This window comes from Micromonospora sp. NPDC047812 (assembly GCF_040704175.1).
Taxonomy (GTDB): domain Bacteria; phylum Actinomycetota; class Actinomycetes; order Mycobacteriales; family Micromonosporaceae; genus Micromonospora.
In genome coordinates, this window is record NZ_JBEYRY010000006.1 from 55,622 (window position 1) to 113,292 (window position 57,671).

The window sequence follows — 57,671 nt, forward strand, 5'->3', positions numbered from 1 at the left end:
CCAGCTCGGCCGCTTCGCCGACGCCCACCGGGTGCTGGAACGGACGGTGGTGCGTTACCAGCGCACCCTCGGCGGCGACCACGCCGACACCCTCTCCTGCGAGATGGCGCTGGCCACCACCTGGTCGGCGGTCGGCGACAACCCCACCGCGCTGCGGATGGCGCGGCGGCTGCGCGACGGCTACACCGAGGTGCTCGGCGCCGACCACGCGATCACCCTGGCCTGCCTCAACAACCTCGGCGTGTTCCTGCGCAAGGCCGGTGAACACCCGCAGTCCCGCGACCTCGCCCAGCGGGTGCGCGACCAACTCCTGGCCAGCCTCGGCGAGCGGCACCCGCACACCCTGCTCGCCACGCTCAACCTCGCCAACGACCTGTTCGCCCTCGGCGAGCGGGACGCCGCACTGCTGCTGGACACCACCGCGTACGTCGAGCTGACCCGGGCGTTCGGCGCCGACCACCCGGACACGGTGTCGGCGTCGGTCAACCTGGCCGTCAGCAGGATGGCCACCGAGAGCGAGGCCGACGCCGGCCGCGCCCTCTACGACGACGCTTTCGGCCAGTTGGTGCAGCTGTTCGGCGGCGACAACCCGCGGGTGGTCCAGGCCCGCCAGCGGGACCGGTTCAACGGCTACATCGAGCCCGCCCTGCTCTGACCCGGCCGCCCGGGCGGGCTAGGCGGGGTCGCCGGCCAGCCAGGTGGCCACCGCCACCGGGTCGGCCCCCGGCAGCCGGTGGCACAGCGCCCGGACCAGGTCCGGGCGGGTGGTCAGCACCCGCGCGGCGGCGGTACGCCCCAGCCGCCCGGCGGCCAGCGCGACCCCGACCAGCGCGTCGGTGTCCCCGGGATCCTCGGCGAGCCGGCGACGGTACCCGGTCAGGGCGCCCGGCACGTTCCCCCCGGCGTACGCCCGGTCGGCGTCGTCCGCGCGGCGCGCCGTCTCCCGGGGCTGCCGGGGAACCGGAACGTCGACGCCGGGACGCGGACCGGTCCGGTCCGCCGCCGTCCCCAGCAGCCGGTGCCGCACCGCCGCCTCCGGCCCGGTGTCGCCGATCCGCGCGGGCCCGGCCGGACCGGGTGCGACGCCGGGCGGGGCGAGCGGCGGTGGGCTCCGCCGACCCCGCCGCCACGCGTGCGCCGCCTCGTCCACGTCCCCGTCCGCGGGGACCAGGTTGGCCAGCGCCCAGCGCACCGCCCCACCGTCCGCGACGTCCCGGACCGCCGCCTCGACCCGCCCGTCGCCGTCGGACCCCCAGCCGCGCAGGGTGCCGGCCATGCCCGCCACGAAGGCCCGCCCGTCGTCGGTCAGCTCGGCGCTGCCGGCCAGCTGCGCCACGGCCCGCGCGGTCTGCTCCCGCCAGTACGCGTACTCGAACGCGCCGTGCACGCCCTCGTGCCGCCGGCAGCGCCACACCTCGGCCACCCCGAGGTGGGCGTACGCGCCCTGGAGCAGCGCGCCGACGGGGCGTGGGTCCGACCGCCAGGGGGCCCGGTAGCGGGCCGCTCCGCCCGGGGCGTGCAGCGGCAGCAGGTCCAGCAGCGCGCCCAGCTTGGTGTGCTGCAACTCGTGCACGAGCAGCAGCGCGAGCGTCTCCGGGTCGTCCGGCACGCAGACCGCGATCGCGCCCAGCGCCGTCCGGCTGGTGGCGCTGACCGGGTGCCCGGACGGTGGCGGCGTCAGCGGCACCAGCGAACGCAGCAGCGCGGCCAGCCCCCGGGCGTGCGCCGGCAGCCGGTCGGTCAGCCAGTGCCACGCCTGCCCGGTCAGCCGGTCGAGCCGGTCCACCGCCGCGTCGTCCAGCCGGCCCGTCGGCGGCCGGTGGTACCGGCGCCGGTACGGATCCTGGTCGTCGACGAGCACCTCGGTCGGGGGGGTGGCGCGGATCGGGGTGATCCGGCGGGTCGGCAGCCACTGACCTGCCGGGGCGCGACCGCCGTCCGCCCCGCACGCCGGTGCCGGCACGGCGCCCGCCGGCCCGTGCACCGACAGCCCCGGCGGCGGTCCGCCGTCGCTCGCCGGCCGGCCGTCGTACGGCCCGCCGACGCCGCGGAGCACCGCGACACCGGCGCCGAGCCCGGCCGCGCCGCCGACCGTGGGCAGCAGCAGCGCGCCCCCGGGGCACGGCACGGCGAGCGTGAAGGGCAGGCCCGCCCGGACGGCCGCGGCGGCCGCCAGTCCAGCCAGGTAACCCGTGTCGGGCTGGCCGCGCAGCGCCGTCGTGGCCCAGCCGGTGACCGGCGGGTGGGCCAGGACGTGGGCGACCGCCGTCGGGTCCGCCCGCTCGGCGCGGGTCAGCAGGGCGAGGCACTGCCGTACCGACGGCCCGTCCCCGCCGGCGCGGGCGGCGGCGACGGTGAGCAGCCGCCGCCGCCCGAGCTGACCGGCGCGCAGCACCTCGAGCGTCGCGTCGTCACCGTGCCCGGCGGCGAGCCCGGCCAACTGGGCGGGGGAGAGCACCACGCTTCACCGCCACCGGGGCGCGACCCGCCGGGCCTGCGCCAGCGGCACCGACCCGTCGGCTGGTGAAGCGTGCCCGGCCGGCGCGGACTCGCCCGCGTCGCTCGGCAGGGCGGGCCCGGCCGGTCCGGGCCCGTCCGGGGCGGCGCGGCCGGTCGAGGCGTCGGCCAGGGCACGGCGGCGCAGGGCGTCGACGTCGGCGGCCACCACCCGCTGCACGTGCCGGATCAGCCGGTAGAGGTCGGGGCAGTAGACCGACGGGTGCGCGAATCCCGCGCCGGCGCGGAAGCGGTGCGCGTAGAGGCCGCCGCCGCAGGCGCTGAGCACCGGGCAGGCCCGGCACTCGTCGGCCAGGGCCGCCGCACCGGTGGGCCGGCCGGCCAGCGACGGATGACGCAGCGCCTCGTCGAAGGAGTGCCGGAAGACGTCGAGGCCGGTACGCATCGACGCGTCGTCGGTCGTCTTCAGGGTGTCGGTGCCCTCGATGGTGCCGTCGGTCTCGATCGTCATGATGTCCGGTTCGGCGAAGCCCAGCGCCCGGGTGCCACTGCGACCGCCGAGCACCAGCGCGATCAGCGACTCGAACAACCGGATCCCGGTCCGCCGTGGCGTGCTGGGATACCAGCGGTCGAAGACGGCCACCAGCCAGTCGCCGTACGGGGTCTCGGTGCCGCCCGGCCGGCGCCCGGGCGGGGGAGCGGTCCAGTTGCCGTGCGGCAGCAGCAGGTCCAGCCGGGGTGGGGCGAACGCGAGCAGCGACTCGTAGACGCGCACCGGGTCGTTGGCGAGGTCGACCGTGCAGAGCAGCCCCGCCCAGCGCGACCGGTGCTCGGGGCGGGCGAGCAGCCGCAGCGCGGCGGCCACGTCGGCGAAGCTGCCCCGCCCGTCGGGGTAGCGGCGGTGCCGGTCGTTGGCGGCCATGTCACCGTCGAGGCTCACCCCGACGTCGATGTCGTGCCGGTGGCACAGCGCCAGGAAACCCTCGTCCAGCAGCACGCCGTTGGTCTGTACGCCGACGTCCAGCACCGCGCCCGGGGGCAGCGCCGCGCGCAGGGTGCGTACGGTCCGGTCGAGCACCGCCGTCCCGGCCAGCAGCGGCTCGCCGCCGTGCAGCACGACGCGTACCCGGTCGAGCCGGTGCCGCGCCAGGTGCGCGCCGAGGCGCCGGGCGACCTGGGCCACCGTGCCCGGGGCGATGACCCGGGGCCGCTCCCGCCACCGCTGGTCCGCGTGCCGGTAGACGTAACAGTGGTCGCACGCGAGGTTGCACCGGCTGTGCACCTTGAGCACGAGCTGCCGGACCCGGGGCGGGGGCGTGGCGCCGTTCCCGGCGGCCGGCGACGCATCGGCGCCCGGGGCGCCCCCGCGCCGCCCCGCCGCCGGTTCCGCACGGTCGTGGTAGGTCGGCGGGCGGGCGTGGTCAGGATCGGGCGGGGCGGCCGACGTCGGGGCGCCGGCGGACACGTCAGAAGCTCGACTCGAACGCCGACACGTCGAGCTGCCGGCCCGGCTCGTCGCCGGCCACGAGGGTGCCGAGCACGTGGGCCAGCACACTGTCGCCGGCGCCGGAGAGCAGGTCGGCCAGGGGTACGTCCCCCAACCGCACCAGGGCGGGCCCCGCCTCCACGGCCACTGGCGGCAGCTCGGACTCAGCCACGGTGGACCGTCCGGCGACCGTGGACCCTGCCGCGCGTCATCGCTGCCCTCACCCCGCCTTTTCTACACCATCGGGAGCCGGCCCCGACGGCCCTGTGGCGCAGAGCGGCGCGGGGCGCGGCGGCACCGCGACGGCGCCGGCCGGCCAGCTCGCAGCCCGGATCCCCGGGGGCGGTCACGGCCCGCCCGGCGTGCCGTGGCGGCGGGTGGTCGGCCCGGGCGGGGCCGCCGCCCAGGGTCGCGATGACCGGTGACATCCCGCCTCCCGTCCGCGTCGCTGTCCGAAGCATAGGGGCGGGGCGAGGTCGCGGGCGACCACCGTCCGCAAACCCGACTCAGGGTCGTGTCGTACCCGTGGTCCATGATCCTTGTCGTCACAGCGACGCCGGCGTCCCCTCCGGCGTCCGGATGGTCATGGGCGGCGCCGGGAGCGGCGGACGGGAGGTCGGACAGTGGCTGACGCGGAACGGACCGCGTGGCGACGGCGCAGCACGGTGCGGGTGGTGCCGCCCGCGCGGCCCCGCAAGCTGGCCAAGGTGCCCTTCGTGGAGTTGGCCGACGGGCGGTTGCAGGGCGTGGTCTCCAGCGGGTCGGACGTCGACCGGGTCTACGTCTCGTCGATCGCCTCCGGCACCCACGCCTACCACTGCAGCACCAACAACAACCGTCCCTGCGGCGGGCTGCGCGGCGCGCCGTGCAAGCACCTGCACGCCCTGGCCGACGAGGCACTGCTGCAGTACGGCGCCGACCGGGTCGCCCGCTACCTGCGGGTCGACGTCGGCGCGGGGACGGAAACCGCCCGGGAGCTGCTCGCCGCGCTGGACGGGCGGCACGAGCCGACCCCCGCCGCCGTCGTGTTCAGCCGCTTCCTGCGCCACCTGTCCTACCTGGAACTGCCCGGCAGCACGGTCCCCCTGCCCGAGCTGCACTGGTTCCCGGCCACCGGGGCGGCCCGCTGATGCTCGGCACACAGCTCGCCGTCCTGAGCGACGGCACCCCGACCGGCCTGACCGACGCCCTCGACCTGGTCGTCGGCCTCGACGACGCCCTGCTCCGCGGCCTCGCCCGGGTGGGTGAGGACGACGCCGCCGCGCTGGCCGCCCTGGCCGGCGCGCTGACCACCACCCCGCTCGGCGACCGGCTCGCCGAGGCGGTGGCCAAGGTGACCGCCGGTTCGGTGGCCGAGGAACACCTCCTCGCCCTCGCCGGCGCCCGGTGCGCGCTGCTCGGCGCCGCCCACGACGCGCTGCTCGGCCAGCTCGACACCGCGCTGGGCCGGGCCCGCACCCCCTGGGCGCCCGGCCCGGTCGAGCCCCCGGGCGCCGGGTCCCCGGCCCGCGCCGCCGCCCGCGCCTGGCTGCACGAGGTGGCGGTGACGGGGTGGGGCGGCCTCGACCACGAGCTCGTGGCAGCGGCGGGGGCGCCGGTCGAAGCCGCCCTGGCCGAGCCCGGCCTGCGCCGGCTGGCGGTGCTGCTCGACGGTCTCGCCGCCGAGCTGCGGGCGTGCGTGCCGGTCGCCACGATGGCGCAGCCGCCGCTGCGGCGCTGGGCCGACCTCTGGGCCCGGGGCGCGCTGCTCGCCCAGGACGCGGCGGCCGCCTCCGTCCCCACCGCCGTCGAGGAGGTCTCCGGGCGACTGCTCCTGCTCGGCGTCGACGTGCACGAGCACGACACCGCCGTGCAGGCGCAGCTGCACGCGATCCTCGAACCGGCCGACGGCGGGCCGCCCCGGCTGGTCCGCTGCGCGGTCGGCGCGGTCAAGGTGGAGACGATCGTCGGGCCGGCGCTGTGGCGCCTGCTGGACGCCCACCCCGTGCTGCTGGCCGCGCTGGCCGAACGGCGTGCCGTGACGGTCACGGGTCTGCCGCTGCACGGCGCGGACCTGCGCTGGCAGGACGACCGGGTACGCCCCGGCGAGCCGGCCGACCCGTTCGCCACCGCCCGGGTCCTGCTGCCGACCGCGGTCGCGGCGGCGACGGCGCCGCTGGAGCGGCACCCCGTCGGAATCGCCGAGCCCGTCCTGGTGGAGGGCTACACGGTGCGCGACGACGACGGCACGACGACCTTCGAGCTGGACGGGCGGTCGATCGCCGTCGCGGTCGACCGGCTGCCCTCCTGCGGCCCGCTCACCCCCGAACTGGTGGCCGCCTCCTCCGCGTGCCTCGGCCTGGTGCGGTGGGACGACGGTCGCTGGCTGCTGCAACCCCTGGCGGTGCGGGCCACCGTCAAACGCCGGCCGGTCGAGGCGCACACCGGCGACTGGGCGGGCGGGGTCACCGACCCGAGGATCGCCAAGGCCGAGGCCAAGGCGGGCGACGCCGTGGCGGTGCTGCGCGAGCGCGCGGGACGGTTGCTGCGCCGATGACCGACTCCCCGACCTTCGCGGACCTCGCCGACGCCAACCGGCGCCAGGTGCTCTACTGGCGGCTGCTGGCCCGGCTCTTCGACCCCGAGGAGCAGCCCACCCTGGAGTCGGCCAGCATGGCGGTCGTCGACGACCTCGGCCTGCCGGCCGCACTGCTGGACCCGGCGGTGTCGGTGGACACCGTCGTCCAGCGCTTCCCGGCCGTCGCCGACGAGCTGCGCGGCCTGCTCCGACCGGCGCCCGACGCTCCCGCCGCCGCGGCGTCCGCCGAGCCCGCCGAGCCCGCCGAGCGCGTCGAGCCCGCGGCGTCCGTCGAGCCCGTCGAGCCCGCGGCGTCCGCGGCGTCCGAGCCCGCGGCGTCCGACGCTCCCGCCGAGCCCGCCACCGGGCCCGGTGGCGACGGGACGCCGTCCGCGCCGGGTGCCGCCGAGGTGCGCCGCGCCGCGCTGGTGTCGAAGCTGCTGCTCAACGTGTTCGCCACCGGCCACGGGGCGGTCGACGCCGGCCAGCTGGCCCGGTGGCAGTCCGACGCCGGCTGGTTCGAGCAGGCCCTCGGGATGGAACCCGGCGGGCTGCGCCGGCAGGGCGGCGACGGCCTGGGCAAGGTGCTGGCCGGCATCGAGGGCGACCTGGTCCGCCGGATGCACCTGCGGGAGGTGCTGGCCGACCCGGTGCTGGCCAGCCGGCTGACGCCCAGCATGTCGCTGATCGAGCAGCTGCTGCGCGACAAGTCCAACCTCTCCGGGGTGGCCCTGGCCAACGCCAAGGCGCTCATCCGGCGGTTCGTCGACGAGGTCGCCGAGGTGCTGCGTACCCAGGTCGCGCAGACCAGCGTCGGCGTCGTCGACCGTTCCGTGCCGCCGAAGCGGGTGTACCGCAACCTCGACCTCGACCGCACCATCTGGCAGAACCTGACGAACTGGAGCCCGGAGGACGAGCGCCTCTACGTCGACCGGCTCTACTACCGGCAGACCGCCCGCCGGGTCACACCGGCCCGGCTGATCGTGGTGGTGGACCAGTCGGGCTCGATGGTCGACTCGATGGTCAACTGCACCATCCTCGCGTCGATCTTCGCCGGCCTGCCCAAGGTGGACGTGCACCTGATCGCGTACGACACGCGGGCGCTGGACCTCACGCCGTGGGTGCACGACCCGTTCGAGGTGTTGCTGCGCACCAAGCTGGGCGGCGGCAACGACGGCCCGGTCGCGATGGCGCTGGCCCGTCCCAAGATCGTCGAGCCGAGGAACACGGTCATGGTGTGGATCTCGGACTTCTACGAGTTCGACCGCTCCCAGCCGTTGTTCGACGGCATCGAGGCGGTGCACCGCTCCGGGGTGCGGTTCATCCCGGTCGGCTCGGTCAACAGCTCGGGCCAGCAGAGCGTCAACCCCTGGTTCCGGCAACGCTTCAAGGACCTGGGCACCCCGGTCATCTCCGGCCACATCCGCAAACTCGTCTTCGAGCTCAAGAGCTTCCTCACCTAGGAGAACACCCCTCATGTCCGAGATGCTCCGCGCCCCCGCCGAGGTCAAGTACGCCGAGGAACTCGACTTCCTGGAGTCGGTCGACACCGACCCGAAGCCGTTCTCGTGGCGGCTGAGCCCGCGGATGGTCCGACTGTTCATCCTCGGCTCGGAACGGGCCGACGGGCTCGACCGGGAGATTCCGCAGAAGTGGTTCGGCGACCGTACGTTCGTCGAACGCAGCATCGTGACCCTGGCGTCGGACCGGGGCCTGCTGCTGATCGGCGACCCGGGCACCGGCAAGAGCTGGCTGGCCGAGCTGCTGGCCGCCGCCGTCTGCCGCAACTCGACCCTGGTGGTCCAGGGCACCGCCGGCACCACCGAGGACCACATCAAGTACTCGTGGAACGTCTCCATGGTCATCGCCCGGGGCCAGTCCCGCGAGTCCATGATCCCGTCGCCGATCATGACGGCGATGGAGCAGGGCACCGTCGGCCGGTTCGAGGAGCTGACCCGCTCCACCAGCGACGTGCAGGACGCGCTGATCTCGATCCTGTCGGAGAAGTACGTCTCCATCCCGGAGCTGGACCACGACAACATCGTCTTCGCCAAGCCGGGCTTCTCGATCATCGCCACCGCGAACAGCCGGGACCGGGGCGTGAACGACCTCTCGTCCGCGCTCAAGCGGCGGTTCAACTTCGTCCGGATCCCCGTGGTGACGAACAAGCGCAGCGAGGCCGAGATCGTCCGCTTCCGCACCGAGGAGCTGCTGCGTCGCCACCAGATCACTCTGGACGTGCCGCCCACCCTGCTGGACATCCTGTTGCAGAGCTTCGCCGACCTGCGCGCCGCCGCCACCTCGGCGACCAGCGACGACGAGAAGCTGGAGTCGGCGCTGTCCACCGCCGAGCAGATCGGTGTCCTGGAGGACGCCATCCTGCACAGCCAGTTCTTCGGCGACCGCACCCTGCGCGCCGCGACGCTGGCTGGGTCGCTGGTGGGCTCGCTGGCGCGGCGCAGCCCGGAGGACCTGGCGATCCTCAACAAGTACCTGCACGGGGTGGTCGAGCCACGGGCCAAGCAGGACGGCGGCGGTTGGGAGGGCTTCCTCGACGGTGGCCGCCAGGCGATCGCCGCCCTGTCGTGACCGCCCCCACCACGGCCGGGCCGTTCGGTGCGCTGCGTGAGCAGCTCACGGCCGCCGCCGGCGCCTTCGCCGGCAGCTCGGGCGCCGTCTCCGAGATCCTCGCCGGCATGGTCGACGACGTCGACCGCGCCCTCGGCGAGGAGCTGGAGATCTTCCCGGTCTGCCACCACTCCCCGGCGTCCGCGCTGGCCATGGTCCGCAGGCTGCGCGCGAAGCAGCCGAAGGTGATCTACCTGGAGCTCTGCGAGGACCTCCAGCCGCTGCTGGACGAGCTGCGCAACTGCCGCCTGCCGGTGGCCGTGCAGGCGTTCGCCTCGGAGCTGGACGGCTTCCCGGCCGACTGGGGGCCGCTGAGCGTGGTCGCGCCGATCACCGAGGCCAGCGCCGAATACCAGGCCGTCGCGTACGCGCTGGAGACGCCGGGCGTCGAGCTGGTGCTGGTGGACCGCTCCACCGACCACGTCTTCCAGTGGTCACCGCGCCGTCCCGCCGACGACGCCGACGCGGCCCCGGCCGGCGGGGACGTCGAGGCCGCCGCACCGGCGGGGGAGGAGGCCGCCCTGCACGGCGACGCGGTCGGGGTCGAGATCGGCGACCTGCGGCCCCGCTTCGCGGAGCTGGAGGCGTACCTGCTGCACCACGGCAAGGTCCGGCACTGGTCGGAGTGGTGGGACCAGTACGTCGAGCAGCCCCTCGCCGACGCCGACCACGACACCTACCGGCAGGTGATGGTGCTGATCGGCAGCCTGTTCCGGCGGCTGCGCCCGGCCGGGTCGGACCGGCAGGACCGCGACGAGGACCGGGAGCGCTACATGTGGACCCGGATGCGGCAGCACCTGGCCGCCTCCGGGGCCGATCCCGCCGACTGCCTCTACGTCTGCGGCGCTTTCCACGCCGCCAGCCGGGTGGAGCAGTTCGGGTTGCGGGCCGACGCCCCGTTCGAGATCACCCCACGCACCGGCACCCGGTGGCACTACGGGTTGATCCCGTCCAGCCACTCCGCCATCGAGGCGCAGTTCGGCCTCGCGCCCGGCTCGGTCTCGATCGCCGCCGCCACCTGGACCAAGGCGGTCGCCCGCACCGGGCTGAGCCCGTTCCGGCTGGAGGGGCAGCGCGGCGGCCGGACCCGCACCGGTGGCCGCCGCCGCGCCGCCCCGACCCCCGTGCCGGCCGCCCCGGTCGCCGACCGGCTCTCCGGATACCTGGCGCAGCCGCCGGCGGCGCAGGGCCTGGACGAGGCGGAGCTGCGCGGCTGGTGCGTCGACATCGTCCGGCTGGCCCGGCGCAACGGCTACCTGGCCAGCACCGCCGACGCGATCGCCGTCTTCGAGACCTCGATCCTCCTCGCCGGCCTGCGCAACCGCGCGCGCCCCACGCCGTACGACTTCGCCGACGCGGCGGTCACCTGCATCGAGAAGGACGTCGTCCCCGGTCGACGCGACGTCCGCCGGCTCTGCGAGATCCTGTTCGGCGGCGACCGGGTCGGCCAGGTGGGCTACGAGGCCCTTCCGCCGCTCGCCCGCGACGTCCACGACCGGCTCGCCCCGCTCGGGCTGGACCTGGAGAAACGCACGATCCAGCGGGCCCTCGTGGACCTGCGGGCCAGCCCCGAGCTGGTGCCCTGCTCGGACCTGCTGTGGCGGCTGCGGCACCTGCTGCCCCGCGACGCGGTCCGGCCCATCATGGGCGAGCGCCGGTTGGGGCACCGCTCGATCCAGGAGAGCTGGGACCTGGCCCTCGGCCGCAGCCAGCGGGCGCTGATCGAGCTGGGCTACGAGGGGGTGACCGTCGAGCAGGTGCTGGAGCAGCGCCTGCGCCGCGCCGTGCGGGGCCCGGACGCGACGGCCTCGGTTGCGCTGGAGGCCGTCGAGGACGCCATCCGGCTGCTCGACAGCCCGCGCCTGGTCGACGAACTCGGCGCCCGGGCGGTGGAGCTGCTCGCCGCCGAACGCACCGTCGACGACGCCCCCGAGGTGCTGCGCCGGATCCGGCGGCTGCTGGCCCACCATCGCGCCACCGGGCCGCTGCCGGCCTGGTGCGAGGCGTTCGTGACCACCGGGTACGCGCACTACTGCACCCTGCTGCCCACCGCGTTCCTCGACGAGGAGAGCGGGGTGCGGCAGGTCGGCGCGATGCTGGGCTTCCTGTTCGGCATGGAGAGCCTGGCACTCTCCCTGGGCTGCGACCGGTCCCAGCTCGAACTCGCCGTCGCGCAGTCCCACCCGGAGGCGCCGGCCAAGGTGGCGCTGCTCTGGGCCGCCCGGCACCAGCTGGGCCTGCTGGCCCTGGCCGAGTTGCGCGAGCGGTGTGCCGCGCTGCTCGCCAACCCGCTGGTGGTGCCCGCCTTCCCGCAGTACCTCAGCGGCTTCGTGCAGGCCCTGGAGCCGGTGCCGGGGCTCGCCCCGTTCGTCGTGGAGGTGATGTCGTCCGCGTTCGCCCGGCTGCCGGACCCGGTCCTGCTGCCCTGGCTGCCCACGCTGATCACCACCCTGCGGGAGCACGGTGCGGAGCTGGTGCCGCTGCTGGTGCGGGAGGCGGGGCGTACGTTCCCCGGCTCGCTGCCCGCGCTGGACGCCTGGGTGCCGCCGTGGTCGAGGCCGGCGTCACCGCCGGCGCCGGCGGTCCCCGCGGTCGCGTCCGGGCCGGTGGCCGGCCTGCTGTCCGGCCATCCGGAGGCCGTGGACGCCGTCGCCGCGCTGCTGGGCTGCGACGGCGGGTGGCGCGAGGAGGACGCCACCGCGAGCGCCGCCCCGCCGGAACTGACCGCCCTGCTGTCCGCGCATCCGGAGACCGCCGATGCGGTGGCCGCGTTGCTGGCGGGCCAGCCGAGCTGACGGCGGGCCGGGCGGTACGTCCGGCCCGCCCGGCGGGCGGTGGCTCGTCGGCGCGACGACGCGGACCACCATCGGCGAACTGGTCCGGCGACCCCGATCGCCGCCGGCATCGGGGGCCGACGGACGGGGGATCGGGCGTGGCTACGCGTCGTCTCCGACCGGGGGCTGTCCCGCGACCGGTGGTTCCGGCGACCGTGGCTGGTCGTTCTGCGCGGTGGGGGCGGACCGCGACCGACGAAGCGCGACGAGCTCCGGATCGTCGTGTACGTACACCCAGTAGTCGGAGCCCGTGGAGAGCCCGAGAGCCCGCATCTTCCGGGCGACGGCCCGCTCGTATTCGACGGAGTACGTCGGGTCGGCCGGCCGGTCGTCGGCCGACGCGCTGTCGTCTGTCATGGACCGATTCTCGCCGCACCGGGGAATCACCACGCTGACGGTCGTCAGCACGTCCACGGACGATGATGTGACCCCCCGTCGACGGCCGGGTCGCCGAATCGCCCCCGGGCTGTCGATCCGGGCTCGCCTCGTTCGTATGGAGGATGGGAGGCCGGCGGTGGTGCCGGCCCGTCGACGCGAGGAGAGGTCATGAAGCAGTACCTGCTCAGCATCTACCAGCCCGGCGGCGAGGGGACGCCGGACCCGGAGTTCCTGGCCGGGGTGATGCGCGAGCTGGGCGCGATCCGCGAGGAACTGGAGGCGTCCGGCTGCTGGGTCTTCGGCCAGGGGCTGCACGCGCCGGACACGGCGACCGTGCTGCGGCCGTCCGACGGCGACGTGCTGGTCACCGACGGGCCGTTCGTCGAGGGCAAGGAACACCTCGGCGGCTTCACCATCATCCGCGCGCCCGACCTCGACGCCGCGCTGGCGTGGGGCCGCCGGTACGCGCTGGCCACCACCCTGCCGATCGAGGTGCGCCCCTTCCAGGGCGAGGACTGAGCGTGTCGGACGTCGAGGCGGTGTTCCGCGCGGAGTACGGCCGCGCGGTCGCCGTCCTGGTCCGCCTCCTCGGCGACATCGACCTCGCCGAGGAGGCGGTGCAGGAGGCGTTCACGGTGGCGGTGGCGCGGTGGCCCGAGACCGGGCCGCCGCCCAGCCCGGCCGGCTGGATCATCACCACCGCCCGGAACCGGGCCGTCGACCGGCTACGGCGGGAGGCATCCCGCGCCGACCGGCACGCCCAGGCCGCCCTGCTGCACGTCCGCGGCGTACCGGCCGAGGAGGGACCCGTGCGCGACGACCGGCTGCGCCTGATCTTCACCTGCTGCCATCCGGCGCTCGGCCCCGCCGCCCGGGTCGCGCTGACCCTGCGGCTGCTGGGCGGGCTGGGCACCGCCGAGATCGCCCGGGCGTTCCTCGTGCCGGAGGCGACCATGGCCCAGCGCATCGTCCGGGCCAAGGCCAAGATCCGTGACGCCGGGATCCCGTACCGGGTGCCCGGCGACGCCGACCTGCCGGACCGGCTCCCCGCCGTGCTGGCCGTGCTCTACCTGATCTTCACCGAGGGACACACGGCCAGCTCCGGCGACCGGCTGGCCCGCGACGACCTGTGCGCCGAGGCGATCCGGCTGGGCCGGCTGCTGGTGCGGCTGATGCCGGACGAGCCGGAGGCGCTGGGGCTGCTGGCGCTGATGCTGCTCACCGAGGCGCGCCGCCCCGCCCGCACCACGGCCGACGGCGCGCTGGTGCCCCTGCCCGAGCAGGACCGCCGCCGGTGGGACGCCGGGCTCGTCGGCGAGGGGCAGGCCCTGGTCCGCCGCTGCCTGCGCCGCGACCGGCCGGGGCCGTACCAGATCCAGGCCGCGATCGCCGCCGTGCACAGCGACGCGCCCGACGCCGCCGGCACCGACTGGGCGCAGATCCTCCAGCTGTACGACCAGCTCACCGCGTACGCCCCGGGGCCGGTGGTGGCGCTGAACCGGGCCGTCGCGCTCGCCGAGGTGGCCGGGCCGGCAGCGGGGCTGGCCGCCGTCGAGCGGCTCGACCTGGCCGGGTACCACGTGTTCCACGCCGTCCGGGCGGACCTGCTGCGGCGGCTCGGCCGGGCGGGGGAGGCGGCGCGGGCCTACCGGACGGCTGCCGAGCGGACGGACAACGCGGCCGAACGCGCCTTCCTGGACACCCGGGCGGCCTCGGTGCTGACGGGCGGATGACGCCCTCGTCCTGCGCGTTTGCCCGCGCGGTGGGCCGGGAACCCGGGTCGTCCGGCAGCGCGGCGCCCGGCGCGCCGCCCGACGAACGGACGCGAGCGCCCATGACGTACCGTCCGGCACCTGCCACCGCCTCCGACCAGAGCACGCTGACGCTCGGGGTCGAGGAGGAGTACCTCCTGCTCGACCCGCAGACCGGGGAGAGCCTTCCGGTCGCCGACCGGGTGCTCACGGCCCTCTCCGGCAGCGCGCGGGACCAGAGCCGGCAGGAGTTCCGGCACAGCATGGTGGAGATGGTCACGCCGGTCACCGCCGACCTGGCCGAGCTGCGCGCGCACCTGGTGTCGCTGCGCCGCTCCGCCGGCGACGCGGCCGAGGCCGCCGGGGCCCGGCTCGTCGCGGTCGGCGCCACGCCCGTGCACGAGTCGCACCGGACGGTGCCGGACAAGCCGCGCTACCACGCCATGTCCCGCCGGTTCGGGCCGGTGGCGCACGACCCGGCCGTCTGCGGCTGTCACGTGCACGTCGGGATGCCCGACCGCGAACTGGCCATCCAGGTCTGCAACCACCTGCGCCCGTGGCTGCCGGTGGTGCAGGCGATCACCGCCAACTCGCCGCTGCACGACGGACGCGACACCGGGCACGCCAGCTGGCGCTCCATGCAGCTGGAACGCTGGCCCAGCATCGGGCCGACCCCGCACTTCGAGTCGGTCGCCGACTACGAGGCGACGGTGGCGGAGCTGATCAACGCCGGGATCATGCTCGACGCGGCGATGGTCTACTGGTACGCGCGCCCGTCGGCCGCGTACCCGACGGTGGAGGTGCGGGTGGGCGACGTCTGCCCGGCCGTGGACGACACCGTGCTGGTCGCCGGGCTGGTCCGCGCGCTCGTCGCGACGATGGCCGACGACGTCCGCGCCGGGGTGCCCGCCCGACGGATCCGGGACTGCCTGGTCTCCGCCGCGCACTGGCGGGCCGCCCACGACGGGCTGGAGGGCGACCTCATCGACCTGCGCGCCGGCGTCGCCCGTCCCGCCTGGGAGCTGGTCGGCGAGCTGGTCGACACGGTCGCGCCGGCCCTGGCCCGGCACGGCGACCTGGACTACGTACGCGAGCAGCTGGTCCGGTTGCGCCGCGACGGCAACGGGGCCACCCGGCAGCGTCGCGTCATGGCCCGCACCGGCGACGACGTGCGCGCCGTCCTGGACCACCTGGCCGCCGAGACCCGCGCCGCCTGACCCGCGCCGTCTCTCACTCGCGCCCTGACCCGCGCCAGGCAGGGTGCCCGGCCGCGCCCGGTCAGCGGATGTCGTGGGACTGGAGCCAGAGTTCCAGCAGGCCGAGCTGCCACAGCTTGTTGCTGCCGGCGGCGGCCTGTGCCCGGTCCGGCTCGGCGAGCAGCTCGTCGACGTACTCGCGGCGGAACAGGCCGCGCTCGCGGGCGGCGGGCGCGGCGAGGGCCTCGGTGACGAGCTGCCGTACCGGCCCGTCGACGTTGCGCAGGGCCGGCACCGGGAAGTAGCCCTTCGGCCGGTCGACCACCTCGGCGGGCAGCACCTGGCGGGCCACCTCCTTGAGCACGCCCTTGCCGCCGTCGGCCACCTTGTGCTCGGGCGGGCAGGCCGCCGCCAGGGCGACCAGGTCCTGGTCGAGGAACGGGGTGCGCACCTCCAGCCCCCAGGCCATGCTCATGCTGTCCACCCGCTTGACCGGGTCGTCGGGGAGCATCAGGTGGGTGTCCAGGCGCAGCACCGCGTCCAGCGCGGTCTCCGCGCCGGGCGCGGCCAGGTCCGCCGCGAGCAGTTCGCGGCTGGCGTCGCGGTCGCAGGCGTACGCCGGGTCGACCACGCGGCTCAGCTCGGCGTGGTCCCGGTCGAAGAACGCGTCGGCGAAGGCCGCCGCCGCGCCGTCGCGGGGCACCCGCGCGAGGGGCTGGTGGTAGCCGTAGCCGGCGAAGACCTCGTCGGCGCCCTGGCCGGACTGGGCCACCTTGACGTGCCGGGCGACCTGCTCCGAGAGCAGGTGGAAGGCGACCACGTCGTGGCTGCCCATCGGCTCGGTCATGGCGTGGACGGTGCGGCGTACCGCCGGGACCAGGTCGTCGTCGGCGAGCCGGATGCGGTGGTGGTCGGTGCCGAAGGCGCGGGCGACCAGGTCGGAGTAGTGGAACTCGTCGCCGGCCTCGCCGCCCCGGCTGTCGAAGCCGATGCTGAAGGTCCGCAGGTGCTGCTGCCCGGCCTCGGCGAGCAGCGCCACGATCATGCTGGAGTCCAGGCCACCGGAGAGCAGCACGCCGACGGGCACGTCGGCGACGAGCCGCCGTCGTACGGCTTCGCGCAGCGCCTCCCCGACGGCGGCCCGCCAGTCCCCGGCGTCCATGCCGGCGTGGGCGGGGTCCCGGGCGTAGTCGGGCCGCCAGTACACGTGCTGGCGGCTGCGCCCGTCGGCCTCGACGACGCGCACGGTCGCCGGCGGGAGCTTGCGGACGCCGCGCAGGACGGTGCGGGGCGCCGGCACGATGGAGTGCCAGGAGAGGTAGTGGTGCAGCGCCACCGGGTCGATCGTGGTGTCCACGTCGCCGGCGGCCAGCAGCGCCGGCAGCGTGGAGGAGAACCGCAGCCGGCCGGGCGACTCGGCGAGGTAGAGCGGCTTGATCCCGAGCCGGTCGCGGGCCAGCACGAGCCGGCGCCGCCGACGGTCCACCAGCACGACGGCGAACATGCCGACCAGGTGGTCGACGAAGTGCTCGCCCCACTGCGCGTACGCCACCAGGACGACCTCGGTGTCGCTGGTGGAGTGGAACGTGTGCCCGGCGTCCCGCAGTTCCTGGCGCAGCTGGGGGTAGTTGTAGACGCAGCCGTTGAAGACCAGCGCCAGCCCCAGGTCGTCGCGGACCATGGGCTGGGAGCCGGCCTCGGTGAGGTCGATGACGGTGAGCCGGCGGTGCCCGAGGGTCACCCAGCCGTCGTCGAAGTGGCCCTCGCCGTCGGGGCCCCGGGAGCGCATCGCCTCGGTCATCCGGGTCACCGCGTCGGCGTCCGGCGTCGATCCGTCGAATCTCGCCTCGCCGCTGATGCCGCACATCGTCAGCGGTCACCGGGCTTGCCGGGCATCCGACCCACCGTGATCACTCCTGTCGGGCGTCGCAGGTGTGCCAGGGCCGCCCGCTCGCGGGGGCCCGGTCCCGTCGGCAGGACGGGTGGCTGGGCTACCCGCCGCCGGGAGCGGCAAACCCCGGCGGTGCCCGGTCGCGGGCGTCGGCGGGCGGCGGGCGGTGGGCGGTGGGCGGCCGGTCAGTCGCGCAGCGTACGCAGGATGCGGGCGAGCTGGGCCCGGTCGGCGGGTGCGAGGCGGCCGAACAGCTCCTCGGCGGCGGCCCGACGGGCGGCGTGGATGGCGGCGCCGGCGCGCGTGCCCTCCTCGGTCGGCGTGACCAGGGTGGCGCGCCGGTCCGCCGGATCGGATCGGCGCTGCACGAGCCCGCGCGCCTCGAGGTCGTCCACGACCTCGGTGGCGGAGCGCGGGGCGATGCGCAGGTGCTCGGCGAGCGCGCTGAGCCGCAGCGCGCCGTGGCGGAGAAGCACGCCGAGGGCCCGGGACTGGCCGGGCGTCACGTCCCAGGGCGCGAGCGCCTCGCCGGTGCGGTGGCGCAGCCGCCGGGTCACCGCCCGGAACGCCTCGGCCAGGCCGTCCTCGGTGCTGTCGGTGTCTGCCGTCACGGGGAATACCGTAGCAGCGGAAGCTGTTGCTCCCTCATGTTGAGGTAACCTCAGCATATCCGACGTGAGGAAGTATCCCTTGGAACCCGTCCCCTCCGGCCGCGACCGCGGCCCCCGCAAGGTCAGCGCCGCCGAGAAGGCGCAGGCCCGCCAGGTGTCCCTGCGACGCATCGGCGCCCTGTTCGCCCGGCACCGGGCGGCGCTCGCCACCGTCACCGCGATCATCGTGGTCTCCTCGGTGCTCGCCATGGCCTCGCCCTTCCTGCTCCGCGCCGTGATCGACCGGGCCCTGCCGGAGCGCGACCTGACACTGCTGGTCTGGTTGGTGGCCGGCATGGTCGCGGTCGCCGCCGTGACCTCGGTGCTCGGCGTGGCGCAGACCTGGATCTCCACCCGGGTCGGCCAGCAGGTCATGCACCGGCTGCGCACCGACGTCTTCGCCCACCTGCAACGGCAGTCACTGTCGTTCTTCACCCGCACCCGCACCGGCGAGGTGCAGTCGCGCATCACCAACGACATCGGCGGCATGCAGAGCGTGGTCACCTCGACCGCCACCTCGATCGCGGCCAACCTGACCACCGTGGTCGCCACGGCGGCGGCGATGGTCGCGCTCTCCTGGCGGCTCTCCCTGGTCTCCCTCGTCGTGCTGCCGCCGGCCGTCTGGCTGACCCGCCGGGTCGCCCAACTGCGCCGCGAGATCACCGCCGAGCGCCAGCGCGAACTCGCCGACCTGAACGTCACCGTCGAGGAGGGGCTGTCGGTCAGCGGCGTGCACCTGGCCAAGACCCTCGGCACCGGCCCCGCCCTGGCCGCGCGCTTCGCCGCCTCGTCGGACCGCCTCGTCGACCTGGAACTGCGCTCCGAACTCGCCGGCCGCTGGCGGATGGCCACCATGAGCGTCGTCTTCGCCGCCATCCCGGCGGTCATCTACCTCAGCGCCGGCCTGCCCGGCGCCGCCGGCACGCTCAGCATCGGCACCCTGGTCGCCTTCACCGCGTTGCAGGGCGGGCTGTTCCGCCCCCTGATGGGCCTGCTCAACGTGGGCGTCTCGGTGACCGCCTCGCTGGCGCTGTTCGCCCGGATCTTCGAGTACCTGGACCTGCCGGTCGAGGTGGACGACCCCGCCGAGCCGGTCGACGTCGACCCGCGCCGGATCCGGGGCGAGCTGCGCCTGACCGACGTCACCTTCCGCTACCCGGGCAGCGACACCGCCGCCGTCGCCGGGATCACCCTCGACGTGCCGGCCGGCACCGCCCTGGCGCTCGTCGGCGAGACCGGCTCCGGCAAGAGCACCCTGGCCGCGCTGGTCAGCCGGCTGCACGACCCGACGAGCGGCCGGATCACCGTCGACGGCGTCGACCTGCGCGACCTGCGCCTGGCCGACCTCGCCGCGATCGTCGGCGTGGTCAGCCAGGAGACCTACCTGCTGCACACCACCGTGCGGGAGAACCTGCGCTACGCCCGCCCGGACGCCACCGACGTCGAGATCGAGGCCGCCGCCCGGGCCGCCCAGATCCACGACCTGATCGCCGGGCTGCCCGACGGGTACGACACCGTCGTCGGCTCGCGGGGGCACCGCTTCTCCGGCGGCGAGAAGCAGCGCCTCGCGATCGCCCGTACGCTGCTGCGCGACCCGCGCATCCTGATCCTCGACGAGGCCACGAGCGCGCTGGACACCGAGACCGAGCGCGCCGTGCAGCGGGCGTTCGACGAGGTGGCCCGGGGTCGTACCACCATCACCATCGCGCACCGGCTCTCCACGGTGCGCGACGCGGACCGGATCGCCGTGCTCGACCACGGCCGGATCGTCGAGTCCGGCAGCCACGACAGCCTGGTGGAGCGCGCCGGCCGCTACGCCACCCTCGCCGCCTGACGACCGGGCCGCCGTCGGTTGCGGTAGGACTTCGAGACGGTCAGCGGGGCCGTCAGGGAAGCACGGGCAGTCCCGGGTCGTGCAGGTGCCGGTGCCTCGGGCACACCCAGAGGAACTCGCCGGCCGGCGTGAACACCCGGCTCAGACCGCCGAAGGCCTGTGCGGGGTCGAGCTGCGAGAGCAGCACCTTGAACGACCGCAGCGCGGCTCCCTCCGCCGGCGACAGCGTGTGCCGGGCGTCCGTCCCCACGGGCGCGGCGTCGTCGAGGGCAGCGGTCGGCAGCGTGTCGATCAGCGCCTTCATGAGGTTGAGTTCGCGCTGGACGTGGTTCAGGTCGGGGGTGACGAAGGCTGCCACCGAGGTCGCCACCGGGTGGACGAGACGCAGCGTCTTGAACATCAGGTTCAGGTACGGCGCAGAGGCCCGCAGCCACTGGCGGGGCTGGTCGAGTTGATAGCTCGCGCCGTCCCAGGTGTGCCACTGACCGGGATGCTCGCACCAGAGCGTGATCCGGATGGAGCGCCGGGTGAACCGCAGCCACCGCCACCCGGTAGGCCGGAGCGCCGTGACGGTGAACAGCCGGGGGCAGTCGGTGACCTCGGTGCCGACGGCCGTGACCAGCCGGCGGAGGTGGTTCGCGGAGTCGGCGGCGAAGGAGGCCGTCCCGGCCACGTGGTCGCCGATCTGACCGACCTCCCGGGACAGCGTGCCGAGCCGTCGTTCCAGGCGGTGCAGCTCGTCGCCGAGGAGTGTCGGTGGGACGAAACCAGTCAACAGGCCGGTGACGTCGTGATCGTGCTGACAGGTCAGGCAGGGCAGGCTGAGCCGGTGCATCGGGTCGCGCTCCGGCCGCCGCCCGACGCCAACGGTGACCTCCCCGACCGGCGCCGAGGCGGGGGCGGCCGAGCGTTCCCGGAACCTGATCAGCCCGTCGAGGGGGAACCGGCCGGCGCACCCGGCTCCGTCGGCGTCGCGGGTGGGGCAGGGCACGAACAGCTTGAAGGCCAGCCCCGGCCAACGGGTCGTGAGCAACCGTTCCAGGCTGTCCCGGAGCACGTTGAAGAACAGGTCGGGAGACGGTGCCCGCACCTCGATCGTCAACGTCTGGTCGGTGTGCATCTCCACCAGGGCTTCGGACTGGTAGGTGTCGATCGGATGCCGGAGGAAGACACCACGTCGCCAGTGACGTCCCGTCGACGCGTCGTGGTGCCGTACGGTGAGCCAGGCGACCAGGCCGGGCGGTGCGCTCTCGTCGAGCTCGCAGGTCAGTCGCAGCACGCGGAGGTGGTCCGCGACGGGGGTGGTCGCGTTCCACGGCAGGACGGGCCGCTCGAACGGGACGAGTTGGGCGATCAGACTGCGCTCACCGTCGTCGAGCCGGTAGGAGACGTCGAACTTCTCCATCAGGCGCAGGAAGAAGGGGTGGTGTGCCCGGTCGTAGGAGAGGTCGTCGTCGCGGCGGCGCCAGATCCGCCGCAGTTGCCGGTGTTCGAGGATGCCGTCGCCGTGGCGGACCGCCCGGTCCTCCAGCACATGGCTGATCGCCTTCGTGAGCCACTCGGGATTGAGGATCACGATGTCCCGTAGGCCGTCGTCGTCGCCGTAGTAGATGACCTGCCCCAGGTCGTGCAGCAGTTCCGCGAGGTGGTGGACCTCGCCGTCCCGGACCCCGTGCCGGCGGCAGACGGCGGCGAAGTCGTCGAACGGGATCTGTGGTTCGGCAGCGGCCCGGGTCAGGATCGCATCCCGGGCGTCGGCCCACCGGCTGCTGATGAGCTGTCCCATCTGCGGCAGCCGGGCCGCTTCCGCGGCGATGGCACGCCGGAGCCCTGGTATGCCGTTGTCCGTCTCGCTGTCGACCGTGTACTGCCCGGCCAGCATGCCGGGGAAGGCGTCCCGTAGCCGGGGATAGTCCAGCTCCGGCCGGCGTTCGTCGCCGTGGGTGGCGACGACCACGACCGTGGCGTCCGCGCCGACCCGGAGCCGGACGCGGCGCAACCAGCCTTCCACCTCGCCCTGCTCCTGACCCTCCCGGGGGTGCCAGACCAGCAGGTACACCGCTCGACGGCTGAAGAAGAACTGGTGGGTGACCCGGTAGATCTCCTGGCCGCCGAAGTCCCAGGTGCGCAGGGTCAGCAGCTCGTCGAGCGTCGGGTGGGGCAGGTGCAGTTCTCGGATCTCGATGCCGTGGGTGGTGGGACGTCCCTTGACGAACTGCTCGTCGTTGAGCGCCGCCACGAGCGAGGTCTTGCCGACGTTGCCCTCTCCGACCAGCAGCACCTTGGCCTCGAACTGCGGGACGCCGTCCGTCAGGCTCTGCAGGTAGGCGCCGAGCGCCCGGCTGCCCCGGCCCAGGGTCCGGGCGACGGCCTCGTCGAGAGGATTGCCGTCCAGTCGGATGGTCAGTTGACCTCGGACCAGCAGCGGCGCGAGCGACGTAGGCAGCGTGGTGAGCTGGTTGTCCCGCAGGTCGAGCAGGTGCAGCTCGGGCAGCTCACCGATCTGCGGCGGCAGCTTGGTGAGCAGGTTGCCGCCCAGGTCGAGCTCCCGGAGCCGCTTCAGTTCGCCGATCTCCGTCGGCAGGGTGGTCAAACTGTTCCCGGCGAGGTCCAGCCTCTCCAGTCGGTGCAGCTTTCCGACCTCGGCCGGAAGCTCGGCGATTTCGTTGTGGTAGAGGACCAGAACCTCGAGGTCCGCCCTCGCGAGCAGGTCGGGGGGAAGCGTCGAGAGCCCGGTGCGGCTGAGGTTCGCTACGGTGTCCAATTGTCGCCCATCCTCGCGGCTCAGGATCTCCCACCACTATGGACACCTTGTCAACGTGCCTGCTGTCGCTCCTGGCCGGCCTTCCCGCCGTGGACGATGAAGCGGAAGGGATCGCACCCGTCGCATAACGATCTCATATTCAGTCTCAATATCACGCGTGAGATGAACCGAGGTTCCGGTAGACGGTCGCCCGGGACACGCCCAGGGCGGCGGCGATGTCGTCCGCGGAGTGGGTACCCGTGGCGTGCATCCGCCGGGCCTGGTCGACCTGTTCGTGGCTCAGCCTCCGCGGCCGGCCCGGCCGGCGCCGCCGGGGCGCGTTGCCGGTTCCCTGGTCACCCTGGCCGCCGTCGCCCGGTGGTGCGTCGCCGAGCAGTCGGCGTACGCCGTCGAGCATGTCGGCGCGCAGCACCTCGTCCGGCACGTCGGTGAAGAAGACGATCGGGTCACTGCACGCGGCGACCGCCTGCACCGCCCGGACCCGCTCCCGGCTCCCCGCGTCCGGCCCGGCGATCAGGTCGTTGGCCCGCATCGCGATCCGCATCAGGCGGTGGTAGGTGTCGCCGCGCCCGACGAGCGCGATGTCGTGGAAGAGCATGCCGAGCGGGCGGCGGTGGGCCAGCATGGTGTCCACCCAGCCCTCCAGCACCGTCCAGCGGGCCCGCTCGGCCGGCCCCGCCTCGGCCGCGTCGAGCAGCGCCTCCAGGTCGGACACCAGCGGCTCGATAAGGGCCGTGAGCAGGTGCTCCTTGGCGGGGAAGTGGTAGAGGATCGCCGCCTTGGTCAGCCGCAGCCGCTCGGCGATCTGGCGCAGCGAGGTGCGCTGGTAGCCGTGCTCGGCGAACAGGTCGAGCGCGGCGCGCAGGATCCGGGTACGCGTGTCGTCGGGCGCCTCGACGGTCATGGCGGCAAGCCTAGCCGCGCCTGACCGGTGGGAGGTGGCACTGTTGATTCGACTGACCGTCGGTCAGTACAGTGGGTCGTCGGCACCGCCAGCGGCAGGAGGGGTCATGCCCGTCATCTCCATCGACGACCTGGTCAAGACGTTCGGCAGCGTCCGCGCGCTCGACGGGCTCGACCTGAAGGTCGGGGCGGGGGAGGTGCACGGCTTCCTCGGGCCCAACGGCTCCGGCAAGTCCACCACCATCCGCGTCCTGCTCGGCCTGCTGCGCCGCGACGCGGGCGACGTGCGGGTGTTCGACGCCGACCCCTGGCGCGACGCGGTGGCCCTGCACCGCCGCCTGGCGTACGTGCCCGGCGACGTGAACCTGTGGCCGAACCTCTCCGGCGGCGAGGCGATCGACCTCTTCGGGCAGCTGCGCGGTGGCCTCGACCGCCGCCGCCGCGACGACCTGCTGGAGCGCTTCGACCTCGACCCGACGCGCAAGTGCCGCACCTACTCGAAGGGCAACCGGCAGAAGGTCGCCATCGTCGCGGCCTTCGCCTCGGACGTCGAGCTCTACGTGCTCGACGAGCCGACCTCCGGGCTCGACCCGCTGATGGAGGCCGTGTTCCAGGACGAGGTCCGCCAGCTCAAGCGCGAGGGCGCCACCGTCCTGCTCTCCAGCCACGTGCTGGCCGAGGTCGAGGCGCTCTGCGACCGGGTCAGCATCATCCGCGAGGGCCGCACCGTCGAGTCCGGCACCCTCACCGAGCTGCGCCACCTCACCCGTACGGCCGTCACGGTCGAGACCGTGCGACCGGCGACGGGCCTGGCCGCGCTGCCCGGCGTCCACGACGTGCGTGAGGTCGACGGGCGTACCCACCTGGAGGTCGAGCCCGCCCACCTCGACGAGCTGCTCGGGCACCTGGTGCGCTTCGGTGTGCGGGCGCTGACCAGCGCCCCGCCCACTCTGGAGGAGCTGTTCCTGCGCCACTACGGCGACGAGCGCGCCGCCGGTCCCCCTGTCGCCGCCGGATCCCCCGTTACCGCCGGATCCTCCGCACGGGTGGCGGGCCCGACCGACGGCGACGGCCCAATCGACCGCGACGGCCCGGGTGCCGGCCGACCGGCGGGTGCCCGGTGAGCGCGTTCACCGGCACCGGGCGGCTCGCCCGCCTCGTGCTGCGCCGCGACCGGGTCCGGCTGGCGATCTGGGTGCTCGGCACGCCCCTGCTCGGCTACGCCCTCGCCGGCAGCGTCAAGGAGTTCTACCCGGACGAGGCGTCCCGGGTCGGCTACGCCAGCACGTCGGCGTCCAGCCTGGTCGCGCGAGCGTTCAACGGGCCGATCGCCGGCACCGACCTCGGCGCGGTGGTGGTCGCCGAGACGTACGTGACCCTGGCCCTGCTCGCCGCGCTGCTGAGCACCTTCGCGGTCGTCCGGCACACCCGGCAGAACGAGGAGACCGGCCGGGCGGAGCTGCTCGGGGCCTCCGTCGTCGGCCGGTACGCGCTGCTCACCGCCGCCCTGCTGGTGGTCGTCGCGGCGAACGTGGCCGCCACCGCCCTGCTCGCCGCCGCCCTGGCCGGCGCCGGCCTGCCGCTCGCCGGGTCCGTCGCCGCGGCCGCCGCGGTCGGTGGCGTCGGGGTGGCGTTCACCGGCGTCGCCGCCGTCACCGCCCAACTGTCGGTCACCTCCCGGGGCGCCAACGCGCTCGCCGCCGCCGCCGTCGGAATCGCCTTCCTGCTCCGCGCGGCCGGTGACGTGCTGGGCGAGCAGACCGACGGCGGGCTGCGGGTGGTCAGCGCGTGGCCGTCCTGGCTCTCGCCGCTCGGCTGGGGCAACCAGGTGCGCGCCTTCGGCGGCGAACGCTGGTGGACGCTGGCGCTGCCCGTGGCGCTGCTGGTGGCCGGGGTGGTGGCGGCCTACGCCCTCGCCGAGCGGCGGGACGTCGGCGCCGGGCTCGTCGCGCCCCGGCGTGGGCCGGCCACGGCCGCGCCCGGGCTGCTCAGCCCCGCCGGGCTCGCCTGGCGGTTGCAGCGCGGCACGCTGCTCGGCTGGGCGGTCGGGATGGCGGTGCTCGGGTTCTCGATGGGCATCGCCGGCGACGAGTTCAACGCCATGATCGAGGAGAACCCGGCCGCCGCCGAGGCGATCAGCGCCATGGGCGGTGGCGCGCGGCTGATCGACGCGTACCTGGCGGCGATGCTGGGGCTGTTCGCGCTGACCATCGGGGCGTACGTCGTGCAGGCGCTGCTGCGCACGCGCGGCGACGAGACCGACGGGCCGCTGGAGGCGGTGCTGGCCACGGCGGTCGGCCGCACCCGTTGGCTGACCACCCAGGTGGTCGCGGCGACGCTCGGCGCGCTCGCCCTGGTGGTGCTGGGCGGGCTCACCACCGGCCTCGGCTACGGCCTTGTCGCCGGCGACCCCCTCGGTCGGGCCGTCGAGCTGGGCGGGGCGGCGCTGGTACGGCTGCCGGCCCTGCTGGTGGTCGCCGGGGTGGTGACGGCACTGTTCGGTCTGCTGCCCCGCTGGTCGGTGGCGCTGTCCTGGGCGGCGCTGATCGCGTTCCTGCTGCTCGGGCAGCTGGGCGCGGTGCTCGACCTGCCGCAGGCGGCGCTGAACCTGTCGCCGTACACCCACGTGCCGTCGGCCCCGGCGGTCGACCCGGCGGCGCTGCCGCTGGTCGTGCTGACCGGGGTGGGAGCCGCGCTGCTGGTGGCCGGGACGGCCGGCTTCCGCCGCCGCGACGTCCCGAGCTGACGGACCCCTGCCGACGCCGGTGTCACGGTGCGGCGAGGGGTTCCCGGGATCCGGCGTCGAGGAGTGCGCCCACCCGCGCGATCGCGTCGCGGATCATCGCGCCGTACCCGTCGTCCGGCAACTCGGCGGCGAGGGGCGCCGCGACCGACAGGTGCTCCCGGGCACGGGCGAGGTCGCCGGCGCGGCGGTACCCGTCGGCGAGGTTGAGGTGCAGGGACGGCAGGAGGGCGCCTACCCGCAGCGAAGCGTCGTGCCGCTGGACGCGCTCGTCGCTGAGGTCGGCGACGGCCGCCAGCGCGCGGCGGTCCCACGCCACCTCCTCCTCGACCGACTCCTGAAGGTCGGCCAGGTGGTGCGCGACGGTGCAGCGGTGCAGGGCGTCCCCGGTGCCGCCGACCCGGTCCCAGAGCTGGGTGAGGGCTTCGCGCGCGGCGGCCCGGTCGCCAGCTCCACCCAGTTCCAGGGCGCGGCCGATGTGCGCCATGACGTCGTCGCCGTCGACCGTGTCCACTGTGCTCCTCGCGGTTGGGGACCCGTCGGCCGGCCGCCGGGTCTTCGCGCCACATGCTCGAGGCTCGACCGACTCGAGGGTCAAGCCCCGCACCTGGGGAGTTCCCGTGCCCGACGGCGGGCCGGTGGAGGAGGCTCAGCCGACGCGGTTCACGCACGAGCGGGAGGCGCTGGCGTGGGTGCAGGCGCCGTGGCGCAGCGAGCGGTGGCGGCGCTTCGCCTTCGGCGTCAGCCTGCTTAGAGGGCTCGCAGATCCGTCACGTGACGAATCCGCACCGTTGCTCTCGCGGTGGCATACGCACTCACTCTATAAACGCGATCATGAGTTTTCGCCGGTAGTGGAGACTCCAATCGGGACCCTACTGCCGCTCTGGCGCTGATAGGTGTCGCCGATGTGCGCCGTTAGATTCGGTTAATCTGAAACTCGAGATACTTCAAGAGTTTGTCGCTGTCTGATGCGCCGTAAGGGGATCGGCGGATTCGGAGGCGGTGTAGATAAGGCTTCGCGACAGGGTCGAAGCCTCTTACTGTGCCGTCCGTTCGGCGTTGGAAATCCGCGGACACGTCTATCAATCCTATGTGCGAGAGTAGTCGCTGTGCTTCTTCGTATGCGTCTCGTCCGACGCCGTAATGCAAGAGTCGTCGGTGGCTGGGAATCATGACATGCCCCCAGCCCTGGCGGCCTGCCTCAACGTCCGCGAGCATGAGCAAGAAGGTGATTTCTGTGTCTTCCAGCACATTGATCCAGCCGCCAATGAACCACCAAGCCGGAATACTGAATGTCGCTTCGCTCCTATTCGGAATGGTGTAAGGGGCTGGCTCCCCGGCCCTCGCCCCTGCCTCGTCCAAGATCTGGAACCGTTCGTACCTGTGTCGGGTTCGATGGCCGGAGGGGAGGGCGATAAGTTGAACGTCGTCGCTTGACAAAGTCTTAAGCGCCTCGTGTAGTTGTCGAAGGCGCTTCGATCTTGCCGTCATGTATCGCTTTGCATCTGTCGTGGTGGTGGCGGGGGAGCTGACAAGTTCTGTCCACCCGAGTTCGTCGGCTCGGCCTGCTAGGGGGCGGTCATTGGTGGGACTGGTTCCGGCTCTGCCGCGGCTCTGCGCTTCGAAAATTGACGTGAGGTAGAGGCGCAGGGCGCAACCTCTGGGCGAGATGATGCGGGTTGCTGGGGGGCGATCTCGCGCGGCGGGAAGGCGACGGTCGTCAGGATCGCCTGGAGCGGGCTGTGCCCGGTAGACGAAGTCACGACGGATCAGCACTTCGTCCATGTCCGGCTTGGCCAGTTGGCGCAGGTTCTCCTCGACTTGGCCGGGTGAAGGTGTCATTGCCTTGAGTCGCCGAGCGCGGCGGCGTAGCCGTTCCATCTCGCCTAGGTTCGGTCGCTTGGAGTCCTTCCATGAAGTTCGATCCACGAACATCCTCCCCTTGATCGCCACGTCTTGGCCCGCCTAACATCCGCGCCCGTGCGCGCGCCAGGCGATCATGGCGGACCAAAACGTGCGTCGGACATGCTCGCGCGCCCATCGGATGCCCTGCAGGATCGTCCACAGTGGCACTGCTCGACAAGTGATGAGTCATGAGAGGGCGCAGCCTCTGTCGAGGCGAGGGAAGAGGGAGTGGTAGGACGTGGTTGAGCTGCAGGGTGACGCCTCAGGGAACAAAGGGGACGCGAACGATCAGCGTCAACTCCCGCTCCGCTGGGCGGTGATCTTGATGGCGTCTGTGGTTTTAGGTGCTATGACCAGCACAGCCGCCGGAGCCGCCGCGGGTGTTGCGGCAGGCATCGTCGTGGCCGGCGCTCTTCACACCATCGTCGGCCGTTGAGGCGTTAAAGGCCTCAACGGGTGTTTTGCCGATGCAGCGGAGCTTGGCGAGGCGCTAAGACGCCAGGCTCCGCTCAGGCAGTAGGACCGCGGCCGGATGTGCAGGTTCTAGGATCACTGGCATGCAGGAGGGCCGGTGGACGACGATCACGCCGTCGCAGTTCGCGCACGAGCGGGAGGCGCTGGCGCACGTCCAGGCGCTGCTGCCCGACACCGAGCCGTACCGTGCCTGGTCGAACTTCACGTTCACCGCGCAGACCGGCCACCCGTACGAGGTCGATCTGTTGGTGGCGGGCCCGGGCGGGCTCTACCTCATCGAGATCAAGAGCCTCAACGGCCAGCTCACCTCCAGCGGCTCCAACTGGATCCTGCGCGGCCCCAGCGGCACCCGTACGTTCGACAACCCCCTGCATCTCGCCGACGCCAAGGCCAAGAAGATCAAGTCCCTGCTCCAGGTGGCGGCGAGTCAGCGTAAGGGTCCGCCGCTCAGGATCCCGTTCGTGCAGGCGGCGGTCTTCCTGTCCAAGCCGGGTCTGATCGTCGACCTCGCCGAGCATCACCTGCACGGCATCCACGGCCCCGAACCCGCTCCCGGCCACCAGCCGGGCCCCCTGCCGACGATCGGCTCGCTGCTGCGGCGTCCACCGCAGGACGAACGGCAGCGGGTCACCAAGGAGATGTCGGCAGCCCTGCCGGAGCTGCTCAATGCCGTCGGTATCGCCCGCAGCCGGAAGCACTACCAGATCGGCGCCTGGGAGCTGGACACCCGCCCGTTCGACCAGGGCCCGACGTGGCAGGACCACCACGCCCGGCACCGGGAGCTGGAGCGGGAGCACCGGCGGATCCGGATCTATCTGGTTGAGCGCAACGCGGTGCAGTCCGAGCGGGCCAGCATCGAACGCGCCGCGAAGCGCGAGATGACCGTGCTGCACGGCATCAACCACCCGGGCATTGTGCGGGTCGACTCGATGGAGTCGCACGAGGCCGGGCCCGCGCTGATCTTCCGGTACGACCACCGCTCCATCCGGCTGGACCACTACATGGCCCAGTACGGCGACCGCCTCGACGCGCTGAGCCGGCTCGCCATGATCCGTCAGCTCGCCGAGACGGTGGCGTACGCGCACCGCCGGCGGCTGCACCACCGCGCCCTGTCGGCCCGCAGCGTGCTGGTCAGCCCCGGTCGGCGGCGGCGGGGCGGCAGCGAGGACGAGGCCTGGCTGGTGCCGCAGTTGCAGGTCAGCGACTGGCAGGCGGCCACCCGGGGTGCCGACACCGCCGGCGGCAGCAGCGGTGACCCGGTGACCCACTCCTCGCACGCCGCGTCGCACATCGAGCACTCCGCCGAGGCGTACCTCGCACCGGAGCTGACCGCCCCCAAGCCCGACGCGGTGGCGATGGACGTCTTCGGGCTCGGCGCGCTGGCGTACCTGATCCTGACCGGCGAGCCGCCGGCGGCGAAGCGCCCCGAGCTGCTTTCTCGGCTGGCCCGCGACAACGGGCTGCGCGCCACTGCCGTGGCCGACGGGATCAGCCTCTTCGCCGACGAGCTGATCCAGGCGGCCACCGCCCCGGTACCGACGCAGCGACTCACCACCGTCGCCGAGTTCATCGAGATGCTGCAGGAGGTCGAGGACGAGCTGACCGCCCCGCTGCCCGGCTCGGTGCACCCGGAGGAACGGGAGCCCGAGCAGGTCGACCCGCTGGAGGCGCGCGGCGGTGACCGGGTCGGCGAGTGGACGATCAGGAAGAGCCTCGGCACCGGCTCGACGTGCCGGGCGTTCCTCGCGCACAACGAGCGCACCGGCAAGGACGAGGTGCTCAAGGTCGGCCTCTCCGACGAGAAGGGCGCCCGGCTGGCGCACGAGGCCCGGGTGCTGGGCCCGCTCACCGACTCCCGGGTGATCCGGCTGGCCCGGCCCGAGCCCCTGCAACTCGGCAACCGCACCGTCGTGGTGCTGGAGCACGCGGGCGAGCTGACGCTGGCACGCAAGCTGCGCGACGACGGCCGGTTGACCGTCGACGAGTTGGAGACCTACAGCCACTACCTCTTCGGGGCGCTCGACTACCTGGAGGGCGAGGGCGTCTACCACCGCGACATCAAGCCCGACAACATCGCCATCCGGATCCGCCCCAACCGCACCCGGCAACTGGTGCTGTTCGACTTCTCCCTGGCCGGCGTCTCGGTCAAGGAAACCGCCGCCGGCACCCCCCGCTACCTGGACCCGTTTCTCGGCACCGCCAACCGGCAGGTCTACGACAAGCACGCCGAGTGGTACGCCCTCGCGGTCACCCTGCACGAGATGGCCTCCGGTGAGCTGCCGGTCTGGGGCGACGGCGGCACGGAACCGCAGCTCACCGAGGGCCCGCCGGTGCTGGCCGTGGAGGCGTTCGACCCGGCGGTCCGCGACGATCTGGTCGACTTCTTCCGGCAGGCGCTGCACCGCGACCACCGGCAGCGGTTCACCTCGCTCAAGGACATGCGCGACGCCTGGCACCAGGTGTTCCGGCGCTCCGACGCGAGTGCCCCGGTCGGCACGGACCACCCGGAGATCGAGGCCGCCGAGCCGGACGAGCAGGCCGCCGAGGCGGCCCGGGACGAGGCCGCGACGAGGGCGACCCGGGCCACCGCGCTGGAGGCCGCCGGCCTCACCCCGCGTGCCGTCTCCGCCGCCCACCGGCTGGAGGCCACCACCGTCGGTGAGTTGCTCACCGTGGCGAACAAGCTCGCCACTCTCCCCGGCCTTGGCGCGCGGACGCGCAAGGAGTTGCAGCGCCGGGTCAAGGAGTGGCGCGGCCGGCTGGGGGAGCGGGAGACCATCCCCACCACCCCCGCCGCCCGAAGGGCGGCCACCGCCGAGGCAGCCACCGAGACCGCCGCCGGGCACGGCGACGTCGATCTGGTACGCGTCGGCGTGGACGCGATCGCCACGCTGCTGCTGCCGGCGAAGAATGGCCGCAACGACACCGAGATCGAGGGCACCCGGCTGCTGCTGCACCTGCCCGACTCCTCCGGCACGCTGCCGGCGCTGCCGCCCTGGCCGCAGCAGCCGCAGGTCGCCACCGCGCTGGGTGTCAGCTCTGCCCGCATCGCGCAGATCCTCGGCAAGCAGCGCAAGCGCTGGCACGACATCCCCGTCGTCGGCAGCGTGCGTACGCAGATCATCGAGCTGTTGCGCGACGGTGGCCGGGTGATGGGCGTCGGCGAGCTGGCCGCGGCGCTGCTCGGCAGTCGGGGTTCGGTGCGTACCGGCGACGCGCTGCGCCGGGCGGTGGCGCTCGCCGCGGTGCGGGCCGCCGTGGAGGTCGACGCCCTCGCCGACGAGCCGCGCCTGCTGCTGCGCCGGCACGGCGAGCGGCTGCTGGTGGCACTGGAGGCGGGCGAGGACGACGCCCCGGACACCCCCGCCGCGCCGGCCCTGCTCGACTATGCCGACGCGCTCGGTAAGGCCGCCGACCGGCTCGCCGCCAGCGAGGTGCTGCCCAGCCCGGCGACGGTGCTGCGTACCCTCGCGGCGGTGACCGCGCCCGGCGGGGCGGCCGACGCGATCGACGAGCGGCGGCGGGTGCTGCTCGCGGCGGTGGCCTCGGAGCGGGCCGCCGCGACCGCGCGGCTGGAGCTCTATCCTCGCGACCTCGACCCGGTGCGGGCGCTGCGGCTGGCCCAGGCCGGCGTGGTGCCCCCGGCGACCGGGCCCGACAAGCGGCGCGGCCTGACCCCCTCGCAGGTGGCCGACCGGGTGGCGGCGCGGTTCCCCGAGCTGGAGCCGTTGCCGCCGCACCCGAAGCTGGACCGGCTGCTCACCGAGGCCGGCTTCGAGCTGCGCTGGGACCGTGACCGGTACGTCCCGCCGCCGCCCCGCAACGCCTCGTCATCCATGTCGATCGTGCAGCGCCGACCGTCGGCGACGGCCGCGCCGAGCCGGTGGACCGCCGAGTCGCCCGAGCTGGCGGCGGCTATGCGCGCTGAGGAGCGGCTGACGGGCGCCAGGTCCGCCGGAGGGTTCCGGGCCCTGACGGTACGCCTCAACCGTTACGCCCCGGCCCGCGAGGAACTCATCCGGCGCTTCGACGCTCGGCCGGTCAACGTGGCGGCCCGCTTCCTGGACCACCTGCACGCCCTGGTCGACGCGCGCCCCAAGCCGACCTGGGAGACGGTGCTGAGAGCCGACATCGCGGAGCCCGGCTCCCGCCCGGCGATCAAGCTGGGCGAGTACGTCGAACAGGCGTGGCAGCTCGCCGTGCCCGAGCTGCGCGGGGAGCTGCGGGCCGGGGAGGGGCCGGTGCTGCTGCACGACGCGGCGGTGCTGGCGCGCTACCGGGCGGTGGACCGGCTCTACGAGCTGGCTGACGCGGCGCGGGCCGGGGTGGGCGACGTGTGGCTGCTCTGCCCGATGGAGGACCCGGCGCTGCTGCCCAAACTGGACGGTGCGGTCGTGCGGGTGGGCGACAACGAGTGGATCGCCCTACCGGATGCCTGGGTCGTCAACGCCCACCGCAGCGCAGTCACCGCTTGACGCCCGAGCGTCTGCCATCGCCTCGGCGCCTCGGACCGCGTCGTTGCCCGGAGCCTGGAACGTCGTGCCCGCGTACGCGGGTGCCTCGTGCGCGAGGGCTGCCATGTCTTCCGGCTCGCGGGCCACGGCGAGGGCCGGTGAGCCCTGCAGTTCCCACAAGCCGGCCTCGACCCAGCAGAGCTGGCGGTACTTCTCCGGTGCCATGGCCTGCGAGCCGAAGTCCCACCCGACGGCCGAGACGGGCTTGCCGGCGAACTGCCGTCGGGCCCGCTCGCGGTAGGCGTCCCTGGTGATTGTCGCGGGGTGCAGGAAAGACAGGTCGAACCCGTTCTCGGCGAGCCCGAACGCGGCCAGGCCGAAGAGCATGGTGCACTCGATCCCGCTGCCGGCGCAGTAGTCGGCGATGCGGGCCGCACCGTGCAGGGCGCCGGCGTACGACAGCACGTACAGGCGGCGGACCGGGTGAAACCGCTGGTACTCCCGCAGAGCTGCCACGATCGTCGCGCCGGAGGCGACGGTGTCGCCGATCAGCAGCGTCGAACCGCCGGCGTCGAACCGCGCGTAGGACACCTCGACCGTGGCGTTGTCGGAGGCGACGGCCACCCTGCTCGTGGAGACCAGGTTCGCCGGCAGGTTTCGGCCGGCCTCGATCGCGACGGCCTCCGCGAGTTGGTAGACCAACCCCTTGCTGAGGATGATCAGCTCGCCGAGGTCGGCGCCGTCGAGTTCGTCCCGGATGTGCCGGACGAACTCGCGGCTGCTGGCGAGGCAGGCCCGCCGGAACGGCAGGCCCGTCAGGTTGCGGTCGAACAACAGCGTTTCCAGGTGCCGGTTGTGCACCAGGTGGAGACCGCCCACCCCCGTCCTGGCGTCGATCGGCTCGACGGCGCTGGACCCCGTGTCGGCGATCATGCCGTCGTGCTGGGCACTCGCGCCGCGCCGGCCCTGATCCTTCGCAGTGCGTCGAGCATCGGTGTGTCGATGTCGAGCACGTTGTTCTCGTACTCGTCCAGTGCGGCGGACAGCCAGGCGGGCCGAGGTTGGGCTGCCCTGGGTCGGTCGGCCAACGCCACGAGAGCGCGACCGGCGGCGGCGAAGTCGTCGACCACGTCGGTGGCGAGCGCCGCCACGTGCGGGTGCACGTAGTCGGTCACCCGCACGCCCCGGTATTCCAGGACGTCACTGCGGTACTGCGAATTGCGGGGTGCGACCACGACCACGGGCGTTCCCAGCGTGACCGCTGCCGCCATCTCGACACCGATGCCGATCCCGCGGCGTACCCGCGCGTCGACGATGACCGCCGTCGCCACCATCACCTGGTACATGTCCCGACCGAACTGGCCCAACGTGTTGCCTGCGTCCGGTATCGGATCGTCCGGATTGAGGAAGACGACGTCGCAGGGAGCCGCCCCGCCCGCCACCTCATCCCGCTCCACATCCGTCCAGCAGAGACGCTGTTGGTCGCCCCCGCCCTTCATGATCGATCCGGAACAGTAGACGGAAATCAGCATCATCGTGCCCTTCGGTCGGGATCTGCCTGGTTCAACGTGACATCGAGCTTGTTGGCGACGACGGCCACCACGGTCAACGCCTGCTGGATGGTCGTGGCGTTCTGGAACCTGATGCGCTTCCGCCCGCGGATCACCGCCTCGCGGAGCCGGGCGCGGAGCACCGGATGCTGTGTGGCGGTGGCGACGGTGCCGAATTCGGGAGTAGCGCGCAGGCTGAGCAGATCGGGCCAGCGGGCGCTGCGGTGGACGAAGTCGTAGATGCCGAGCCATCGCAGGCCGAGGTCGAACGAGCGGGCGGACAGCACCCGGTCCGCGAGGGACGTCCGCAGCTGGCGGATGCCGCAGGAAAAGTCACCGAAGTCGAAGTCGGCGACGATGGCGGCGTCGAGGTCGCGGAGGTAGCTGGCGAGGTACTCGCGGGACAGGAACATGTCGATCCTGGCCCGTTCCTCGGCTCCCAGAGTCACCGGCACCGTGGCCCGGACGAACCGGCTGATGAACGCCTGCCCGTCGAGCCGTTCGGGCACGTCATGCAGGTGCGTCTCGACGTCACCGGCCCTCGGGGGCCAGCGACCGGCGATGCTGGCGAGCGTCGTGGCCAACTCGCCGTCCGGCTGTAGCGCGGTGCCCCAGCTCTGACCGATGTCGGTGGCGGTGTTCTACGCATAGCGGGGTCGCCAGACGAGGCCGTCGGTGAGGCTGTGGTGCGGGGTCAGCTCGTAGGGGTTGCGGGCGTCGCGGCGGTATTCGACGGCCTTGTGCTCCACGTAGGAGTCCAGGTCGGCGATGTGCGACGAGTAGTGGACCACGCCGCGGACCACGAGTGACCGGATCCGTGTGAGGAAGACCGACAGGCTGGGAACCTCGAACAGGTACGACGCGGGCAGGATCAGTTCCTCGTCGGTGGCGAGCACGGCCAGCCGCGTCGCGTGCAGCGCCTGGGACAGGTCCGTCTCCGTGAAACGCGCCGCCTGCGGGCGGCCGTAACACGACCGGATCTCCGGATTCAGGTACTGAAGGAAGATCGGCCGTTCGCGGTCATAGGTCAGCGGCGCGGCGAAGCGTTCCTCCGGATAGAGACTGAGCTGCTGCCCCGACACGTGCAGGTGCAGGTCCCGGCCCGCGACATAGCCGTCACGGCGTGCGCTGACATCCTGCCGGGGCGCGGTCACGCGTCACTCACGGGGTTCGTTCGGGGCGACCCACGGTGAGATCACGGCCTGCGGTGTACGAATCCCGGCCGGCGGTCACGTTCTGCTGCACGGTGGTCGACTGGTCGACGCCTTCGCCGGCCGCCCGGACCGCGGCGATCAGCTCCCGTATCGCGACGGCGAAGCCTGGGTCCTCCTCCAGCCGGGCCTGCAGCCGGCCCTCCCACCGGGCCGCCTCCAGGGTTGACGCCGCATCCCTGCGCTCCGGCGAGGCGGTAAACACCCGTTCGCGCGAATCCTCCAGGACCCGGTCGGCGCGGGTCACCGACTCCGTCTCGTCGCGACCGAGGATGCGTGCCGCGTGGTCCTTCACGTTGAGCCACACGTCCGAGGCCATGGCCTGGATCAGAGCCGCGCTCGCTACGGCGGCCAGGCCTGCTGCCGACAGGTCGTCCATGGATCACCGCATCTGTCGTGATGGCGCACACCGGGAAACGGGCACCGCCCAGTATGCCAACGCCAAAATGCCTGTCAAGAATGCGCTGAGCCTGCCCGCTATTGATCCAGTGGTGTTGGAAGCCGCCGTTTTCCCATGGAAAATCGCCTATCGCTTGTGCGGCGGTCGGTGTCGCAGCCGATCGTGGGAGCAGCGTGCTGTCGCCATTACGACAGCCCGCCCCGGTCGGCGCGGTCGATTACCAGCGCTGCGCATGGCCGGCCCGCGAGTGGTGGCACCGGGTAGGAGGGGTCTACGCGAACAGCGACAACAGCGCTGTCTGCTCCGGCGTGAGGCGTATCGGGGCGTGCGCCCCGAGAGTGGGGAAGACCTGGGCGACATCGAGGTCGGCTCTGCGAATGCTCGTCGCGATCCCGATCTTCACACCCCTGGCCCTGAGGGTCTCGAGCAGGCGGCGGCTGTCGAGAAGGTACGCCGCGGAGATCCGCCACCGGTGATGCCGCAAGCCGCCCGGCGTTCGGGCCGGCCCACTGAGGATCAGGTGGTGGTCGCAGTGGTGCGGGCTGATGTCGAGGCCGGCGAAGGCGTCGCCGTAGGCCTTGACGTTCACCGTCCGGCCGACGAGCGGACCGGATCGGAACGTGCCGTCGTAGCCGGCCTGGTTCGCCGTGCCGGCCAGCTCGATGTCGAACACCTGGGCGGCGATGAACTCGCCGATGTCACCCGGCCGCGCCGATCGCCCGGTGAGCGCCGCGATCTGGGTGTTCAACTCGTCGCGATCCCGCAGCAACGCGGCCAATTGGCGCAAGGTTTCGGTCACCAGGCGTCGCTGTCCTGCAAGCCGTGCGACGCATTGACTTGAGAAAGTCCAAGTGCGTGGCTCGCTGCGTCGAGCAGTTGCTTGTAGGTGATGACTTCGATCCGCGCGAGGTGGCTGCTGTAGGTCCGCAGTACCTCGTTCATGTCCGACTCATCGAGGTCCGGCTGGAAGCGGGGGTGGCCTACCACCACCGTTGCTCCGGCCCGACGCACATCCACGCCGTGCCGGTCACGGATGCGTGGGCGGTCTTCGTCGAGAGCGACCAGGTAGTTCATCACCTGGCCGACCGCCCGGTGCACCTCCCCGTTGGGGATCAGGCCGTTGCGCTGATGGGTCATGATCCGGACGTTCGCCCTCTTCAACTCCACCAGGTGCAGCGAGCCGTCGGGCCGGAGAAGGGGGATGTCCAGCTCGCTCCCGGTGACGAGCCGGCGTCGGCCGAGGTCCGGCAGGTAGGTTCCACCGAATATCCAGAGGTTCCGTTGAAGTTCGCGTTGAAGGTCGGCCTCGGTGCTGTGCGGATTGTGAACAACAGCCGTCAGCCGCTGTAGGGCATCCGACCGGATCTTGAGCTGAGCGAGATGGGCCAGCTCTTCCATGCTCATCTCTTCGGCTCTCGTGGCTTGGCCGGCATTCGCGTCGGCCCCTACCGGACGATCCTCGACAGTCAGGCGGTTGGTCAGCACCTCTCTTAGCCAAGCAGAGGACTCCCGCTGGCCCCGCAGCACGTAGTGCCCAGGCACCTCCTCGTCTTCGGAGATGACGGACGCGGATTCGAAAACTTTGACGAGATGGCGCTGAAGGTCGGCGGCCGTGGCGGACGGGTTCTCGGCGATGAACGTGCGCACGGACGACTCGACGATGCTGCCGAAGGCCTCCGTGGTGCGACGTATGTACGTCAGAAAACTCAGCCTTGAGCCCGGGAAGAGTTGGTACTTGATCTCGATGTCCGGGCGAAGCATGGTGTTCATCGCGTAGGCCAGCGCGTCCTCGATGCGCTCGCTCGCGAGCAGGTCCTCCTCCCCCAGTGCGGCAGCCTGCGCGTAGCGGAGCAGGGAGAGCAGTTCCTTGCCGCCACGGTAAGGACTCCGGCCGCCCATGTGCCGCAGGGCATCCTGAAGGAAGCCGCGGACATGTTCCGAGGCGCCGAGTTCCATGATCTTCTTGACCAGGACCCGAAGCGTGTAGTCAGACCTCGTTCGCACTTGACCCTGGCACCTCATCACGTCGAGCCGCACAACATGCGCCGATGATGCAATGCGCCACCGACATTCGTTCCCAGCGTTCCCGTAGGGACTGACGTGGAGTGCGACGAGCGGCTAGCCGAAGCGGGGTTGTCGGAGTCCGACAAGGCACCTCGGAACCTCGGCGCGTTGCCGGCGTCCGCGCCGATCGCGTCGGACAGCGCCACCCGCAACCCTCAACGTAGGCCGAGAGGCGTACTCCGCCGCACCTCGTGTCGTCCGCCGCGGTTGCGCGGATGGGTGGCCGAGGTGCGCCTCGGGATCGAGGCGCTGGTGGCGGGCCGCAGCCCCGCCAATTGGACGTAGATCTCGCGCTTGTCAGTCGCTTCGCCACGCCGGTTCAGGACGTAGCCGGTCAGCCAGATCCAGCCGGCGTACGTCGGTTGGTCGCAGACCGAGACGACGCGGAAGGTCAAGGCGCGGTCCCCGGCGAACTGCACCGAGGCCCGGCCGTCGACGATCAGCAGGTCGCCGGGGGAGGGACGCGCGGTCACCAGTGACCGGAGTTGCGGTGGTGCTCCTCCGGCGGCCGGCACTCCCGGGCGTGCATGGTCTGCCAGTCGCGCAGCGCCCGCCTGATCCGGTCGTTCTCCTGAGTGAGCAGCCGTACCGTCTCGTTGAGCATGGCCAGCTCGTCGGACACCCGGGCCTGGAACTCGCGTACCTCCACGGGGTCGACGCCGCGCCGGCGCGCGGCGAACTCGCGGGTCCGCACCTCGTGCGGCGTCAATAGCCGGCGGGATGGGGCTGAGCACCTCGGTACACCTGAGCCACGACGATCCTCTCTCCGGGGCGGGCGGGAGCGCGCAGGCTCCGCGCGGTGGGGTCTGGAAGGGCGGGTCGTCCGCGAGGGGGCCGCGGACGACCCGCCCGCTCGGCCGCCGCAGCCCGATTCGGCGGTACGACAGCAGAGCAGCCGGACGGGGCCGGGACGGGCACGAACACCCGCCCCGACCAGGGGATGAGCCGAACTCGTTGCCACGCGAGGAGCGGCCCGTCGCCAACACTAACGACTTAGTCGTGTATGTCAACCACTGGTTGTTGTCGTCCGTGGGCGGTTCGTGATCGAATTGGCGAGCCACGCAAGGAGCGCCATGCCTACAACACCCGACTACATCCGCATCGCCGACGACATCGTTGCCGGTGTCAAGGCCAAGAGGCTCAAGCCCGAGGACAAGCTGCCGCCGATCGCGCAGATGGCGACGGACTACCGGGTCGGCACGTCCACCATCCAGATGGTCTACGTGCGGCTCGAAGCGCTGCGCGTCATCCGCCGGCATCAGGGCAAGGGCATCTTCGTCACCGACCCGAAGACCTGGATGCGGGAGCCGTAGGTAGCGGGGCGGCGACGGAAACGGACCCAACGGGTACCCCCGTCCCGTCGACGGGACGGCTAGAGTCGTCGGGTGATCGACCGGAAGCTGCTCTTGTCCGACCTGCAGAAGCAGGTCAAGAACCTGGAAAAGGACCTGCGGGAGCAGGCCGAATCGGTCGAGGAGGTGCGCCTCCGCCTGCGTGGCGAGTACGACCACGCCTTCAAGGTCGGGCGCACCGCCGCCACCTGGGCGGCCTGGCGCGACGAGCGCGTCACCCAGGTCGCCGTTGCCTGGGTGCTCGGCACCGTCTTCGTACGCTTCTGCGAAGACAACGGCCTGCTGCCCGACCCCTACCTGGCGGGACCGGGGGATCGGCTGGTGCTGGCCGAGGAGGCCGAGGCGCAGTTCTTCCGCGACCAGCCCGACAAGACGCTGCGCGACTGGCTGCACGAGGGCTTCGACGCCATCGCCAGTACTCAAGCCGGCAAGTCACTCTTCGACAAGCGGCACAACCCGCTCTACCAGATCCCGCTGTCCCACGACGAGGCGAAGAACCTGATCGCCTTCTGGCGTCGGCGTGGCGAGACTGGCGGCCTGGTCCACGACTTCGCCGACCCGGAGTGGGACACCCGCTTCCTCGGCGACCTCTACCAGGACCTATCCGAGGCAGCCCGCAAGACGTACGCGCTGCTCCAGACGCCGGAGTTCGTCGAGGAGTTCATCCTCGACCTGACCCTCACCCCGGCGATCGAAGAGTTCGGCCACGACGTAGTCAAGATGATCGACCCGACCTGCGGCTCGGGCCACTTCGTCCTCGGCGCATTCCAGCGGCTGCTGAAGGAGTGGGAGCAACACGCCCCCAACCGCGACCCCCACGAACGGGTACGCCTCGCCCTCGACGCCGTCCACGGCGTCGACATCAACCCCTTCGCGGTAGCCATCGCCCGCTTCCGCCTCCTCGTCGCCGCCCTCCGCGCCAGCGGCGTCAAGACCCTCACCGACGCGGTCGGCTACGTCTTCCCGATGCATCTCGCTGTCGGCGACTCGCTTATCAAGGACCGACAGCTTCTGCTGTTCTTTGACGAGTTGGCCGACCTGCAGTACAGCACGGAAGACCTGCAGGAACACGTCGGCATTCTGGAGGGCGGCCGATACCACGTCGTTGTCGGCAACCCACCGTACATCACGGTTAAGGACAAAGCGCTTAACGAGCTGTACCGCGAGATTTACAGCGCGTGCGCCGGCACCTATGCCTTATCAGTGCCCTTTGCGCAGCGGTTCTTCGAGTTGGCGCGGCGGGAAGGTTCAGATGGTAGGGGTGGCGGCTTCGTTGGCCAAATTACGGCAAATTCTTTTATGAAGCGCGGATTCGGGAAGAAGCTGATTGAAGGGTTTTTCTCCGAGAACGTTGATTTTAGTCATGTTGTGGACACCTCAGGAGCCTATATCCCAGGGCATGGCACTCCCACGGTGATCCTTGCGGGACGTCCTAGCTCGCGGCCTTCTGGTGTCGTTCGAGTTGCTCTTGGCGTGCGCGGTGAGCCAAGTGCTCCGACTGAACCGGGCAGCGGTTTGGTCTGGCAAGCTATCGTCCGCCAAATCGAAGATCCAGGTTCGCATTCGGAATGGCTGGATGTAGTCGACATGCCGAGAGAGCGTCTGGCTCGCCACCCATGGAGTCTCTCAGGTGGCGGCGCGGACAGCGTGCGAAGCGCCATCGAAGCAGCTCCTGAGCTGCTTATGGCGAAGATCGATCCGCCTGTGGGACGCGCCGTGCGTGTGGGGTCTGATGACGCGTTCAACCGTCCGCGGCCTATTTCTCTGGCGCCCGGAACTGACCTCAGTCGTCTTCGTCCAATCGTGCAAGGCGAGGTGGTTCGGGACTGGTCGATGCACGAGATGCTCTTGACGTGGTATCCGTATGAAGATGGACGGATCCAGCCAGGGATTGAGCACGAGCTTTGGCTACTGAGGACAATGCTAGCTGCTCGTCGGACTTTCCAGGGGAATATGGCGGATGCCGGACGGCAGTGGTGGGAGTACATGCAGCACACCTCGTCCGCTTACATCACGCCGCTGTCGATTACATTTCCCAATGTGGTTACCCACAATCACTTCGTTCTGGACAGGGGCGGAAAGGTCTTCGATGCGCACGCGCCAGTGATCAAGTTGCCGGAGGGGGCGTCGGAGGACGACCACCTACGGCTGCTCGGGGCGCTGAACAGTTCGACCGCTTGCTTCTGGCTCAAGCAGGTCAGCCAGAGCAAAGCAGGTAGCGGCATCGGACGAGGTATCCAACCGGAGAGTTGGATGGATCGTTGGGAGTTCACCGGCACGAAGTTGGAGGAGTTTCCGCTGCCTTCGGCGTACCCCCTTGAGCTGAGCCGGGAGATCGACGGCGCGGCGCAGCGGCTCGCCACGGTGAGCCCGGCGGCGGTCGCGGACTCCGGGGTGCCCACCCGCGACCGGTTGGATGCCGCCAGCTACGAGTGGCATGCCGTCCGGGGGATGATGATCTGCTTGCAGGAGGAGTTGGACTGGGAGGTCTACTCGCTCTACGGGCTGCTGGACCAGGACCTGACCGCCCCGGAGAGCGTCCGGCCGCCGATGCTGCAGCTCGGGCAGCGGGCCTTCGAGATCGTGCTGGCCCGCAAGATGCGCGACGAGGGCCTGGAGACGCAGTGGTTCGCGCGTCACGGGTCGATGCCGATCACGGAGCTGCCGGTGTCCTGGTCGGCGGAGTACAAGGCGGTCGTGGAGCGGCGGATCGCGGTCATCGAGGGCAATCGCAACATCGGGCTGATCGAGCGGCCGGAGTGCAAGCGGCGCTGGGCCACCGAGGGCTGGGACGCGATGCAGCGCAAGGCGTTGCGCGACTGGCTGCTGGACCGGTGCGAGGCGCGTGAGCTGTGGTACCACCACGTCGACGGGCTGGAGCAGCCGCGCCCGCTGACCACCGCCCAGCTCGCCGACGAGCTGCGCCGCGACGACGACGTGCTCACCGTCGCCAACCTCTACGCGCCCGGCCAGGATCTCGGCAAGGTGATCGCCGACCTGGTCGCCGACGAGCACGTGCCGCACCTGGCCGCGCTGCGCTACAAGGACTCCGGGCTGGCCAAGCGCGCCGACTGGGAGCACGTGTGGGACCTGCAGCGGCAGGAGGACGCGCTGCCCGACGAGGCGGCGAAGCGGGAGTTCCGCAAGCAGATCCCGGTGCCGCCGAAGTACACCTCGGCGGACTTCCTCAAGGGCAGCTACTGGAAGCACCGGGGCAAGCTCGACGTGCCCAAGGAGCGGTTCGTGTCGTACCCGGGTGCCAGCCGCGACGGTGACCCGTCGCTGCTGGTCGGCTGGGCCGGCTGGGACCACCGCGAGCAGGCCCAGGCACTGGCCACCCTGATCGTGGCCCGCGAGCAGGAGGACGGCTGGGCCGCCGACCGGCTGTCGCCGCTGGTCGCGGGGTTGCGCGAGATCCTCCCCTGGGTACGCCAGTGGCACGGCGAGTTCGACCCGCAGTGGGGCGCCTCGCCGGCGGACATCTACGCCGGCTTCCTCGCCGAGACCACCAACCGCCTCCACCTCACCGACGACGCGCTCTCGTCGTGGCGCCCGCCGAAGACCACCCGCGGCCGTAAGGCGAAGGCATGACGACGAGCGTCGAGCCAACCGGTTGGTGGAACACTACTGACGTCAGCGAGTTGACCGATCTGCTGGCCGGGCGAATGCGGTCTCGACTGTGGCAGCACACCGAACCCGCCGAGTTGGCCGCATGGGTGTTCGACAACCCGAAGCCCGCCCCGCCGATTCCGGCGCCGGCCGTCGTTGAAGGTGACTGGCGCGACGGGCTGGACCAGCAGCAGCAGTTGTCCTGGGCGCTGGCGGGCTGGGTTCTGCGGACGGCAGTGCCGAAAGTGCTGGCAACGGCGGGTAGTCACTGGCTGTTGTCCCGGGTGCAGGAGGAAAGGCGGCGACGGCTGCGCTTGACGGTCGGCCCGGTGGCCTTCCTCCGGCTGAACGAGCGCGGCGACGAGGTGCGACTCAGGCTGGCCCTGGCTCCTCTCTACGCCGCACTCAAGGCCGGAGCGCTGGACGACGAGGAGTGGGAAGAGCGCGGCATCAAGCTGCCGGACGACACGACCAGGACGTTCGAGGAGGAGAAGATCCTGCTCCGCTGCCCGGACGTGGAGACTGCCCTCTGGCTTTTGAAACAGCCGCCGATCATGGTGGCCGCGCGGATGCTGGCCGCGCGGTTGGCCACCAGGAATTTCCCCTTTCATGAGGACTATCGGCCGGAGGTGGCGGCACGGGCGTGGGCCGCCGCCGAGGCGCTGCTCGACGGTGAGGCCGCCACTGCCGTCGGCCCCGGTGGCCAGCGCGGCTTCGATCGGCCGTACACCCAACCGGCTGTCGCTGCCAGCCTGCCAATGCAGCGGTCGTTCGACGCGGACGCTTACCGCGCGGGGGTCAGCGAACACGATCGGCTCTGCCGGACTCTGATCGACCACCTCGCCAGAGACGGCATACGAGTTGGGTCAGGACTACACGGCGTACCAGTGGACTTGGCCTGGCGGGACGCCGACGGGCAGCAGTTCATCGCTGAGGTGAAGAGCGTGGTCGGGGACAACGAGATCGCGCAGCTCCGGCTGGGCCTCGGTCAGGTCCTCGAATATCGCCACCGCCTTGCGGCGCGCGGAATCGTTGCGACGGCCGTTCTGGTCGTATCGACATGCGCGGACCCGGCTTGGCCGGCCATCTGCGGTGACAGCCACGTCATCCTGCTGCCCGGTCAGGGCACTTCGGATTGGACGGCTGCGCTGACGACAGGCCGGCAGCCGGACGCCGGTGCCACCGGCAATGATGGATCTCAGTTTGGGGAGGAGACACGACGTGACCACCGATAACACGGCGCCGGTGCCGGTGTGGACGCTCGCGACGGAGGCCGTGAGCGTGCCGGACCTGCTCAGCGACGAGGGCATGACACCCGCCCGACTGGCAGAACTGAGAACAGTCCTGGCAACCCTTGCGGATTCCCCCATAGCCACGTTGGAAGCGCATCCAGTGCCAATCAAGCGTGATCGGAGCGGAGGGATTCCGCTTCACGCAGCGAGTCCGCTCGCTCAGCAGTTGTCGCACCTCGTCGCTCAGACCGCGAAGTCGGCGCCGACGCTGAACGTCGCCGCCACCGGTGACGTGCTCTACAAGATGGTGGTACCGGCAAAGGTCGCTGCACAGGTCGGTAAAGGACTTGTCCAGCCCATGGCTTCGAAGGCAGCTGCCGGAGGTATTCACAGCGCGCTGGTCAACTCCACCGGCATCGCAGCCCAGGCCACGTTTGTACCCGTTGCTGGCAAGGCCGCTGTCGCGGGTGCGGCAACCGGCTCGGCCACCACAGCGGGTGTGGCGGCAGCCAGCGCCGGAGCGCTGACAGTGGCCGCGCCACTCGTTCTGATGGCCGTCGCGGTCGGCGTCAGCGCCTACGCTGATCACCAACGCCAAAAAGCGATCGAGCGGATCACCGACCTCCTAGAGCAGTTGCACGAAGACAAACTCGAGGGCGAACGCAGCGAGTTGGACGGCTGTCGTGACGCCATCGACAAGGCCACGTCGGTCCTCCTGGACCAGGGCAGGGTCGGCCTGTCGTTAGGACTGGATTCCTCGTCGTACGCGATCAACACGGCGATCGAACGAACCAAGCGTCGGCTTGCAAAGTGGCAGGCTGCGCTAGCTGCGCTGCCCGATGGTCCCGTGGAGATCGGCGCCTTGACGAAATCCTTCCCCGAAATCAACGAGGAAGGCGGCACATTCCGCGCGCACCTGGAGTTCGCGCGACTCGCCATCGCTCTCAAGCGCCGAGTGCTCGTGCTGCAAGCAGTGGAACACGCTCAACAGGCCGTAACGAACAATCCCTTCAAGAGCTTCATCGGAACGTTGCGCGACGACGAGCGCCGCATCGACGAGCTGGAATCCGGCATCAACTCGGTCCTCCTTCGGCTGTCGACTCTCGAACTAAAGCGTCCCGGTGGTTTCCGAAGCATAATGTTCACGCAGGGTGAGGTCGACGATCTACTCAAAGCCGCATACCGCCTCCGCGGCTTGGGTGATGGTCTCAACGTGGGAGTCCACCAAGCTGACCTTGCGATTGAGATCGAACGGGGCAGCGACGGATCGCTCGTAGTGTTCCCTGCAGTCGCTGCCTAACCGGACGCCGCGCGCGAACTGATGGCCACCTCCATGTCACAGCCCATCCCGCGCCGCTGCTTCGGCAGTTCATCGACATCCCGGAGCGACCGTGATCGTCGCGCGAGCAGGAGGATGGTTGGGCTGCCGACCGGCTGTCGCCGCTGGTCGCGGGCCTGCGCGAGATCCTCCCTCGTACGCCAGTGGCACGGCGAGTTCGACCCGCAGTGGAGCGCCTCTCCGGCGGACATCTACGCCGGCCCACCGAAGGCCACCCGTGGTCGCAACGCGAAGGCATGACCGACTGACCACCGTCGAGCGTAGGGGATGACCATGGCACGTCGGCCGCGTCCGCTGGTGCTGTTCCTGGCTGTCGTCCTCGTCGGCGTCGCCGGCGGGGTGGGTGCCCGGCTCCTGCGCGAGAGGCAGCAATCCGAACTGCTGCCCGTACGGGTGGTCGTCACGTCCTCCGCCGCCGAGATCTCGGCGGCGGGGGAGCGGGACGGAAGGTGCGTCGAGGCGGCGGCGCTCGGCGAGTGCCTGCCGGTCGTACGGGTGATGCAGGAGCCGGGCGAACCCCTGCGGGCCCTCACGCTGACCGGGGTGATCTCGCCGGGTGTGTCCCTGCTCTACTGGGGTTGCCGTGAGGGGGCCGGTGTTCCGGTCTGCACGGCGCAGCTTCCGCAGCCTGCGGGTGCCATCGTCTGTGTCACCACGTCCAGCGAGCGTGACCTGCAGGCACGCGCGGCGTGCAGGGAGATGAGCGGTGCCGCCCCCACCCCCGCTCCTGCTGCCCGCACCGAGGTGGTCCAGTTCGTGCCGGTCACCCGGGACGGTCAACCGGCTCCGGGCTACCAGGTCACCGAGATCGACGGGCAGCGGCCGGACAGGTGTTCTCCCGCCTATTCGGCGACCGCGCCGGACATCGTTTCGTGCCTGCCGTTCGTGCTCGGCGCACACGCCTGCTGGGTCGAGCCGGACCGCACCAAGCTGCTCTGCGGTAGGCCGGGCGACAACCAGTTGATCCGGTACGAGATGCGGCAACCCGTGGCCGATGCCGCCCCGCGGGCAGAGGAGAAGCGGGAACCGCTGCTGATCGAGCTACGGGACGGCACCAAGTGCACCATGCGGTGGGGCGGCCCGCACCCGCCGCTGCCGGGCGTGCTCACCGCCCGGTACTACTGCGGCGAGCGCGGCATCCTCGTGCAGGCGCCGGACGACCCGCTGATCTCCCGCACGGACCCGTACTGGACGGTGGGTATCCTCAACCCCCGCGACGGCGGCGACGCCGCAGCAGTGAAGCCCTACGAGGTCGCGCTCGTGCACTACGCGGGGCGGCCGTGAGGCGGCTCACCCGTCCACCTTGATGAGGGAGTTCCCGGTCTTCGGGTCACGGCCGTATGTCACGCCGTACTTCGACACCGCGCGCCAACCGACGGTCTGGAACGGCTTACCCGACCCCAGGTCCACGACCAGGGTCTCCCGGCGGCCGTCCTGGGTGACCTCCAGCACGATTTCCCACTCGTAGCGGATTGGCCGGCGGGTCGCGCCGACCAGCTCGAAGACCAGCGGTTCTCCCTCCGCGGCGAACCGGTTCTCCACATCGGTGAACACCTGACCGGTCGGTGTGCCGTCCCGGTCGGCCGTCAGGGCATCCTTACGCGGGGAGTCCAGGTCGAAGTAGACCACGTCGACCGGCCCGCCACCGTCCCGCGGGATCACCAGCCGCGTTCCGGACGGCGCCGGCTGTTCCGCCCGAATCCGGGCCCGCACAGATTCGATGTGCACCGGCTGCTTCCGGTTCCCGGTCAAAGTCAGCCGGTAACGCGACACGGAGACGCAATCCTGGGCGCAGATCTGGCTCACCCGCGTGCCGCCGAGCTGGGCAAGGCGCCGGTCCTTCTCCGCCAGGCGTTCTTCGAGGCTCTGACCGGGTGCCGATGGGGCATAGATGAAGGAGAACGACGTCATGGGCAGCACGGTCGGGAACACCCACGTGGTGCCGTCGTCGGCCTCGTGGAACGCCTCGCGGACGCTGACGTGGAACGGCGGTTCCCCCTGAACCAGCGGGTCGCTCGCCTTGTCCTCCTCCTGCTTGTTGATGGGCGCGCACGCATAGGTCAGGGTGCCAGCGGCGAACACACCGAGCAACGTGATCGCGAGAGTGTTGATGTTCTGCCGCCGGGGGGACACCTCACCTGTCATGCTGCTCCGACCTCCCTGCGGGGAACTGCGGCTCATCCCGCCCTGTCAGCGGCTGGTGCCCGATTGTCGGTGTCAGACGGTGGCGAAACTGTCGCCAGTTCGACACCTGACGTCGGGACGGTCACCTCGTGCGTGCGCCGAGCATCATTCCCAGCACGATCGTGCGGCGGCGCTCGATCTCGTCGATGGGGACCCCGTGGACTTCGGCGATCGAGAGCGCGAAAAGAGCGCTCAGCTCGAGAGATGAGAGAGCCTCGCCGGCCGACAGTGCCAGTGCGACGTCCGTGCCGACGCCGGGCGCCGCCGCGGCTCCGCCAACCGCGGCACCCGTCCCGGTCAGGGCGCTGACGTACATCCGCTCCAGATTGCGGATCACCTCTGCTGGAGTCGCCTCTGACTTCCGCTGGCGGGCCCGGGCGATGTTCTTGCGTACCAGTGGACTCTGGACGGCGATTGCCTTATCCAGGAGGGTCGAGGACTCGCTGGCCACGTACGGCTGCCTCCGGAACCGGTCCGTCGAGGGCATCTGTGGCCATACCTTGAACTCCTTATGTCGCCTCGTCCCGGCTGAGCTTCTTCAATTCGCCACCCAGGCGAACGTGCGCTGATCGCCGAACGGTGGACGCCGTACTGGCTGACGAGTTTGTTGATCGAGGTGCCTGGGCGTGGGAGGCTGGACCGTCATCCACATAGGATGCTGTTGCGATTCATTCGCGTCGGCGGCGGTGTGTGACTGCTTGCGCGATGTGCCGACCAATGGCCACGGGTAAATCACCCCCGACAGGGCCGGTGCTCCCACCGGGAGAGGAGGCGACTGCGACATGGCGAAGCCAGGCGGAGTGTTCTGTGTGGAGGGTCAGTGGCACGACGACCTTGAGGAACGAGGATCGGTGCTGCCGACCCTCGAACTGCTCGAACGGCTTGGCGCGCTTCGCTACATCCACCGGGATACGGCCACACCGCAAGAACTGCGGTACTTCCTCGAACGCTGGCTGTCGAAGAAGTACGCGGCCTATGAAGTCGGGTTCTTCGCGCTGCACGGCGCGCCGACCCAGCTGCAACTCTCCGACGCTCATTCGGTGGGGCTGGCCGAGATCGCCAGCTGGGTGTCCGGGCGATGTGAGGGCAAGCGGCTCTACTTCGGGAGCTGCTCGTCCCTGCGGGCGTCCGACACCACGCTGGCCGAGTTCCTTCGCGAGACAAGGGCGTCGATGATCTGCGGTTTCACCAAGAACATCGACTGGATCGAGTCCGCCGCGTTCGAGACGGTGGTCCTGAACCGGCTCGTCAACAGCGGCCGGGCCCACGGGCTGGAGCAACTGATGAAGTCCGAGCGGTGGGCTCCACTGGCTCGACACCTCGGGTTCCGGGTGGTGTACCGCAACGGGGTCTCGTGGGAGAGCGCCACTTCGCGCCGATGAAAGGAGGGGCAGTGGATTCGGAGTGCCGGTCGGCCGACGCGGAGAGACTCGCCACCACAGTGCTTGAGACGATCGGCCCGCCCGGCAGTTGGCGATCGGCGCCGTCCGGCTACCCCGACAGCCTTGCGCTGTGCGTGCTCGACGCCATCTGGTCGATCGGGGTGCGGTACAGCGCCGTGGAGAACGTGGTGCGCCGCTACCGGCAGGCGCGCCGCGCCGAAGGCGGTGACGCGGACCGAGACACAGCATCGGACCTGCTTCGATTCATCGACCTGCTGGGTGGAGCGGACGAGTTCGCTTTGCGGGTAGGGAATCGACAGCGGGTGTCGACGCACGCGGGGGCGGTACGAAAGGCCGATGCGGTCCGCCGGGCAGCCCAAGCCCTGCACGAGACCGGGGCGGAGACCGTGTCGGATCTCCGGGCTGTCGCAGCCGGGCCGAACGCAGCTCGGCTCAAAGACGTGTGGCTGGCGCTACCGGGGCAGAGCTCTGGCCTCTCCTGGCACTACCTGCTCATGCTGGCCGGTCTGCCGGGAGTCAAGCCGGACCGGATGGTCTGTCGATTCGTGGCACGGGCGCTCGAGCGCGAGCGCGTCCCACCGGCGGAGGCCGCCTGCCTCGTCAAGCGCGCCGCGGTGCTCCTCGACGTGTCACCCACGGCGCTCGACCACGAAATCTGGCGACACGAACGCTGAGGGTCCGGCGCCATGCACGCTCCGCTTCCCCGGAATCGAGTCGCTCGAACCCGGTGAATGGTGGCGGTGCCACCGTCTCACGGAGCGCCGGGCTCGGGCGTGTCGAGGACGACCAGGATCGCGGCAGCCACCTGCTCGATGTAGTCAATCGTCTGGGTGGCACCGGCCCCGTCGATCGGGCGCTTCCGGCTGGTGTCCTCCGGGTCCTCGTCGTACTCGTGGGCGATCTTGTGGCGGCGCTGCACGATCTGCCGGAGCTGGTGCTGCACGTCCTTGCCCGTGAAGGAGACCCCGTCGTCGCTCTGCTGCGTCAGCACCAGCGCTACCCGGTCCCAGAGGCCCTTCACGTCGTGGACGAGAGCGAAGCCTTCGCGGATCTTGTCAGGGTTCTGGTACACGAGGTGGCCCTGGTCCCGGAGCTGCTGATCGAGGGCCTCCACCAGCGTCTTCGTGCCGAGTGTGACCTGCTCGACCAGGCCAAGCGAAATCTGGTACGCCGCGAATGCCTTCGGCTTCTGGACCGTCGGCCGCGCGGCCAGTCTGAGCATCCGCGCCCTGATCTCCTGCCGTACCCAGTGGTCGAGCGCGGCGACGCTCTGCACCCAGGCTGCCCGGAAGACGTCCGAGACCTCGAACGCCCCCACTTTGAGCTGGTCGAGGTGCTGGCCGGCGGTAGCAAGGCTGCGTGCGTAGTTCAGGTTGCGTTGCAGGTTGACGAACGGCGCGGAGCTGTCGTCATGGCCGGGTGGACCGGCGGTGACGGTCTCGTCCGAGAGCGCCGTCACCGGCGTGCTGTAGCCGAGAAGGCGCTCGAGTCGCTCGACGCTGTCTGCCTGGTTGATCCGGAACACGGTCGTCAGCGACGGCAGGGCGAGCACCTCTCGCTCCACCGAAGCCCGAGGGACATCGGTGCGTGACCAGCGCACAGCCCGCGCGTGGCGGATGTCCGAGGGCAGGTCGGTCCGGTACTCGTAGGGACCGGTCACCCGGCCGACAGCGACGTCAGGGCTGGTCCGTCGCAGGAACAGCACGATGTCGCCCTCGGACATCATCGAACGGAACGCGACCAGTTGGATCGCGTAGTTATCCACCGCGCGCTGCTCGACCGCCGGATAGGCGGCCCGGACCCGCGCGTGGATGGCGGTGCGGGTGGTGGCCTCCGTGAGGTCTCCCGCCGCGGACCAGCCGACCGCGATCAAGTTCTTGTCGAGGGCGAGTGCGTCGTAGCTGTCGTCACGGCCGGCCCGCACGATCCATGCCTTCGTCATCAGGCCTCCTTCTGAGTGCGGGTTCTGGTCAGTCCGTGCTGGTGATCGGGAACTTGATGGGCTCGCTGTCCCACTGCTTCGCCTCGATCGTGGGCGATGCGGAGAGAGGCTGGGACGTCTCAAGCTCCCGGTCGAAGACCGTCCGCCACTCCTCCGGCGTGCCGGTGACCAGGAACGGGCCGATCTGCACCTGCAGCGAATCCTCGATCATTTCCACCGGGACGGACGCGCCGGCGATCGTCACGTCGCTGTCGATGCCCGCGATGCGCGCGGACTCGATGGCGCTGTCCAACTCGGCCATGCTGGCCCATCCAGCCCAGGAGATGCCGTCGCCGGACGCCGTGAAGACGATCCGGCCGCCGTCGCGGACGCTGCCGTAGAGCGCCAGGTCGAGCGCCAGGCCGGCACTCGGATCGGCGTTCTCGATGGGTACCTCGTCGAGGAAGGACGGCCGGAAGCGGTCCAGGAGCGCGTTCATGGCTTCCGCCAGGAGAGACCGACGCGTGTTCAGGAACCGCTGGTAGCCGTTCGGATCCTGCAGCGACTCGTCAAGCGGCACGAGGTGGGCCCGCAGGTCGTCCTCGTCCAGCTCGGGGAAGTACTCTGCCGGGCTCCGACCGTTGATCTTCTTGTTGGCCTGGGCGGAGATGAACACCAGATTGGCGAGGTCGTTGATCATGCCCTTGTCGAACCGGCGGTCGTCGAGGGTCGCCGGCGGGTGCACGTGGTGGTGCTCGAGCTTCGGCGCGTCCTCCGTGTCGCGAAGGATGTCAATTCCGTACCACCAGTCGCGGGCATTCCGGGCCAGGGCCACGAGTAGGCTGAGGAAGAAGTAGGGGCTCTCCTTCGTCCGACCCCGCAACGCACGCTCGGTGACCTCGGCGCGGGAGTTCTCGACGTTGAGGCCCTCAAGCAGCGCGCGGACCGGATCCGCCTGCCGCGCGGCGCGGATGTCCTGGCTCAGCCTGGTGTCGGTGGAGCCGCTGTAGCGGGTCCGGATGGTGGCGAGCAGAAGCCAGTAGACGATCCCGTTCGACGTTTCCTGGTCAACGGTGTCCTCGGTGCGCTCACCGAGGAGCACCACCAACGGGATCAGCACGATCATCGAGGGCAGCGGGTCCGATCGGGTCAGCTTGAGGTGCGTCTGCAGCAGCGGAATCAACCGGCGCAGGCCGCGCTTGACCACCTCCCAACCTCGCTCAAGCTCCGTGTCGCCGGTCTGCCGCAGCTTGCTGTGGGACCACACCGACAGACCTCGGCCCAGGACGACACCTGCCAGGGCCCGGGACAGGAAGTTGACGTCGATGTGCCCGTAGCCATGGCGTAGCCAGTGCTCCGACTCGCTCTGGAGCTTGGTCAGCACCCCAGTCCACCGTGTCGACAGGGTCGCCATCGCCAGGTCGAGGGTGCCGAGACGACGACCGCCGCTGTTGACCCGGACGAAGATCTCCGCGACCTCCTCGTACGGGAAGCCCTTGAGGACCTCCATGACGAACCGTCGGTTGCGCAGCTCCTTGATCTTGCCGAGTCGGTCTTCGATCTCGTGGTCCTCAAGGGTGGAACCCGCGTCGAGGAGTCGCTGGGTCAGGCGCAGCATGCTTGCCTTCGGATCGAGCACGTCCGCCACCTTGACCCATTTCGGGTCGCGCTGAGTGGCTGCGCTCTGGTTCTGGAACTTCTGGTTCTCCACGTGGAAGACGACCTGGGCCTCAGGGTGATCACTGAACACCCGGTGTAGCGACGTGAGGCGTTGCTGACCGTCGAGAAGGAAGAGCGGCGGCTTCGACGGCGGCCGGTCCGGTCCGTTGACGGACAACTCCCGGGTCTCCGGGGCTTCGTCGGTTTCCCAGAACAGGAGTGAGCCGAACGGGTAGCCCCGGTAGATCGAATCCATCAGCTTGGCGACCTGTGTCGGCTTCCAGACATATTCGCGCTGGATCTCGGGAAGCAGGATCTCGGCCTCTGAGATCTCGTCGATCAGTTTCCCGATGGACCGTTCAATCCTGTCGACGTGCATCAACCAACCTCTTCGTTGCCGCTGGTGTCCGGGAATGCCGAGCCAGGCCCGTGCACAAACCACAGGCGCGCCGCAAGTCGGCCCCCGCTAGCGGGCCAGGGAATGGGTGCGACGCGGTGAGCCCGACTGATGTCCTACCGTGCCATGTATGGGGCTGTCTACCCCATGATCGGCCGTTCGTGGCCGCCGTGCGTCGACTGGGCCGAATATTCCGGTTACGCGGGGCCCGGCCATCGAGGCGATCCTCGTGTTTTCGGCACGCGCCTGTTCCGACCTGGCCGGCGCAGATCGGTACGGTATGCGGCATGTCTTCGCCCACCCCCGCGCCGCTGCTCCGGGAGTTCATCGACATCCCGGAGCGCACGAGCACGAGCGACTTCGTGCTCAAGCTCGCCGACAGTGTCGCCGACGCCGATGCCACCCTCCGCGACTACGTGGTCACGGATCGGCTGCTCGGCAACTTCGACGAGGCGCTCGGGTTGATCCGCTCCGCGGTCGAGGGGCACGCCTCGAAGGCCGCCTACCTGCACGGCTCCTTCGGCTCCGGTAAGTCGCACTTCATGGCGGTGCTGCACGCGCTGCTGCGCGGCGAGTCCGTCGCTCGGGGGCGGGACGAGTTCGCTCCGCTGGTCGCGAAGCACAGCGTCTGGCTCGACGGCCGCAAGTTCCTGCTGGTGCCGTACCACCTGCTCGACGCCCGGTCTCTGGAGCAGCGGGTGCTCGGCGGCTACGTTGACCGGGTCCGCGTGCTGCACCCCGAGGCGCCCATTCCGGCGGTGCACCGCACCGACGCGCTGCTCGACCAGGCCGCCTCGCTGCGGGAGAAGATCGGCGACAGGCAGTTCATCGACGGCCTGCCCGGCGGGAACGTCGAGGACGAGTGGGGCGAGAGCGAGACCTTCTGGACGCCCGAGCGGCTCGACCAGGCGTTCGCCGGCGCGTACAACGACGAGCTGCGCCGCAAGCTGGTCAATGACCTGCTGACGAGCTGGAACAAGGGCTTCTTCAGCAACGCCCGCGAGGACGCCGAGGCGTTCGTCTCGCTCGACCGGGGCCTGACCGAGATCAGCCGGCACGCCAAGGAACTCGGCTACCACGGGCTGATCCTCTTCCTCGACGAGCTGATCCTCTGGCTGGCCAACTCGATCGGCGACCAGCAGTTCGTCTCCCGCGAGATCCAGAAGATCACCAACTTCGTCGAGGGCGGCGACACCCGCCGGCCCATCCCGGTGATCAGCTTCATCGCCCGGCAGCGCGACCTGCGCGAGCTCGTCGGCGAAGAGGTGACGGGCGCCAACGAGCTGAGCTACCAGGACACCCTCAACCTTGCCAGCGGCCGCTTCGACGTGATCAAGCTGGAGGACCGCAACCTCCCGGAGATCGCCCGCCGCCGGCTGCTCAAGCCCCGCGACACCACGGCCGGCGAGGCCATCGCCCGGGCCTTCGACGCCACCACGAAGGTACGCAGGGAGGTCTTCGACACCCTGCTCGGCACCGACTCGGGCAGCGGCGCCGACATCGACGCCTTCCGGTCGACGTACCCGTTCAGCCCGGCGTTCCTCTCCACGCTCGTGCACGTCTCCAGCGCGCTGCAGCGCTCCCGCACCGCGCTGAAGCTGATGCGCCAGCTGCTGGTCGACCGCCGCGACACGCTGCGCCTCGGGCAGCTCGTGCCGCTCGGCGACCTCTACGACGTGATCAGCAGCGGCGGCGACCAGCCCTTCACCGAGAAGCTCAAGGCCGAGTTCGAGATGGCCCAGAAGCTCTACGACCTGAAGCTGCGCCCCTACCTCCTCGGCCAGTACGACCTCACCGACGACGACCTCGACGCGGCCCGTCGCGGTGACCCGCAGCCCGCCGAGACGGTGGGCCGGGTCCGGGCCTTCACTGGCGACGACCGGCTGGTCAAGACGCTGCTACTGGCGGCCCTCGCGCCCAGCGTGCCGGCGCTGCGGAACCTCACCGCCCGGCGGCTGTCCGCGCTCAACCACGGCAGCATCACCAGCCCGATTCCCGGCGGCGAGGTCGCACAGGTCAGCCGCAAGCTCGCCGACTGGGCCGGCCGGTTCGCCGAGATCCGCATCGGCGAGGGCGACGACCCGGTGGTCTCACTGGAGTTGGTCGGCGTCGACGTCGACAGCGTGCTGGCCACCGCCAAGCACTACGACAACGAGGGCGCCCGCAAGCATCTCGTGCAGCGGCTGCTCTGGCAGCAGCTCGGCGTGCCGTGGAGCGACTCGTTCTTCGCCGAGGCGGGGCTCACCTGGCGGGGGAGCCGCCGCGTGATCGAGCTGGTCTACGGCAACGTGCGCGACCCGCACGACATCCGGGACGAGGCGTTCCACCCGAACGATCCCACCGGCTGGCGCATGATCATCGACTATCCGTTCGACGACGGCAGCCACGGGCCGGCCGACGACCGGCAGCGGGTGCAGGAGCTGACCAGCCGGACGACCTCCCAGACGGTCTGCTGGATCCCGGCGGCGCTGACTGTCGAGCGCCGCACCGACCTGGGCAAGCTCGCCATCATCGACAAACTGCTCGAAGGCCAGCGCTTCGACAGCCATGCCGAACACCTCAACCCCGACGACCGGCGCCGCGCGCAGGCCGCGTTGACCAACCAACGCAGCGCGCTGATCGCCAAGATCCAGGCCGTGCTGCGGCAGGCGTACGGGCTGGCCACCAAGCAGCCCACCGACGTGCAGCTCGGATTCGACGACCACCTGCAGTCGCTCACCCGTGCCCTCGAACCGAAGCTGCCGATGGGCGCCACCTTCAACGACGCGCTGCGCAGCCTCGGCGACCAGATGCTCAGCCAGCAGTTCCCCGCCCACCCGGACTTCGATCCCGACCGCAAGGGCGAGGCCGTACGCCTGCCCGAGGTCAAGGTCGTCCTCGACCACGTTCGGCAGGCGGTCGAGTCGCCCGAGGGTCGGGTCGAGGTGGACCGGGCCCACCGGCAGACGCTGCGCCGGATCGCCAACCCGCTCGGGCTCGGGACCATGCACGAGGCGGCGTTCGTCATCGAAGGGCAGTGGGCCCAGCACTTCCACCACAGGGCCGCCGCAGAGGGCATCACGGGCGAGCTGCGGGTTGCCGACCTGCTGCGTTGGATCGACCAGCCGCAGGCTCGCGGCCTCGACCCGATCGTGGCGCAACTCGTCGTCGCCGCCTTCGCCGAGCAGACCGACCGCGCGTTCCACCACCACGGCAGTCCGCTTGTCCCGGCGCCCGACCTGGGCCGGATCTCCGCCGACCACACCCTGCGCGAGGAGCGCCTGCCCGGCCAGGAGGAGTGGGACATCGCCCGCGCCCACGCCGCGGCCATCTTCGGGTTCCAGCCGATCGCGTTGCGGCGGGGCCGACTCGTGGCGATGTTCGGTCGTGACCTGATGACCCAGGCGAACCGCTACCGCGAAGCGGCGCACGGGCTCGTCGCCCGGCTCGAACAACACGCCAGGTGGCTGGGCATCGATACGGAGTCGACCGGTGGCCGGCTCGGCACCGCCCGTGTCGCCGCCGATTTGCTGGAAGGGCTCACCGGCTCGCGTTCGGCCGTGGAGACCGTGGAGCGCCTCGCCCGTGCCGAACTCGGCGGTCCGGCCGACCGGACCGGGAAGAGCATCAAGAGCGCGGACCAGGTGTCCGCCGATCTTGCCGCCGCCTCCTGGGACAACTTCGAGATCATCAGCGGTCTCGGCGGCACCTGGGCCGCCGAGGCGACGGCGATCCTCACCGAACTGCGCCGGGTCGGCCAGGCCGACGAGTTGACCGCTCCGCTGTCGCCGGCCCTGCGCCGGGCGCAGTCCGACGCGGTGGCGTTGATCCGCAGGGCCACCAAACCAGTTCCGCCACCGCCCCCGCCGCCCCCGCCTCCGCCGGCGGCCGGCAAGGCTCTCATCGTCGGTGGGCAGTTGGAGGATGCAACCGCCAAGCTGCAGCAGTACGTGACGAACCACCCGGGCGCTACGATCGAGGTGAGCTGGAGAATCGTCTCGTGACCCAGGCACCCGCCCCCGCCCAGGCGCTGCGGATCAGCCCGGTGGCGTTGCGCCAGAAGGTGGCGCAGCAGCTCGAGCGGCACCGCAACGGCGACGCGTACCCGGTGGTGGTGGTGCGCGCCGAACCCGCATGGCCGCACGACCCGACGATGCTGTTGCCCGACGGCCGTCGGGCCCGGATCGAGCCGTGCGTCTCGCCGCTCGCCGTCTGGGAGCACCTTGTCGCCGACCGCGGCGACGAGGTGCTGGTGCTGCTCACCGACATTCCGGAGTCCGTGCTGCACCACGGCGTCCGCAGCCGGATCTTCCGGGAGCGGGTGCACACTGTCGAGCCATGGGACCTCGTCGTGGACGCCTTCGGCGCGCAGTTGCCGGACCCTGCTCTGGAGCGGGAGTCGTGGGCCGGCGTGGCGTTGCTCGACGCGATGCCGACGGCGGGCTGGCCGAAGCTCGCGACCCTCG

General features: G+C 71.4%; 43 protein-coding genes and 1 pseudogene (2 of these 44 running past the window's edge). 22 read left to right on the forward strand and 22 right to left on the reverse strand.

The window, feature by feature from the left end:
- On the forward strand, positions 1-655 hold the 3' portion of the coding sequence (gene fxsT / locus AB0883_RS22220; protein ID WP_366643086.1) for an FxSxx-COOH system tetratricopeptide repeat protein. Its footprint begins 3,251 nt before the window's first position; 655 of the gene's 3,906 nt are visible here — the last part of the coding sequence; its start codon lies off the left edge, out of view; its stop codon occupies positions 653-655.
- An 18-nt stretch (positions 656-673) separates the two neighbouring features.
- Here the strand turns inward: fxsT and AB0883_RS22225 are convergent, their stop codons facing one another.
- The 3 genes from AB0883_RS22225 to fxsA are packed head-to-tail and all read right to left on the reverse strand — an operon-like array spanning position 674 to position 4,115.
- The gene (locus tag AB0883_RS22225; RefSeq protein ID WP_366643087.1) at positions 674-2,461 is read right to left on the reverse strand and encodes an HEXXH motif-containing putative peptide modification protein; all 1,788 of its coding nucleotides are present in this window, start codon (positions 2,459-2,461) and stop codon (positions 674-676) included.
- Between the two features lie 3 nt (positions 2,462-2,464).
- Complete coding sequence (locus tag AB0883_RS22230) at positions 2,465-3,922, reverse strand: FxsB family cyclophane-forming radical SAM/SPASM peptide maturase (protein WP_366643089.1); 1,458 nt, start codon at positions 3,920-3,922, stop codon at positions 2,465-2,467.
- A gap of 1 nt (position 3,923) precedes the next feature.
- Positions 3,924-4,115, reverse strand: a complete 192-nt coding sequence (gene fxsA / locus AB0883_RS22235; RefSeq protein ID WP_366643090.1) for an FxSxx-COOH cyclophane-containing RiPP peptide — start codon at positions 4,113-4,115, stop codon at positions 3,924-3,926.
- A gap of 451 nt (positions 4,116-4,566) precedes the next feature.
- Here fxsA and AB0883_RS22240 point away from each other — a divergent pair, with 451 nt between their 5' ends.
- The 5 genes from AB0883_RS22240 (at position 4,567) to AB0883_RS22260 (ending at position 11,923) form a co-directional block, all read left to right on the forward strand.
- Positions 4,567-5,073, forward strand: coding sequence for a hypothetical protein (locus AB0883_RS22240; protein ID WP_121398793.1), 507 nt, complete (start codon positions 4,567-4,569; stop codon positions 5,071-5,073).
- Positions 5,073-6,479: a hypothetical protein gene (locus tag AB0883_RS22245; protein ID WP_366643092.1), complete on the forward strand. Its 1,407-nt coding sequence runs from the start codon at positions 5,073-5,075 to the stop codon at positions 6,477-6,479. The genes AB0883_RS22240 and AB0883_RS22245 overlap by 1 nt, the downstream gene beginning before the upstream one ends.
- A 116-nt stretch (positions 6,480-6,595) precedes the next feature.
- Positions 6,596-7,963 (forward strand): VWA domain-containing protein, encoded by a 1,368-nt coding sequence (locus AB0883_RS22250; RefSeq protein ID WP_366643357.1) that lies wholly within the window; start codon positions 6,596-6,598, stop codon positions 7,961-7,963.
- 13 nt (positions 7,964-7,976) lie between these two features.
- Entirely contained in the window at positions 7,977-9,089 is a 1,113-nt protein-coding gene (locus AB0883_RS22255; protein WP_366643094.1) for an AAA family ATPase, read from the forward strand.
- Positions 9,086-11,923, forward strand: coding sequence for a hypothetical protein (locus AB0883_RS22260; protein ID WP_366643095.1), 2,838 nt, complete (start codon positions 9,086-9,088; stop codon positions 11,921-11,923). Before AB0883_RS22255 ends, AB0883_RS22260 begins: the two co-directional genes overlap by 4 nt.
- A gap of 141 nt (positions 11,924-12,064) precedes the next feature.
- Here AB0883_RS22260 and AB0883_RS22265 read toward each other — a convergent pair whose 3' ends face one another.
- Positions 12,065-12,376, reverse strand: coding sequence for a hypothetical protein (locus AB0883_RS22265; RefSeq protein WP_366643096.1), 312 nt, complete (start codon positions 12,374-12,376; stop codon positions 12,065-12,067).
- Between the two features lie 132 nt (positions 12,377-12,508).
- Between AB0883_RS22265 and AB0883_RS22270 the strand changes: the two genes are divergently transcribed.
- From AB0883_RS22270 to AB0883_RS22280, 3 genes are all read left to right on the forward strand, one after another.
- Positions 12,509-12,859, forward strand: a complete 351-nt coding sequence (locus AB0883_RS22270) for a YciI family protein (RefSeq protein ID WP_366643098.1) — start codon at positions 12,509-12,511, stop codon at positions 12,857-12,859.
- Between the two features lie 2 nt (positions 12,860-12,861).
- Positions 12,862-14,073: a sigma-70 family RNA polymerase sigma factor gene (locus AB0883_RS22275; protein ID WP_366643099.1), complete on the forward strand. Its 1,212-nt coding sequence runs from the start codon at positions 12,862-12,864 to the stop codon at positions 14,071-14,073.
- Between the two features lie 101 nt (positions 14,074-14,174).
- Positions 14,175-15,308 carry a glutamate--cysteine ligase gene (locus AB0883_RS22280; RefSeq protein ID WP_366643101.1) on the forward strand — a complete coding sequence of 378 codons (1,134 nt, stop codon included), beginning with the start codon at positions 14,175-14,177 and terminating at the stop codon, positions 15,306-15,308.
- Between the two features lie 61 nt (positions 15,309-15,369).
- Here the strand turns inward: AB0883_RS22280 and AB0883_RS22285 are convergent, their stop codons facing one another.
- Both AB0883_RS22285 and AB0883_RS22290 read right to left on the reverse strand, forming a co-directional pair.
- A complete protein-coding gene (locus tag AB0883_RS22285; protein WP_366643102.1) occupies positions 15,370-17,154 on the reverse strand; it encodes an N-acetylglutaminylglutamine amidotransferase in 1,785 nt (594 codons plus the stop codon).
- A gap of 209 nt (positions 17,155-17,363) precedes the next feature.
- Positions 17,364-17,789, reverse strand: a complete 426-nt coding sequence (locus AB0883_RS22290; RefSeq protein WP_366643103.1) for a MarR family transcriptional regulator — start codon at positions 17,787-17,789, stop codon at positions 17,364-17,366.
- Positions 17,790-17,868: 79 nt separating this feature from the next.
- Here AB0883_RS22290 and AB0883_RS22295 point away from each other — a divergent pair, with 79 nt between their 5' ends.
- On the forward strand, positions 17,869-19,662 hold the full coding sequence (locus AB0883_RS22295; protein WP_366643359.1) for an ABC transporter ATP-binding protein: 1,794 nt from the start codon (positions 17,869-17,871) through the stop codon (positions 19,660-19,662).
- A gap of 52 nt (positions 19,663-19,714) precedes the next feature.
- On the opposite strand, the gene AB0883_RS22300 is transcribed toward AB0883_RS22295, so the two are convergent.
- Together AB0883_RS22300 and AB0883_RS22305 are read right to left on the reverse strand one after the other, a co-directional pair.
- Positions 19,715-22,426 (reverse strand): COR domain-containing protein, encoded by a 2,712-nt coding sequence (locus tag AB0883_RS22300; protein WP_366643104.1) that lies wholly within the window; start codon positions 22,424-22,426, stop codon positions 19,715-19,717.
- 151 nt (positions 22,427-22,577) lie between these two features.
- A complete protein-coding gene (locus AB0883_RS22305; protein ID WP_366643105.1) occupies positions 22,578-23,330 on the reverse strand; it encodes a TetR family transcriptional regulator in 753 nt (250 codons plus the stop codon).
- Between the two features lie 106 nt (positions 23,331-23,436).
- Here AB0883_RS22305 and AB0883_RS22310 point away from each other — a divergent pair.
- Together AB0883_RS22310 and AB0883_RS22315 are read left to right on the forward strand one after the other, a co-directional pair.
- Positions 23,437-24,306 (forward strand): annotated as a pseudogene (locus AB0883_RS22310) (ABC transporter ATP-binding protein); the annotation flags it as partial.
- Between the two features lie 143 nt (positions 24,307-24,449).
- Positions 24,450-26,075 (forward strand): anibiotic ABC transporter, encoded by a 1,626-nt coding sequence (locus AB0883_RS22315; protein ID WP_366643106.1) that lies wholly within the window; start codon positions 24,450-24,452, stop codon positions 26,073-26,075.
- Positions 26,076-26,097: 22 nt separating this feature from the next.
- Here the strand turns inward: AB0883_RS22315 and AB0883_RS22320 are convergent, their stop codons facing one another.
- Positions 26,098-26,559 carry a hypothetical protein gene (locus AB0883_RS22320; protein WP_366643360.1) on the reverse strand — a complete coding sequence of 154 codons (462 nt, stop codon included), beginning with the start codon at positions 26,557-26,559 and terminating at the stop codon, positions 26,098-26,100.
- Positions 26,560-28,534: 1,975 nt separating this feature from the next.
- On the opposite strand from AB0883_RS22320, the gene pglW reads away from it, so the two are divergent.
- Entirely contained in the window at positions 28,535-32,926 is a 4,392-nt protein-coding gene (gene pglW, locus AB0883_RS22325) for a BREX system serine/threonine kinase PglW (protein ID WP_366643107.1), read from the forward strand.
- Here pglW and AB0883_RS22330 read toward each other — a convergent pair.
- The 9 genes from AB0883_RS22330 to AB0883_RS22370 form a co-directional block, all read right to left on the reverse strand.
- Complete coding sequence (locus AB0883_RS22330) at positions 32,876-33,838, reverse strand: hypothetical protein (protein ID WP_366643108.1); 963 nt, start codon at positions 33,836-33,838, stop codon at positions 32,876-32,878. The genes pglW and AB0883_RS22330 overlap by 51 nt on opposite strands.
- Positions 33,835-34,440 (reverse strand): hypothetical protein, encoded by a 606-nt coding sequence (locus tag AB0883_RS22335; RefSeq protein ID WP_366643109.1) that lies wholly within the window; start codon positions 34,438-34,440, stop codon positions 33,835-33,837. The genes AB0883_RS22330 and AB0883_RS22335 overlap by 4 nt, the downstream gene beginning before the upstream one ends.
- On the reverse strand, positions 34,437-35,039 hold the full coding sequence (locus AB0883_RS22340; protein ID WP_366643110.1) for a hypothetical protein: 603 nt from the start codon (positions 35,037-35,039) through the stop codon (positions 34,437-34,439). Before AB0883_RS22340 ends, AB0883_RS22335 begins: the two co-directional genes overlap by 4 nt.
- A 57-nt stretch (positions 35,040-35,096) precedes the next feature.
- Complete coding sequence (locus AB0883_RS22345; RefSeq protein WP_366643112.1) at positions 35,097-35,609, reverse strand: hypothetical protein; 513 nt, start codon at positions 35,607-35,609, stop codon at positions 35,097-35,099.
- Between the two features lie 7 nt (positions 35,610-35,616).
- Complete coding sequence (locus AB0883_RS22350) at positions 35,617-36,045, reverse strand: hypothetical protein (RefSeq protein WP_366643113.1); 429 nt, start codon at positions 36,043-36,045, stop codon at positions 35,617-35,619.
- A gap of 292 nt (positions 36,046-36,337) precedes the next feature.
- On the reverse strand, positions 36,338-36,865 hold the full coding sequence (locus tag AB0883_RS22355; protein ID WP_366643114.1) for a hypothetical protein: 528 nt from the start codon (positions 36,863-36,865) through the stop codon (positions 36,338-36,340).
- Complete coding sequence (locus AB0883_RS22360) at positions 36,862-38,022, reverse strand: Shedu anti-phage system protein SduA domain-containing protein (protein WP_366643115.1); 1,161 nt, start codon at positions 38,020-38,022, stop codon at positions 36,862-36,864. Before AB0883_RS22360 ends, AB0883_RS22355 begins: the two co-directional genes overlap by 4 nt.
- A 263-nt stretch (positions 38,023-38,285) precedes the next feature.
- Positions 38,286-38,606, reverse strand: coding sequence for a hypothetical protein (locus tag AB0883_RS22365; RefSeq protein ID WP_366643361.1), 321 nt, complete (start codon positions 38,604-38,606; stop codon positions 38,286-38,288).
- On the reverse strand, positions 38,600-38,824 hold the full coding sequence (locus AB0883_RS22370) for a cell division protein DivIVA (protein WP_366643116.1): 225 nt from the start codon (positions 38,822-38,824) through the stop codon (positions 38,600-38,602). Before AB0883_RS22370 ends, AB0883_RS22365 begins: the two co-directional genes overlap by 7 nt.
- A 379-nt stretch (positions 38,825-39,203) precedes the next feature.
- Here AB0883_RS22370 and AB0883_RS22375 point away from each other — a divergent pair, with 379 nt between their 5' ends.
- The 5 genes from AB0883_RS22375 to AB0883_RS22395 all read left to right on the forward strand — a co-directional run bounded on the left by AB0883_RS22375 (position 39,204) and on the right by AB0883_RS22395 (position 46,946).
- Positions 39,204-39,443, forward strand: coding sequence for a winged helix-turn-helix domain-containing protein (locus tag AB0883_RS22375; protein WP_366643117.1), 240 nt, complete (start codon positions 39,204-39,206; stop codon positions 39,441-39,443).
- Positions 39,444-39,515: 72 nt separating this feature from the next.
- Positions 39,516-43,073 (forward strand): BREX-2 system adenine-specific DNA-methyltransferase PglX, encoded by a 3,558-nt coding sequence (pglX, locus tag AB0883_RS22380; RefSeq protein ID WP_366643118.1) that lies wholly within the window; start codon positions 39,516-39,518, stop codon positions 43,071-43,073.
- On the forward strand, positions 43,070-44,326 hold the full coding sequence (locus AB0883_RS22385) for a hypothetical protein (protein ID WP_366643120.1): 1,257 nt from the start codon (positions 43,070-43,072) through the stop codon (positions 44,324-44,326). Before pglX ends, AB0883_RS22385 begins: the two co-directional genes overlap by 4 nt.
- Positions 44,313-45,623 carry a hypothetical protein gene (locus AB0883_RS22390; RefSeq protein ID WP_366643121.1) on the forward strand — a complete coding sequence of 437 codons (1,311 nt, stop codon included), beginning with the start codon at positions 44,313-44,315 and terminating at the stop codon, positions 45,621-45,623. Before AB0883_RS22385 ends, AB0883_RS22390 begins: the two co-directional genes overlap by 14 nt.
- A 312-nt stretch (positions 45,624-45,935) precedes the next feature.
- Positions 45,936-46,946, forward strand: a complete 1,011-nt coding sequence (locus AB0883_RS22395; protein WP_366643122.1) for a hypothetical protein — start codon at positions 45,936-45,938, stop codon at positions 46,944-46,946.
- A gap of 6 nt (positions 46,947-46,952) precedes the next feature.
- Here AB0883_RS22395 and AB0883_RS22400 read toward each other — a convergent pair whose 3' ends face one another.
- Positions 46,953-47,807 (reverse strand): hypothetical protein, encoded by an 855-nt coding sequence (locus AB0883_RS22400; protein WP_366643124.1) that lies wholly within the window; start codon positions 47,805-47,807, stop codon positions 46,953-46,955.
- Positions 47,808-47,928: 121 nt separating this feature from the next.
- The gene (locus tag AB0883_RS22405) at positions 47,929-48,297 is read right to left on the reverse strand and encodes a hypothetical protein (protein ID WP_366643125.1); all 369 of its coding nucleotides are present in this window, start codon (positions 48,295-48,297) and stop codon (positions 47,929-47,931) included.
- A 331-nt stretch (positions 48,298-48,628) separates the two neighbouring features.
- On the opposite strand from AB0883_RS22405, the gene AB0883_RS22410 reads away from it, so the two are divergent.
- Both AB0883_RS22410 and AB0883_RS22415 read left to right on the forward strand, forming a co-directional pair.
- Complete coding sequence (locus AB0883_RS22410) at positions 48,629-49,228, forward strand: hypothetical protein (protein WP_366643126.1); 600 nt, start codon at positions 48,629-48,631, stop codon at positions 49,226-49,228.
- A gap of 11 nt (positions 49,229-49,239) precedes the next feature.
- On the forward strand, positions 49,240-49,923 hold the full coding sequence (locus tag AB0883_RS22415; protein ID WP_366643128.1) for a hypothetical protein: 684 nt from the start codon (positions 49,240-49,242) through the stop codon (positions 49,921-49,923).
- A gap of 77 nt (positions 49,924-50,000) precedes the next feature.
- On the opposite strand, the gene AB0883_RS22420 is transcribed toward AB0883_RS22415, so the two are convergent.
- On the reverse strand, positions 50,001-51,191 hold the full coding sequence (locus AB0883_RS22420; RefSeq protein WP_366643130.1) for a hypothetical protein: 1,191 nt from the start codon (positions 51,189-51,191) through the stop codon (positions 50,001-50,003).
- 28 nt (positions 51,192-51,219) lie between these two features.
- On the reverse strand, positions 51,220-53,208 hold the full coding sequence (locus tag AB0883_RS22425) for a DUF262 domain-containing protein (protein WP_366643131.1): 1,989 nt from the start codon (positions 53,206-53,208) through the stop codon (positions 51,220-51,222).
- A gap of 305 nt (positions 53,209-53,513) precedes the next feature.
- On the opposite strand from AB0883_RS22425, the gene AB0883_RS22430 reads away from it, so the two are divergent.
- Positions 53,514-57,209 (forward strand): hypothetical protein, encoded by a 3,696-nt coding sequence (locus AB0883_RS22430; protein ID WP_366643132.1) that lies wholly within the window; start codon positions 53,514-53,516, stop codon positions 57,207-57,209.
- Positions 57,206-57,671, forward strand: the beginning of a protein-coding gene (pglZ, locus tag AB0883_RS22435; protein WP_366643133.1) for a BREX-2 system phosphatase PglZ. 2,270 nt of this gene lie beyond the right edge of the window; the window shows 466 of its 2,736 coding nt (coding positions 1-466); it begins with the start codon at positions 57,206-57,208; its stop codon lies beyond the right edge, outside the window. The genes AB0883_RS22430 and pglZ overlap by 4 nt, the downstream gene beginning before the upstream one ends.

Coding starts and splice junctions, on each gene's coding strand:
- AB0883_RS22245 (WP_366643092.1), top strand. CDS start 5,073: ATGCTCGGCACACAGCTCGCCGTCCTGAGCGACGGCACCCCGACCGGC.
- AB0883_RS22250 (WP_366643357.1), top strand. CDS start 6,596: ATGGCGGTCGTCGACGACCTCGGCCTGCCGGCCGCACTGCTGGACCCG.
- AB0883_RS22255 (WP_366643094.1), top strand. CDS start 7,977: ATGTCCGAGATGCTCCGCGCCCCCGCCGAGGTCAAGTACGCCGAGGAA.
- AB0883_RS22270 (WP_366643098.1), top strand. CDS start 12,509: ATGAAGCAGTACCTGCTCAGCATCTACCAGCCCGGCGGCGAGGGGACG.
- AB0883_RS22280 (WP_366643101.1), top strand. CDS start 14,175: ATGACGTACCGTCCGGCACCTGCCACCGCCTCCGACCAGAGCACGCTG.
- AB0883_RS22285 (WP_366643102.1), bottom strand. CDS start 17,154: ATGTGCGGCATCAGCGGCGAGGCGAGATTCGACGGATCGACGCCGGAC.
- AB0883_RS22305 (WP_366643105.1), bottom strand. CDS start 23,330: ATGACCGTCGAGGCGCCCGACGACACGCGTACCCGGATCCTGCGCGCC.
- AB0883_RS22320 (WP_366643360.1), bottom strand. CDS start 26,559: ATGGCGCACATCGGCCGCGCCCTGGAACTGGGTGGAGCTGGCGACCGG.
- pglW (WP_366643107.1), top strand. CDS start 28,535: ATGCAGGAGGGCCGGTGGACGACGATCACGCCGTCGCAGTTCGCGCAC.
- AB0883_RS22330 (WP_366643108.1), bottom strand. CDS start 33,838: ATGATCGCCGACACGGGGTCCAGCGCCGTCGAGCCGATCGACGCCAGG.
- AB0883_RS22335 (WP_366643109.1), bottom strand. CDS start 34,440: ATGATGCTGATTTCCGTCTACTGTTCCGGATCGATCATGAAGGGCGGG.
- AB0883_RS22350 (WP_366643113.1), bottom strand. CDS start 36,045: ATGGACGACCTGTCGGCAGCAGGCCTGGCCGCCGTAGCGAGCGCGGCT.
- AB0883_RS22360 (WP_366643115.1), bottom strand. CDS start 38,022: ATGGAACTCGGCGCCTCGGAACATGTCCGCGGCTTCCTTCAGGATGCC.
- AB0883_RS22375 (WP_366643117.1), top strand. CDS start 39,204: ATGCCTACAACACCCGACTACATCCGCATCGCCGACGACATCGTTGCC.
- AB0883_RS22385 (WP_366643120.1), top strand. CDS start 43,070: ATGACGACGAGCGTCGAGCCAACCGGTTGGTGGAACACTACTGACGTC.
- AB0883_RS22395 (WP_366643122.1), top strand. CDS start 45,936: ATGGCACGTCGGCCGCGTCCGCTGGTGCTGTTCCTGGCTGTCGTCCTC.
- AB0883_RS22400 (WP_366643124.1), bottom strand. CDS start 47,807: ATGACAGGTGAGGTGTCCCCCCGGCGGCAGAACATCAACACTCTCGCG.
- AB0883_RS22410 (WP_366643126.1), top strand. CDS start 48,629: ATGGCGAAGCCAGGCGGAGTGTTCTGTGTGGAGGGTCAGTGGCACGAC.
- AB0883_RS22420 (WP_366643130.1), bottom strand. CDS start 51,191: ATGACGAAGGCATGGATCGTGCGGGCCGGCCGTGACGACAGCTACGAC.
- AB0883_RS22425 (WP_366643131.1), bottom strand. CDS start 53,208: ATGCACGTCGACAGGATTGAACGGTCCATCGGGAAACTGATCGACGAG.
- AB0883_RS22430 (WP_366643132.1), top strand. CDS start 53,514: ATGTCTTCGCCCACCCCCGCGCCGCTGCTCCGGGAGTTCATCGACATC.